Source organism: Haloferax prahovense, from assembly GCF_000723845.1.
In the GTDB taxonomy this organism is placed as follows: Archaea; Halobacteriota; Halobacteria; order Halobacteriales; family Haloferacaceae; genus Haloferax; species Haloferax prahovense.
This window is the reverse complement of sequence record NZ_LK053000.1, coordinates 618,542-673,237: the sequence shown is the minus strand read 5'-3', so window position 1 is coordinate 673,237 and position 54,696 is coordinate 618,542. Positions and strand designations below refer to the sequence as shown.

Annotated in this window: 58 protein-coding genes and 1 tRNA gene (2 of these 59 only partly in view); 22 read left to right on the top strand and 37 right to left on the bottom strand. The window is 66.1% G+C overall.

Going from position 1 to position 54,696, the window contains the following annotated elements:
• Positions 1-537: the 3' portion of a phosphate uptake regulator PhoU gene (locus BN984_RS03170; RefSeq protein ID WP_049967649.1), read on the top strand. The gene continues 465 nt to the left of window position 1, outside the view; 537 of the gene's 1,002 nt are visible here — the last part of the coding sequence; the start codon falls outside the window, past its left edge; its stop codon occupies positions 535-537.
• A 153-nt stretch (positions 538-690) separates the two neighbouring features.
• Here the strand turns inward: BN984_RS03170 and BN984_RS03165 are convergent, their stop codons facing one another.
• Positions 691-1,068 carry a 30S ribosomal protein S8e gene (locus BN984_RS03165; RefSeq protein WP_008095639.1) on the bottom strand — a complete coding sequence of 126 codons (378 nt, stop codon included), beginning with the start codon at positions 1,066-1,068 and terminating at the stop codon, positions 691-693.
• 129 nt (positions 1,069-1,197) lie between these two features.
• On the opposite strand from BN984_RS03165, the gene BN984_RS03160 reads away from it, so the two are divergent.
• Together BN984_RS03160 and BN984_RS03155 are read left to right on the top strand one after the other, a co-directional pair.
• A complete protein-coding gene (locus tag BN984_RS03160; protein ID WP_049967648.1) occupies positions 1,198-1,644 on the top strand; it encodes a DUF2240 family protein in 447 nt (148 codons plus the stop codon).
• Positions 1,645-1,724: 80 nt separating this feature from the next.
• A complete protein-coding gene (locus BN984_RS03155; RefSeq protein ID WP_008095642.1) occupies positions 1,725-2,120 on the top strand; it encodes a hypothetical protein in 396 nt (131 codons plus the stop codon).
• A gap of 23 nt (positions 2,121-2,143) precedes the next feature.
• Here BN984_RS03155 and BN984_RS03150 read toward each other — a convergent pair whose 3' ends face one another.
• On the bottom strand, positions 2,144-2,803 hold the full coding sequence (locus tag BN984_RS03150; RefSeq protein WP_004975368.1) for an HAD family hydrolase: 660 nt from the start codon (positions 2,801-2,803) through the stop codon (positions 2,144-2,146).
• A 150-nt stretch (positions 2,804-2,953) separates the two neighbouring features.
• Here BN984_RS03150 and BN984_RS03145 point away from each other — a divergent pair, with 150 nt between their 5' ends.
• Positions 2,954-4,228, top strand: coding sequence for a DNA double-strand break repair nuclease NurA (locus BN984_RS03145; RefSeq protein ID WP_008095643.1), 1,275 nt, complete (start codon positions 2,954-2,956; stop codon positions 4,226-4,228).
• 42 nt (positions 4,229-4,270) lie between these two features.
• Here BN984_RS03145 and BN984_RS03140 read toward each other — a convergent pair whose 3' ends face one another.
• A complete protein-coding gene (locus BN984_RS03140) occupies positions 4,271-4,684 on the bottom strand; it encodes a DUF7113 family protein (protein WP_049967647.1) in 414 nt (137 codons plus the stop codon).
• Between the two features lie 134 nt (positions 4,685-4,818).
• Here BN984_RS03140 and BN984_RS03135 point away from each other — a divergent pair, with 134 nt between their 5' ends.
• From BN984_RS03135 to BN984_RS03125, 3 genes are all read left to right on the top strand, one after another.
• Complete coding sequence (locus BN984_RS03135) at positions 4,819-6,780, top strand: ATP-binding protein (RefSeq protein ID WP_049967646.1); 1,962 nt, start codon at positions 4,819-4,821, stop codon at positions 6,778-6,780.
• 105 nt (positions 6,781-6,885) lie between these two features.
• On the top strand, positions 6,886-7,320 hold the full coding sequence (locus BN984_RS03130) for a universal stress protein (RefSeq protein WP_008095648.1): 435 nt from the start codon (positions 6,886-6,888) through the stop codon (positions 7,318-7,320).
• A 161-nt stretch (positions 7,321-7,481) separates the two neighbouring features.
• Entirely contained in the window at positions 7,482-8,153 is a 672-nt protein-coding gene (locus tag BN984_RS03125; protein WP_008095651.1) for a nitroreductase family protein, read from the top strand.
• A gap of 95 nt (positions 8,154-8,248) precedes the next feature.
• Here BN984_RS03125 and BN984_RS03120 read toward each other — a convergent pair whose 3' ends face one another.
• Complete coding sequence (locus tag BN984_RS03120; RefSeq protein WP_008095653.1) at positions 8,249-9,370, bottom strand: KaiC domain-containing protein; 1,122 nt, start codon at positions 9,368-9,370, stop codon at positions 8,249-8,251.
• 174 nt (positions 9,371-9,544) lie between these two features.
• Between BN984_RS03120 and BN984_RS03115 the strand changes: the two genes are divergently transcribed.
• Complete coding sequence (locus BN984_RS03115) at positions 9,545-10,366, top strand: NAD(+)/NADH kinase (protein WP_008095656.1); 822 nt, start codon at positions 9,545-9,547, stop codon at positions 10,364-10,366.
• A gap of 18 nt (positions 10,367-10,384) precedes the next feature.
• Here the strand turns inward: BN984_RS03115 and BN984_RS03110 are convergent, their stop codons facing one another.
• Together BN984_RS03110 and carB are read right to left on the bottom strand one after the other, a co-directional pair.
• Positions 10,385-11,137, bottom strand: coding sequence for an SDR family oxidoreductase (locus BN984_RS03110; protein WP_049967645.1), 753 nt, complete (start codon positions 11,135-11,137; stop codon positions 10,385-10,387).
• 145 nt (positions 11,138-11,282) lie between these two features.
• Positions 11,283-14,531: a carbamoyl-phosphate synthase large subunit gene (carB, locus tag BN984_RS03105; protein ID WP_049967644.1), complete on the bottom strand. Its 3,249-nt coding sequence runs from the start codon at positions 14,529-14,531 to the stop codon at positions 11,283-11,285.
• A 144-nt stretch (positions 14,532-14,675) separates the two neighbouring features.
• On the opposite strand from carB, the gene BN984_RS03100 reads away from it, so the two are divergent.
• Entirely contained in the window at positions 14,676-15,698 is a 1,023-nt protein-coding gene (locus tag BN984_RS03100) for a S66 family peptidase (RefSeq protein ID WP_049967643.1), read from the top strand.
• 23 nt (positions 15,699-15,721) lie between these two features.
• On the opposite strand, the gene BN984_RS03095 is transcribed toward BN984_RS03100, so the two are convergent.
• The 3 genes from BN984_RS03095 to BN984_RS03085 all read right to left on the bottom strand — a co-directional run bounded on the left by BN984_RS03095 (position 15,722) and on the right by BN984_RS03085 (position 17,045).
• Positions 15,722-16,252 (bottom strand): DUF5815 family protein, encoded by a 531-nt coding sequence (locus BN984_RS03095; protein WP_008095664.1) that lies wholly within the window; start codon positions 16,250-16,252, stop codon positions 15,722-15,724.
• A gap of 156 nt (positions 16,253-16,408) precedes the next feature.
• A complete protein-coding gene (locus BN984_RS03090; RefSeq protein ID WP_008095666.1) occupies positions 16,409-16,660 on the bottom strand; it encodes a hypothetical protein in 252 nt (83 codons plus the stop codon).
• A 163-nt stretch (positions 16,661-16,823) separates the two neighbouring features.
• Positions 16,824-17,045 (bottom strand): hypothetical protein, encoded by a 222-nt coding sequence (locus BN984_RS03085; RefSeq protein WP_008095667.1) that lies wholly within the window; start codon positions 17,043-17,045, stop codon positions 16,824-16,826.
• Positions 17,046-17,214: 169 nt separating this feature from the next.
• Here BN984_RS03085 and BN984_RS03080 point away from each other — a divergent pair, with 169 nt between their 5' ends.
• Together BN984_RS03080 and BN984_RS03075 are read left to right on the top strand one after the other, a co-directional pair.
• Positions 17,215-18,438 carry a GNAT family N-acetyltransferase gene (locus BN984_RS03080; RefSeq protein ID WP_049967642.1) on the top strand — a complete coding sequence of 408 codons (1,224 nt, stop codon included), beginning with the start codon at positions 17,215-17,217 and terminating at the stop codon, positions 18,436-18,438.
• 76 nt (positions 18,439-18,514) lie between these two features.
• Positions 18,515-19,537 (top strand): sodium:calcium antiporter, encoded by a 1,023-nt coding sequence (locus tag BN984_RS03075; RefSeq protein ID WP_008095672.1) that lies wholly within the window; start codon positions 18,515-18,517, stop codon positions 19,535-19,537.
• A gap of 42 nt (positions 19,538-19,579) precedes the next feature.
• Here BN984_RS03075 and BN984_RS03070 read toward each other — a convergent pair whose 3' ends face one another.
• The 4 genes from BN984_RS03070 to BN984_RS03060 form a co-directional block, all read right to left on the bottom strand.
• Complete coding sequence (locus tag BN984_RS03070) at positions 19,580-21,262, bottom strand: DUF3604 domain-containing protein (RefSeq protein ID WP_049967641.1); 1,683 nt, start codon at positions 21,260-21,262, stop codon at positions 19,580-19,582.
• Between the two features lie 183 nt (positions 21,263-21,445).
• Positions 21,446-21,574, bottom strand: coding sequence for a hypothetical protein (locus tag BN984_RS20045; protein ID WP_004042243.1), 129 nt, complete (start codon positions 21,572-21,574; stop codon positions 21,446-21,448).
• A gap of 182 nt (positions 21,575-21,756) precedes the next feature.
• A complete protein-coding gene (locus BN984_RS03065; protein WP_004975400.1) occupies positions 21,757-21,945 on the bottom strand; it encodes a hypothetical protein in 189 nt (62 codons plus the stop codon).
• Between the two features lie 398 nt (positions 21,946-22,343).
• On the bottom strand, positions 22,344-23,375 hold the full coding sequence (locus BN984_RS03060; RefSeq protein WP_049967640.1) for a tyrosine-type recombinase/integrase: 1,032 nt from the start codon (positions 23,373-23,375) through the stop codon (positions 22,344-22,346).
• A 668-nt stretch (positions 23,376-24,043) separates the two neighbouring features.
• Here BN984_RS03060 and BN984_RS18995 point away from each other — a divergent pair.
• Entirely contained in the window at positions 24,044-24,310 is a 267-nt protein-coding gene (locus BN984_RS18995; RefSeq protein ID WP_081909174.1) for a winged helix-turn-helix domain-containing protein, read from the top strand.
• A 1-nt stretch (position 24,311) separates the two neighbouring features.
• Positions 24,312-25,073, top strand: coding sequence for a hypothetical protein (locus tag BN984_RS03050; RefSeq protein WP_049967637.1), 762 nt, complete (start codon positions 24,312-24,314; stop codon positions 25,071-25,073).
• A gap of 283 nt (positions 25,074-25,356) precedes the next feature.
• Here the strand turns inward: BN984_RS03050 and BN984_RS03045 are convergent, their stop codons facing one another.
• The 4 genes from BN984_RS03045 to BN984_RS03035 form a co-directional block, all read right to left on the bottom strand.
• Positions 25,357-25,536, bottom strand: coding sequence for a DUF1059 domain-containing protein (locus tag BN984_RS03045; RefSeq protein ID WP_244877474.1), 180 nt, complete (start codon positions 25,534-25,536; stop codon positions 25,357-25,359).
• A 181-nt stretch (positions 25,537-25,717) separates the two neighbouring features.
• Complete coding sequence (locus BN984_RS03040) at positions 25,718-25,945, bottom strand: hypothetical protein (protein ID WP_049967636.1); 228 nt, start codon at positions 25,943-25,945, stop codon at positions 25,718-25,720.
• Positions 25,946-26,281: 336 nt separating this feature from the next.
• Positions 26,282-27,013 carry a hypothetical protein gene (locus tag BN984_RS19325; RefSeq protein ID WP_156037875.1) on the bottom strand — a complete coding sequence of 244 codons (732 nt, stop codon included), beginning with the start codon at positions 27,011-27,013 and terminating at the stop codon, positions 26,282-26,284.
• Positions 27,014-27,378: 365 nt separating this feature from the next.
• Positions 27,379-29,505 carry a DUF7845 domain-containing protein gene (locus BN984_RS03035; RefSeq protein WP_049967635.1) on the bottom strand — a complete coding sequence of 709 codons (2,127 nt, stop codon included), beginning with the start codon at positions 29,503-29,505 and terminating at the stop codon, positions 27,379-27,381.
• A 131-nt stretch (positions 29,506-29,636) separates the two neighbouring features.
• Between BN984_RS03035 and BN984_RS20040 the strand changes: the two genes are divergently transcribed.
• A complete protein-coding gene (locus tag BN984_RS20040; protein ID WP_280512963.1) occupies positions 29,637-29,771 on the top strand; it encodes a hypothetical protein in 135 nt (44 codons plus the stop codon).
• 299 nt (positions 29,772-30,070) lie between these two features.
• Here BN984_RS20040 and BN984_RS03030 read toward each other — a convergent pair whose 3' ends face one another.
• The 4 genes from BN984_RS03030 to BN984_RS03020 form a co-directional block, all read right to left on the bottom strand.
• A complete protein-coding gene (locus BN984_RS03030; RefSeq protein ID WP_049967634.1) occupies positions 30,071-30,535 on the bottom strand; it encodes a hypothetical protein in 465 nt (154 codons plus the stop codon).
• On the bottom strand, positions 30,535-30,765 hold the full coding sequence (locus tag BN984_RS19905; RefSeq protein WP_103429258.1) for a DUF7563 family protein: 231 nt from the start codon (positions 30,763-30,765) through the stop codon (positions 30,535-30,537). The genes BN984_RS03030 and BN984_RS19905 overlap by 1 nt, the downstream gene beginning before the upstream one ends.
• A 177-nt stretch (positions 30,766-30,942) precedes the next feature.
• Positions 30,943-31,016, bottom strand: a tRNA-Ile gene (locus BN984_RS03025).
• 205 nt (positions 31,017-31,221) lie between these two features.
• On the bottom strand, positions 31,222-31,797 hold the full coding sequence (locus BN984_RS03020; RefSeq protein ID WP_008095681.1) for an FxsA family protein: 576 nt from the start codon (positions 31,795-31,797) through the stop codon (positions 31,222-31,224).
• A gap of 170 nt (positions 31,798-31,967) precedes the next feature.
• Between BN984_RS03020 and BN984_RS03015 the strand changes: the two genes are divergently transcribed.
• Positions 31,968-33,626 carry a DUF255 domain-containing protein gene (locus BN984_RS03015; protein ID WP_049967633.1) on the top strand — a complete coding sequence of 553 codons (1,659 nt, stop codon included), beginning with the start codon at positions 31,968-31,970 and terminating at the stop codon, positions 33,624-33,626.
• Positions 33,627-33,700: 74 nt separating this feature from the next.
• Positions 33,701-34,504: a TrmB family transcriptional regulator gene (locus BN984_RS03010; protein WP_004975406.1), complete on the top strand. Its 804-nt coding sequence runs from the start codon at positions 33,701-33,703 to the stop codon at positions 34,502-34,504.
• A gap of 44 nt (positions 34,505-34,548) precedes the next feature.
• On the opposite strand, the gene mptA is transcribed toward BN984_RS03010, so the two are convergent.
• The 6 genes from mptA to BN984_RS02980 form a co-directional block, all read right to left on the bottom strand.
• Positions 34,549-35,475, bottom strand: a complete 927-nt coding sequence (gene mptA / locus BN984_RS03005) for a GTP cyclohydrolase MptA (protein ID WP_008095685.1) — start codon at positions 35,473-35,475, stop codon at positions 34,549-34,551.
• Between the two features lie 81 nt (positions 35,476-35,556).
• Entirely contained in the window at positions 35,557-35,952 is a 396-nt protein-coding gene (locus BN984_RS03000) for a DUF7124 domain-containing protein (protein WP_004975410.1), read from the bottom strand.
• 153 nt (positions 35,953-36,105) lie between these two features.
• Positions 36,106-36,345, bottom strand: a complete 240-nt coding sequence (locus BN984_RS02995) for a hypothetical protein (RefSeq protein WP_013035539.1) — start codon at positions 36,343-36,345, stop codon at positions 36,106-36,108.
• A gap of 199 nt (positions 36,346-36,544) precedes the next feature.
• Positions 36,545-37,786 (bottom strand): NAD(P)/FAD-dependent oxidoreductase, encoded by a 1,242-nt coding sequence (locus BN984_RS02990; RefSeq protein WP_008095689.1) that lies wholly within the window; start codon positions 37,784-37,786, stop codon positions 36,545-36,547.
• A gap of 107 nt (positions 37,787-37,893) precedes the next feature.
• Positions 37,894-38,280, bottom strand: coding sequence for a hypothetical protein (locus BN984_RS02985; protein ID WP_049967632.1), 387 nt, complete (start codon positions 38,278-38,280; stop codon positions 37,894-37,896).
• Positions 38,281-38,368: 88 nt separating this feature from the next.
• Positions 38,369-39,277, bottom strand: a complete 909-nt coding sequence (locus tag BN984_RS02980) for a winged helix-turn-helix domain-containing protein (protein ID WP_049967631.1) — start codon at positions 39,275-39,277, stop codon at positions 38,369-38,371.
• Positions 39,278-39,414: 137 nt separating this feature from the next.
• Between BN984_RS02980 and BN984_RS02975 the strand changes: the two genes are divergently transcribed.
• Positions 39,415-40,056 carry a DUF6149 family protein gene (locus BN984_RS02975; protein ID WP_181950680.1) on the top strand — a complete coding sequence of 214 codons (642 nt, stop codon included), beginning with the start codon at positions 39,415-39,417 and terminating at the stop codon, positions 40,054-40,056.
• A 27-nt stretch (positions 40,057-40,083) separates the two neighbouring features.
• Here the strand turns inward: BN984_RS02975 and BN984_RS02970 are convergent, their stop codons facing one another.
• From BN984_RS02970 to BN984_RS02960, 3 genes are all read right to left on the bottom strand, one after another.
• Positions 40,084-41,568 carry an MATE family efflux transporter gene (locus tag BN984_RS02970; RefSeq protein ID WP_049967629.1) on the bottom strand — a complete coding sequence of 495 codons (1,485 nt, stop codon included), beginning with the start codon at positions 41,566-41,568 and terminating at the stop codon, positions 40,084-40,086.
• Positions 41,565-42,224 carry a TetR/AcrR family transcriptional regulator gene (locus BN984_RS02965; RefSeq protein ID WP_049967628.1) on the bottom strand — a complete coding sequence of 220 codons (660 nt, stop codon included), beginning with the start codon at positions 42,222-42,224 and terminating at the stop codon, positions 41,565-41,567. Before BN984_RS02965 ends, BN984_RS02970 begins: the two co-directional genes overlap by 4 nt.
• A 158-nt stretch (positions 42,225-42,382) precedes the next feature.
• Positions 42,383-43,696, bottom strand: a complete 1,314-nt coding sequence (locus BN984_RS02960) for an NAD(P)/FAD-dependent oxidoreductase (RefSeq protein ID WP_008095698.1) — start codon at positions 43,694-43,696, stop codon at positions 42,383-42,385.
• A gap of 96 nt (positions 43,697-43,792) precedes the next feature.
• Between BN984_RS02960 and BN984_RS02955 the strand changes: the two genes are divergently transcribed.
• The 3 genes from BN984_RS02955 to BN984_RS02945 all read left to right on the top strand — a co-directional run bounded on the left by BN984_RS02955 (position 43,793) and on the right by BN984_RS02945 (position 47,143).
• A complete protein-coding gene (locus BN984_RS02955; protein WP_049967627.1) occupies positions 43,793-45,571 on the top strand; it encodes a histidine kinase N-terminal 7TM domain-containing protein in 1,779 nt (592 codons plus the stop codon).
• A 66-nt stretch (positions 45,572-45,637) separates the two neighbouring features.
• A complete protein-coding gene (locus tag BN984_RS02950; protein WP_008095700.1) occupies positions 45,638-46,519 on the top strand; it encodes a homoserine kinase in 882 nt (293 codons plus the stop codon).
• Between the two features lie 132 nt (positions 46,520-46,651).
• On the top strand, positions 46,652-47,143 hold the full coding sequence (locus BN984_RS02945; RefSeq protein ID WP_008095701.1) for a universal stress protein: 492 nt from the start codon (positions 46,652-46,654) through the stop codon (positions 47,141-47,143).
• A gap of 76 nt (positions 47,144-47,219) precedes the next feature.
• Here the strand turns inward: BN984_RS02945 and pdxS are convergent, their stop codons facing one another.
• Complete coding sequence (gene pdxS, locus BN984_RS02940) at positions 47,220-48,128, bottom strand: pyridoxal 5'-phosphate synthase lyase subunit PdxS (protein WP_008095702.1); 909 nt, start codon at positions 48,126-48,128, stop codon at positions 47,220-47,222.
• A gap of 149 nt (positions 48,129-48,277) precedes the next feature.
• Here pdxS and BN984_RS02935 point away from each other — a divergent pair, with 149 nt between their 5' ends.
• Positions 48,278-48,997 carry a DUF1405 domain-containing protein gene (locus BN984_RS02935; RefSeq protein ID WP_008095703.1) on the top strand — a complete coding sequence of 240 codons (720 nt, stop codon included), beginning with the start codon at positions 48,278-48,280 and terminating at the stop codon, positions 48,995-48,997.
• A gap of 69 nt (positions 48,998-49,066) precedes the next feature.
• The gene (locus BN984_RS02930; RefSeq protein ID WP_008095704.1) at positions 49,067-50,122 is read left to right on the top strand and encodes a hypothetical protein; all 1,056 of its coding nucleotides are present in this window, start codon (positions 49,067-49,069) and stop codon (positions 50,120-50,122) included.
• A gap of 53 nt (positions 50,123-50,175) precedes the next feature.
• On the opposite strand, the gene BN984_RS02925 is transcribed toward BN984_RS02930, so the two are convergent.
• The 6 genes from BN984_RS02925 to BN984_RS02900 form a co-directional block, all read right to left on the bottom strand.
• Complete coding sequence (locus tag BN984_RS02925) at positions 50,176-50,424, bottom strand: DUF4242 domain-containing protein (protein ID WP_147298781.1); 249 nt, start codon at positions 50,422-50,424, stop codon at positions 50,176-50,178.
• Positions 50,425-50,644: 220 nt separating this feature from the next.
• On the bottom strand, positions 50,645-51,571 hold the full coding sequence (locus tag BN984_RS02920; RefSeq protein ID WP_004975440.1) for an HFX_2341 family transcriptional regulator: 927 nt from the start codon (positions 51,569-51,571) through the stop codon (positions 50,645-50,647).
• Positions 51,572-51,622: 51 nt separating this feature from the next.
• Positions 51,623-52,747 (bottom strand): putative sulfate/molybdate transporter, encoded by a 1,125-nt coding sequence (locus BN984_RS02915; protein WP_008095716.1) that lies wholly within the window; start codon positions 52,745-52,747, stop codon positions 51,623-51,625.
• Between the two features lie 118 nt (positions 52,748-52,865).
• Positions 52,866-53,249, bottom strand: coding sequence for a hypothetical protein (locus BN984_RS02910; protein ID WP_004042221.1), 384 nt, complete (start codon positions 53,247-53,249; stop codon positions 52,866-52,868).
• Positions 53,250-53,324: 75 nt separating this feature from the next.
• Positions 53,325-53,891 (bottom strand): cysteine hydrolase family protein, encoded by a 567-nt coding sequence (locus tag BN984_RS02905; protein ID WP_049967626.1) that lies wholly within the window; start codon positions 53,889-53,891, stop codon positions 53,325-53,327.
• 28 nt (positions 53,892-53,919) lie between these two features.
• Positions 53,920-54,696: the 3' portion of a YqcI/YcgG family protein gene (locus BN984_RS02900; RefSeq protein ID WP_008095721.1), read on the bottom strand. Its footprint extends 21 nt past the window's final position; only the last 777 of its 798 coding nucleotides appear in the window; its start codon lies off the right edge, out of view; it ends in the stop codon at positions 53,920-53,922.

The window sequence follows — 54,696 nt, the reverse complement described above, 5'->3', positions numbered from 1 at the left end:
GAGCAGGACGACGACATGGCCCGCGACGTCATCCAGCGCGACGACGACGTCGACCGCCTCTGGATGGTCGTCTCCCGAATCTTCCGGGCGACGCTCCGGACTCCGAAGGCCGCAGAAGAACTCGGCCTGCCCCGCGAAATCTGCTTCGACTACCAGTCCGCCGCCCGGCAACTGGAGCGCATCGGCGACCACGCGACCAAAATCGCCCACCTCTCATTGAACTTCGAAGAGCCCGTCGACGGCGAAATCGTCGAGGCGATTCAGGAACTGTTCGAGGAGGCGAAGGCCGTCGTCAACGGCGGTATGGACGCGCTGTTCGCCGAGGAGAGCGACGAGGCGAGCCGCCTCGCCAACGAGTCCCGCGAGGCCGTCCAGGCCATCGACGCGAGCGCCCGCGGCATCGACGAACTCCTCCGCGGCCTCGACCCGGCCCGCGCGCAACTGCTCGGCCTCATCGTCGACTCCGTCTCCCGGAGCGCCGACTACGGTGGTAACATCGCCGAGACGGCGCTTCAGAAGGCCGCGCCGACGCCCTGACCGGCCACGAGCGGCCAGCCGCGACGCCGCTTTTATCGCTCACTTCTTGTTCCGGATTCGACTTCGACCGAACCACGCCCGCGAGCGACGGCCGCGGGGCTCACGGGGTAAAACAGTCGAGCCGCGCCGAAACGACGACGCGGGGAGAGAGACTTACTCTTCGTCGACGACGACGGCGTTGACCTGCCCGTCCTGACCGGGGCGGGAGGTGACGCGGGCGCGGCCGGCGCTCGTGTCGATGATGGAGCCCTTCGTGATGATGTTCCGGCGGGCGTAGTTGACGTTCGACGGGTTGTCGAAGACGCCTTCGATGTCGGCCTGCGTCACGTCGGAGCCGTCGGCGACCTGCGCGACGTTCGTCGAGAGGGCGCGGACCTTCTCGTTGTTACCGCGGGAGTCGATGATCTGGAACCGGGGCTCGCCGACCGTCGTGGCGGCGGGTTCGCGGCCCAGCTGGTAGCGCTTCTTGTTTCGGGACGGCTTGCGCCGACCGCCGGTCCGCTTCCGCTTGGAGCGTCCTTGGTCCTTCATACGGGGTAAAAACCTCGGTGACTACTTGAATCGCTCGAATCGGTGCTCGGCGGAGACGGGTGACACCACGTCTCTCGGGCGCGATGGCAACGCAAACCGTTTAGTTCGCCCGCGCCCGCCGTCGAACCGATGAGTCTCGACGTCACCGTCGCCGTCCCCTTCCGGCAACACGGCTCGACCCGCCTCGGCGAGGGCGAGTTCGTCGTCGCCCTGTCGCTCGACCGCGACTGGTTCTCCCCGGACCAGGCGAAGCGCCTCATCGACCTCGCCGCGGGCCGCGGCCTCGTCGAGCGCAACGACGGCGAGGTCGTCGCGACGTTCGACCCCGCCGAGGTACGGATACCCGAGGAGTTTGAACCCGACGCCTCCGTCCTCCGCGAGCAGTCGGCGTTCGAGCAGATTCTCGACGCCTGCGTCGCCGCCGGCATCGAAAAACAGGCCGCCGTCGCCGGCATCAACGAGCGACAGTCCCGCCTCGGCGTCACCGCCGAGGCCGCCGCGGTCCTCTTCGCACGCGCAAACGAGGTGAACGTGGACGACGCGGCCGAGAAAGCAAAGCGGTCGCTGGCCGAGTAGCGTCCTCCCGTCTTTTCGCTTCGCCCCTCCGCCCGCCAGCGAAGCGACACCCCGAAACCGTCCGGGCGCGAACGGCCGGCATGGTCGTCGATTCGCTCTCCGACGGGACACGCATCGCCCAACTGCTCGCCTCGGAGGTAACGGGCCACGAAGACGCCTTTTCCGTTCTCTCCGTCGTCGACGCCGACCCCGACGTGGAACCGACCGACGACGGCGCGCTCGCCTACGCGGTCGCCGCCGGCGACGAGCGCGTCGCCGAGGTGTACGTCCAGCCCGACCGCGCCCGCGTCGAGTTCCTCGCCCACCCCGACGTGACCGCCGAGGCCGCCTCCGAGGAGGGGCTTCGCGTCCGCCCGAAGGCGGTCCGCCCGCCGCGGACGCTCGTGTTCGTCGAGGACGGCGCGCAGGTGAAGTGGACGCTCCCGGCGTTCCGCGCGCTGGTCGCGGCGCTCGAAGCCGAGGGCCGAGACCAATAAAACCCGCCCGCCGCGCGACCGACTCAGAGGTCCGCGACGAGTTCCGGAAGCGCCGTCGGCAGGTCGTCGTGGTGGATGTGTGCGACCGCCCGCGGGTCGGGGTCGTCACAGCCTTCCCCGAGCACCTGCACCGGGAGCAGCCCTGCGTCGTGCGCGCCGGCGATGTCGTGGTGGACGCTGTCGCCGACGTAGACGGTCTCTTCGGGCTCGGTCCCGAGCTCGTCGAGCAGGGCATCGAACGCCCGCCGGTCCGGCTTTCCGGCGGGGAGCGCGCCCGTCACGAGCGCCGTGTCGAAGTGGTCGCGCCAACCGAGTTTGTCGATTTTCGCCTCTTGGGCCACGACCGGCCCGTTGGTGAGGAGGCCGACGCGGTAGGTCGTCCGCAGGCCGGCGAGCATCGCCTCGACGCCCTCGACGGGGACGACCGCGTCGGTGATTCGCTCTCTGTACGCCGTTGCGACGTGCTCCGGGTCGACGGTGGAGTCGTGCTCGTCGAGGAGGGTCTCGAAGATGGGCGCGCGGGTCTCGCGCGTGAGGTTCTCTTGGTGTGCCCGGAGATACGCCTCTCGGGTCAACGGGGGCGCGCCCGCCGCCGCCGCCGCCTCCGAGAGAATCGTCTCGCGGTCCCGCGTCGGAACCGCGAGTGTGTAGTCGAGGTCGAACCCGACCGCGCTGACAGACATTCTCGGCGAAGCGTTGGCAACGGAGCGATATGAGCGTGCCGGGACCTGTCGAGGGGGCGACCCGTCGCGCGTCGGCTCGCCGCGGGCCAGTCCGGACGACGCCTCACCGGCGACGACAACCACTATACCCGTCGGCGACGACGCCGAGATATGACCCTCGACCCCGTCCACGTGGACGACATCGCGTCCATGGCGAGTTCCATCGCGGACTCGGTCGACGACGCCGACTACGACGACCTCGCGCGGACGGTCTGGGAATCGTGGCTCGACCCCCTCGAATCGCCCGATGGGGGACTTCCCATCGTCGAACCGCTCGGGGAACAGCGCCTCCACGCCGCCGCCATCGACGACGTCGCGCTCACGGAGTCGCCGTTTCCGACCGTCCACGGCCTCGACTCGGGGACCATCAACCCGACGACGTTCAAAAACGGGCTCGTCCTCGACGTGGCCCACGCCGCGATGGCCGCCGAGCCGTCGGACCTCGACCTCCACCGACACCGCTCTATCGTCATGGCGGCGCACACCCACGACCCGGTCCAGTTTTTCGACACCGACGAGTGGCTCCGGTCCGACGAGGGCTACGGCCGCCGGCGCGTGCTGAGCGTCCCGCGGGTCAACCGCTACGCCGAGGGCGTCGTCCACGCGCTCGCGCTCTACCTCGCCGAGAGCGCCCACGCGCTCGAACACGCCGACGCCGTCTCCGACCTGCTCATCCTCGACGGACCGGTGTACCCGAAGGAACTCCTGAACTGGCGCGACCGCGACGCCGAACTGAAGGACCTCGCGCGCGACGCGAAGCCGAAGGCCGTCGTCGAGAACTACATCCGACTCGTCGAGCGCTTCGTCGAGCGGGACGTGCCCCTCGCCGGCTTCGTGAAGAATCCCGGCGCGAAACACGTCGTCCGCACGGTCAGAAAACAGCTCGACGGGAACGACGCCGGCAGGCGGCCGTGGGTCGACGACGCCGCCTTCTTCGTCAACCTGCTCGAACGCCGGGAGGGCCCCGACGGCGACGAGCGCCGCACCGAGGAGCTCACGTTCACGAGTTGGTTCGTCTCGCGCGGCGGCTCGGACCGCCAACTGAGCGCCGAGGGCGAGGCGTTCGGCATCGAGCGAACGCTCGACCCCGAGGCGTACACGGTGACGTTCTTCGTGCTGTACGACCCCCGAACCGACGTGTGCTACCGGGTCGAAGCGCCCTACGCGTTCACGAAGGACTCCGAGCGCCGCGCCGACCTGATGCACCACGTCGTCCGCGACGTGGCCGCCACGCGCGGGCCGCCGCTGGCGGTCGAGAAGGCCGACGAACTCGCGCGGGTGAGCGTCGGCGAGAAGGCCGCGCTCAGACGAAAGCTCTCGGAGAAACTCGACTCTGACCAGATGAAGAGCTACGACAATATCCGCTGGGTCGACGCCGACGAGTAAGAGTAGCGCGACCGAGGAGCGCGCCTCGGCGGTCGACCGCCCTCAGAGCGACGCGTCGCCCTCGGGAGAGCCTTCGTCGGCGGAGCGGTCCGCCGCGTCCGGCTGTTCGTCCTCCGGCGTCCCTTCCTCTTCGGGCCTGACGACCTCGACTCGTACGTCGTCGGCGGAGACGCCGACCCGCGCGAACTGCGTCTTGACGTGTTCTTTCGCGGCCGACAGCGCCTGCTCGCGGGTGTCGAAGCCGCGGGGGAGCGGCGTGTCGAAGGCGACCCGAATCGTCCGGCCGTCGATTTTGGTCTCCGACCCGCCGCTTTCGACCTCGTAGAACTCGTCGCAGACCCAGACGTAGGGCGCGTCCTCGTCCGGCGCGCCGCGGTAGGTCGGCGCTTGCTCCCCCCGTTCGAATATCGTACCGGTGAGTGCCGTGCCGCCGCCGTGACCGCGGACCAATAACATAGCCGGGCTAGGTGCGCGACACGGAAAAGTCGTACGCGACGCCCGAGAGCGCGTCATCCGGGACCGTTCGACAGGGGAACCGCGCGCCGTCGCCGACGCGTGGCTTTTTACTCGCCGCCCGCAAGCGTTGGAACATGACCGATTTGGGGGACTTCAGCGACTTCGCCGGCGACGACCCCGACGACTCGTCCGACGCGGACCGAGACAGGCCGGCCGCTGACGCCGCCGGAAACGGGCGCTCGGAGCGTTCCGAGACCGCCGCGGGAGCCGAAACTGCGGCCGCCGCGAGCGCCGCCGGCGGTGATGGCGTCGAACCCGACTCCGGCGAGCGCGACGACGCCGGCTCGACTGACATGGGCGGCGTGACCGACGAGGCCGACGACCTGCAGTTCGACGACTACGACGCCGACCCCGTCGGCGACGAGCGGGGCGTCGGCGCGATTGCGGTCTCGCAGGGCCTGCGCGTGTCGGAGGACCCCGAGCGGACGGCGCTCCGGGCGTTCGTGACCGCGGGGAACCGCGAGCGCGTCCGCCTCGGGAAGTACCTCGTCGTCCCCTATCCCGACGACGAACTGCTGTTCTGTCGCATCGTCGGCTTGGAGTACGCCCAGGAGTTCCAGGCCGACGACGCGACCGAGATTCACGCCCGCCGGGCGATGCGCCGCCCCGCCGACGAGTTCGAGGAGCGCGATTTCAAGTTCATGGCCGAACTCGAACCCATCGCCGTCCTCTTTTCGGACCGCGGCGACCTCAAACGGCGGATGGTCGACCGCGTACCGAAACCGCAGGCGACGGTCGGCGAGGCCACCGACGCGACCCAAATTAAGACCGGCCTGAAGATTCCCGAGGAGGGCGTCTTCCTCGGCCACCTCTCCGTCGGCGGCGAGAAGGTCCGAACCGCGGCCCGACCGCCGACCATCGACTACCGCCTGAACGACGACTACACCGACGGCGACCCGCTCGTGTTCCGCCACACGCTGGTCGCCGGCGGCACCGGGTCGGGGAAGACCCACGCCTCGAAGAACATCCTGCGGCAGTACCTCTCGGCTGAACGGAGCTACGAGATGGACGACGGCCGTCAGGTCCAGACCGCGGTCGTCCAGTTCGACCCGCAGGACGAGTACGCCCAGATGCACGACGACAACCCAGACATGGACGACGAGACGGCCCGGCGCTACGAGCGCGAGGGCGTCGCCCACGGCGGCCACGACGACACCCTCGCGCTCGTCCCCAAGATGGCCGGGTCGTCGTACCCCGGCGCGAACCACCGCGCCGAGCAGTTGGAGTTCACCATCCCCTTCTCGATGGCGCGGGACCTCCCGTGGCTCGTCGCCGGCAGCAGCCTCAACGACAACCAGTACCCGGCGCTCACCGAACTCCTGAACCGCTTCTTCCGGAACTACGGCGATTCGGGGACGTACAAGCAGTTCCTCCAGTTCCTCGACGACCCGGCGCTGAAAGAGGAACTCCACGAGTCGGGGCGAGTCCACGAGGCCACCTTCGACGCGGTGAAACGCCGGGTCCGCGGCGTGCCGAGCGGGGTCTTCGACCAGGACGCCCGGCCCATAACCGAACTCGACCACGAACTCGTCCGGCCCGGCGGGCTGACGGTCGTGCCGACCTACCACCTCTCGTCGAGTCGGGCGAAAGAGCTGTTCGTCCTCGCGGTGTCGGCGCTCCTCATCGACGACAAACTCTCGAACGACCCCGCGAGCGACCGCATCAAGGAGACGCCGGTCGTCCTCGGGATGGACGAGGCGCACAACTTCCTCACCGACGCCGACACCGTACAGGCGCGGAAGGTCATCCAGAAGTTCACCGAGGCGGCCAAGCAGGGCCGAAAGGAGCGACTCGGCCTGTTCCTCATCACGCAGGACCCACAGGACATCGCCGACCCGGTGTTCAAGCAGGTGAACACGAAGGTCGTGCTCAACCTCGGCGACGAGGACGCCATCAAGAGCGTCAACATCCCGCCGAACCTCGAAGACAAGGTGCCGTACATGGAGAAAGGGCAGATGGTCGTCTACTCGCCCGATAACTCCGAGCCCGTCGAGCTGACGGGGCTTTCGACCTGCGTGACGCGACACGGCGACTGAGAACCCGGAACGCGCCGCGCCGCCCGTCGCAGGCGACCGGGTCGCGGCTGTCCCGGCCCGCGCCCGCCGGGCGGATTTTTAGCCCGCGACCGAGTAGGCCGCGACATGGCCGAACACGTGCTCGTTCCGACCGACGGGTCGCCGCAGTCAGTCGCCGCGGTCCGTTTCGCCGCCACGGAGTGGCCCGACGCGGAACTCACGCTTTTGAATGTCATCAACCCCGCCGACGCCGACTATCGTGAGCGGGCACTCAGCGGCTCCGAAGAGTGGTTTCAAGCGGAGAAACGAAAGTCGAGAGAGACGTTCGCCGAGGTGAAAGCCGAGGTGGGGCTCGTCGACACCGACAGGTCGGTCACCGACCGCATCGAGGTCGGCAGCCCGCAGAAAGTCATCGTCGAGGTGCTGGACGGCGACGACGCCGGCTACGACCACGTCGTGATGGGGAGCCACGGCCGAACCGGCGTCTCGCGCATCCTGCTCGGAAGCGTCGCCGAGGAGGTCCTCCGGCGGTCGCCGGTGCCGGTGACTATCGTCAGGTGAGTCGCGGCGAGCGGACGGCACCACAGAACCGTGTCTCCGACCTCGCGGTGACACGGGCGTCACCCAGTAGCGTGCTGATACGAGTACTGCGAGCACACCGGAATCGGCCGGTTCGACCGGATTGCAACGCCCTATTTTGGTGCCGCCCTTGGCGGGCATCAATGGAATTCACAGAGGTCGTAACGACTCGCCGTTCAGTCCACGAGTACGCCGACGAGTCGCTCGACGACGAGACTCTCCGGACGATATTCGAAAACGCCGTACAGGCCCCGTCGAGCTACAACCTCCAACCGTGGGAGTTCGTCGTACTGCGCGAAGACGAGACACAGCAGACGCTCCGCGAGGCGGCGTACGACCAAGAACACGTCACCGGTGCCGCCGCGTCGGTCATCGTGCTCGGTAACAAGGACCCCGAGGCCCACGCCGAGACCGTCACCGACGACATGCTGGAGAAGGGCTACCTGCCGAGCGAGGAGGTCCGCGACGGTATCCTCGAAAACATCGCCGACATGGCGGACCTCCCCGAACAGGAGCGCCGCGTCTGGACCGTCCGCTCGACGTCGCTGGTCGCCATGTCGCTCATGTACGCCGCGTGGGACGAGGGCGTGGCCACCTGCCCCATCGGCGGGTTCGACGCTGACGCCGTCCTCGACGCGTTCGACATCGACGGCGAGCGGTACGAGCCCGTGATGCTTCTCACGATGGGCATCCCCGTCGACGACGCCGACGAGCTGCGGGCGGAACGCAAGTACCGCCGCCCAGTCGACGAGGTCGTCCACTTCGAGCGCTTCGAGTCCGAACAGTCCGCCGAACCGGCGCCCGCCGACGACTGAGGCGGCTGCAACAGGGGGGGTCGCGCTTAGCCCTCTCACGGGAACCCGTACGGTCGTGCACAGAACCTCCGTGAGCCGAGAGGCGAAACGCAGGCTCAGAAAATATTCGCCTGCTGGTAGACGCTGATACCCTCGTTCGTGAGTTCGTAGGGCTTGGTCTCGCGGGAGTGGTTGGCATCGCGTATCTTCTGAATCTCGATTGCGAGCCGCGTCTCGCGGAAGTCGTCGTTTCGGACGTACTGGAGAACGAACACGGCGTCAGAGAGGTACTCGACGATACCGTGTCTGGAGACGTAGGGGTTGGACTGGTCCGCCTCCGAGGTGAGCATCGTCGTCACGCCCGCGTCCTTCAGCGACCGCGTGAAGTTGAACACCTCGCTGCGGCGCTTCGAGGGGTGGTCGTACATCATCTCCAAAAGCGAGACGGAGTCGAGGACGAGCCGGTCGGCACCGAACTCCTCGACCAGCCGCGGGAGGTCGTTTCGGATGCTCGACAGGCTGTTCGCCATCTCCACGGGGTCGAGGTCCACGACGGCCAGTCGGCCCTCGGCCTCGTGTTTCGAGAACTCCCACCCCTTCTCGTCGGCGGTGTCGAGGATGCGCTCGCGACTCTCTTCGAGCGTGATGTAGACGCCGCTGTCGCCGTCTTCGAGCGCCTTCCGGAGGAACTGCAGGCCGAACGTCGTCTTGCCGGTCCCGGCGCTCCCGATAGTGACCATGAGCGACCGCTCCGGGACGCCGCCGAGAATCATGTCGTCGAGGCCTTCGATGCCGATGTCGATGCGGTCGATGTCGGAATCGAGTTCCTCGTCGTCGAACGCCGGCGGCTCCGACTCCCCCGGATCCGGGCCGAATCCGAACTCGTCGTCGGACTGCGCGCCGCCGAGGCCGCCGCCCGCGTCGGGCATCGGCGCGTTCTCGAACGCCGTGGCGAAGTCGGTCGAAAACGGGTCGTCATCGCCGTCGAAGCGGTCGTCGTCACCGTCGAAGGGGGCGCGGTCATCGAACGACAGAGGCTCTCCGACGCCGCCGGCCCCGCTCTCGGGGCTGTCTTCCGACGGCTCGTACGCGGGGTCCGCGACCGCATCGCTCTCGGGAGACCCGTCGGTCTCACCGTCGTCGCGCTGCTCGCGTTCGTCCGGGTCCGCGTCGTCTGCGTCGGTCTCACCGTCGGCGCCCTCGCGGAGTGCCCGCTCGAACCAGTCGTCGTCACTCACGGGAGCCACCACCGAACGACAGCGCGGCCGGCGTCCGTGCCTGCCATCACCTCAAGGTAGGCAGGCGTCGTGATGAACGTTTCCCGTGCGCGGAGCTACCGCGCGGCGTCGAGCGGAGACGGGGCCGGGCGACGTGACGGTGGGCTTTTGCCGGGGGACGCCAAACCGCGGGGCATGAAGGTCGGCATCGTCGCACAGAAGGGCAACAGCCGGGCCGCGTACCTCGCGGCGGACGCGAGCGAGGCGCTCGCCGAGGTCGACGCCGAGGCGGTCGTCGACGCGGCGACCGCCGAGGAGTTGGGCGTCGAGGGCGCCCCCGTCGAGTCGCTCGACGACTGCGACCTCGTGGTGAGCATCGGCGGCGACGGAACGTTTCTCTACGCCGCCCGCGGTGCCGACGGCGTCCCCATCCTCGGCGTCAACCTCGGCGAGGTCGGCTTCCTGAACGCGGTCTCGCCCGACGACGCCATCGACGAGGTGTTGGCCGAGGTCGCCGCGTTCCGCGAGGGGAGCCAGTCGATTCGGGAGGTCCCCCGAATCGTCGCCAGCGGTGACGGCTGGGAGATGGACCCGTCGATGAACGAGGTCGTCGTCCACGGCCCGCGCCGGGGGCACGGCGGCGGCGCGGACTTGGAAGTCCGCGTGAACGGCTCCGTGTACTCCGGCGGCCACGCCGACGGCGTGCTCGTCACGACGCCCGCGGGGAGCTCCGCCTACAACCTCAGCGAGGGCGGCCCGCTCGTCCACCCCGGCGTCGAGGGGCTCGTCGTCACCGAGATGGCGGCCGACGAGGGGATGCCGCCACTCGTCGTCCCGCTGGACGCGGCCGTGACCGTCAGCGTCACCGACGCGGCGTCGGCGGTCGTCGTCGGCGACGGGCGGACCCGGCGAACGGTGTCGCCGCCGACGGAGATACGTATCGAGCGGTCCGACTCGCCGGTTCGACTCGCCGGTCCGACCTCCGACTTCTTCGAAGCGCTCGGAAAACTCGACTGAGCGCGCCGCCGCGGTCGGCTACTCTGCGAGTTCTCGTTCGCCCTCGTCGCCCGACGCCTCGGCGCGGGGGAGCGGCGTCCAGTCGATGTCGACCACGTTATCCGGCCGGCCGCGGAGCCCTGGCCGGGAGACGACCTCGAACGTCCGGTTTTCGGTCTCGCGGGTGAAAAGCGAGTGCGCGAGGACGTTCGCCACGTCCGCGCGCGGGACGCTCCCGCAGACCGAGTCGCCGCCCTCGCCGACGACCACGTCGGCGGTCGCGGGGGCGTCGGTGAGCGCGCCGGGCCTGATAATCGTGTGGTCGAGCGGCGCGTCTCGAAGCCGCGTCTCGCTTCGTTCCTTCGCCGAGAGGACGCCCGACGCGGTGAGAATCGCGCGGAGCGACAGCGGGAGTCCGCCCTTCGAGTCGCCGACACCGATAGAAGACACGAGAACGAACCGCTGCGCGCCGGAGGCGGTCGCGGCGTCCACGAGGTTCTCGACGCCCGCGCCGTCGACGAGGTCGCCGCGGATTGCGTCGAGTCCCGCCGAGACGCCGACCGCGGAGACGACGGCGTCGGCGTCGAGGACCGCCCGCCGGGCGTCGTCGGGGGCGAGGAGGTCGCCGACGACGACCTCGTCCGCGCCGCGCGCTCGGAGGTCGGATTCGGCGTCGGCGTCGCGGGTCAGCGCCCTGACGACGAGGGGAGTGTCCGCCAACGCGTCGAGGACGTGTCGGCCCGTCCGACCCGTCGCACCGGCGAGGAGGACGCGACCGCGATTGCGTGCCATACCCGCGCATGGGTGCGGGGCTCAATAACCTTCGGGAACGCGTCAAAAGTCCGGGGTGGCGGCGGTCGCCGGCCCGAGGAGAGAAGAACCGAGTCGGTGGGAAATCGAGGAATCGAGTCGGGGGGTTCGCGCGCCGACCGGTCGTTTACTGACCCCAGTTGGCGACGACGCGCGGGCGCTCGCCGACCGGGAGCACGTCGATGTCCTCGTCGGCCGCGCCGCGCGCTTCGAGGGCCGCCTTCGCGGAGGCGTACGTCGAGAAGTAGCTGACCTCCTCTTCGACGCAGTCGATGAGCGTCTCGCGGTCGCGGGAGACGACGAAGTCGAAGTTGTCTTCGCGGAGCATCGTGAGGAAGTCGTCGACGTCCTCGGGCGTGAGCACCTCGTAGTACTCGCCGAAGGCGTCGAGCAGTTCCTGTCCGGCCTCGCTGTCGGCGTCGGGGAACTCGGGGTCCGCGAGGTCGACGTAGACGGTTCCGTCGGCCGGAATCGGGTCGTTAGCGGCCGACTGGGCCTTCTCGTAGGCCTTCCCGAACGAGGTCGCGGTTCCCATGACCTCACCCGTGGACTTCATCTCCGGGCCGAGACGCGGGTCCGAACCCGGCAGGCGGTCGAACGGGAGGACGACCTCCTTGACCGACACCTGCTCGGGAATCTGCTCGCTCACGTCGAGGTCGGCGAGCGAGTTGCCGGCCATGACCTTCGCCGCGAGCTTGGCGATTGGGACGCCCGTGGCCTTCGAGACGAACGGGACGGTGCGCGAGGACCGCGGGTTGGCTTCGAGGACGTACACGTCGTTCGAGCCCTCCTCGTTCTGCTTGACCGCGAGCTGGACGTTCATCAGGCCGACCGTGTCGAGGGCGCTGGCGATGTCCTCCGTAACCTCGCGGACGCGGGCCATCGTCTCGTCGTCGAGCGAGCGCGGCGGAATCATACAGGCGGAGTCGCCGGAGTGGACGCCGGCGGCCTCGACGTGCTCCATCACGCCGCCGATGAGGACGTTCTCGCCGTCGGAGACGGCGTCGACGTCGAGTTCGACGCCGTCGGCGAGGAACTCGTCGATGAGGATGGGCTTGTCGGGGGAGACGCGAACGGCCTCCTCGATGTACTCCTTGAGCTCCGCGTCGGAGTGGACGATTTCCATCGCGCGGCCGCCGAGGACGTACGACGGGCGAACGAGCACGGGGTAGCCGAGGTCGTTGGCGAGGTCGAGCGCCTCTTCCTCGCTGGTCGCGGAGCCGCCTTCGGGCTGGAGGATACCGAGGTCGTCCATCAGGCGGTTGAAGCGGTCGCGGTCCTCGGCGAGGTCCATCGCGTCGATGGTCGTACCGAGAATCTCGCAGTCGACGCCGCGGCGGTCGAGTTCGGATTCGAGCGGGTGGCCGATGTTGACCGAGGTCTGCCCGCCGAACTGGAGCATGACGCCGTCGGCGTCGATGGCCTCGATGACGTCGGCGACCTCTTCGGCCGTGATGGGCTCGAAGAAGAGGCCGTCGGAGGTGTCGTAGTCGGTCGACACCGTCTCGGGGTTGTTGTTGACGACGTGCGCGTCGATGCCCATGTCGCGGAGCGCCTGCACCGCGTGGACCGAACAGTAGTCGAACTCGACGCCCTGTCCGATGCGGATGGGACCGCCGCCGACGACGACGACGCTCTCCATGTCGCGGTCGACGCGGAGTTCGTTACCGGCCGAGTCGCCCTCGAAGGGCCCGCGGAAGAACTCGGGCTTGCGCGCGGAGTAGTAGTACGGCGTCTGCGCGGCGAACTCGCCGGCGCAGGTGTCGACCTGCTTGTAGGTGCGGCCGGGGACGTCCTGTTCGACCTCGCCGACGCTCGTACCGGTCGCCGCGGCGATGCTGGCGTTGGTGTGGCCGGCGGAGGCGGCGGCGGCGAAGTCGCCCTCGGAGGCGGCTTCGACCGCCTCGACGACGCGGCCGAAGCGCTCGACGTACCACTCGTGGATGTCGGTCAGTTCGACCACGTCCTCCGTGGTGTAGCCGCGCTCGAACGCCTCGAAGATGGCGTACGGGCGGTCGGGGGTCGGCGTTTCGAGGTACTCGGCTTCGAGTTCCTCGTCGGAGACCTCGTCCCAGTCGGCGGCGGGGTCGTACTCGGACGAACGGAGCGCTTTCAGAAGCGACTCCTCGAAGGTGCGTCCGATGGACATCGCCTCGCCGGTGGACTTCATGGCCGTCGAGAGCTCGAAGTCCACGTCGGTGAACTTGTCCTTGGGCCACCGCGGAACCTTCGTGACCACGTAGTCGATTGCGGGCTCGAAGGCGGCGGTGGTCTCGCCGGTGATTTCGTTCGTAATCTCGTGGAGGCGCTTGCCGAGGGCGACCTTCGCGGTGACGCGGGCGATGGGGTAGCCGGTCGCCTTCGAGGCGAGCGCGGAGGAGCGCGAGACGCGCGGGTTCACCTCGACGACGCGGTACTCGCCGCCGGGGGTGCCGTCGTCGTGCCACGCGAACTGGATGTTACAGCCGCCCTGAATGCCGAGTTCGCGGATGACTCCGAGCGCGGCGTCGCGCATCTCCTGGTGGCCCTCGTCGGGGATGACCTGCGAGGGCGTGACGACGGTGGACTCGCCGGTGTGAATCCCCATCGGGTCGATGTTCTCCATGTTGCAGATGATGATACACGAGTCGTCGGCGTCGCGCATCACCTCGTATTCGAGTTCGACCCACCCGGAGATGGACTCCGTGATGAGCACCTCGCTGTTGCGCGAGAGGCGAAGTCCCTTGCGGACGCGGGAGACGAGTTCGTCCATCTCGTGGACGACGCCGGAGCCGGAGCCGCCGAGCGTGTACGTCGTCCGCGAGATGACCGGCAGGCCGCCGACGGCGTCGACGGAGGCTTCGACGCGCTCTTCGAGGGCCTCCTCGGTGATGTTCTCGACCGCCTCGTCTTCCTCCAGCGAGATGGTCGTCGACTTCGGGACGGGCTGACCGATTTTCTCCATGCGCTGGCGGAAGAGGTCGCGGTCCTCCGTCGCGTAGATGGTGTCGAGCGGCGTGCCCATGATGTCCACGTCGAACTCCTCGAGGACGCCTTCCTCTGCGAGTTCGGCCGTGACGTTGAGTCCGGTCTGACCGCCCAGTCCGGCGATGACGCCGTCGGGGCGCTCGCGTTCGATAATCTCGGAGATGGCCTCGGTCGTGATGGGTTCGATGTAGACCTTGTCGGCCATCTCGGGGTCGGTCATGATGGTCGCGGGGTTCGAGTTGACGAGGACAACTCGCGCGCCTTCCTCTCGGAGCGCGCGGCAGGCCTGCGCGCCGGAGTAGTCGAATTCCGCCGCCTGTCCAATCTGGATTGGGCCGCTTCCGATGAGCAAAATCGTCCGGTCCTCTGTACCTTGCTGAGGTCCGGCCGAGGTGTCCTCGTCAGTCATCGTCGGAATCCAATCCGCACATCGTAATAAGTCCGGCGAAAAATTACGAGGTCCGAAACTCGATTGCGAATTTCGAAAATGTTGCCGAACGCCGCTGTCGCGCCCGGGGAAGGCTTTTGACGGGTATCCGAGTACCGGCTACGCATGCCCGCGGTATTCACGACGCCGCCGCCGCTCGACTCCGGGAGCCGGGTCGCGGTCGTCGCGCCGTCGCGCCCCATCGACGAATCACACTTGGACCGCGCGTGCGCGCGTCTCCGCGACGTGTTCTCGCTCGACCCCGTCGTCTTCGAGTCCGCCCGCCGCGACTGGGAGTGGCTCCGGGACAACCCGGCGGCGCGCGCGGAGGACGTGATGGAGGCCTTCGAGGACCCGTCGATACGCGGCGTCATCGCCGTCACCGGCGGCGACGACCAGCTTCGAATCCTCCCGCACCTCGACCCGGCGCGGCTGACCGCGTCGCCGACGCGCTTCTTCGGCTTCAGCGACAACGACAATCTCCGGCTGTTCCTCTGGACCCACGGCGTCGTGAGCTACGGCGCGACGCTCCACCCCACGCTCACCGTCGACCCCGAGCTACACCCGTACGTCGAGCGATACCTCCGCCGGGCGTTCTTCGAGCGCTCCATCGGCGTCGTCGAACCCGCGCCGGAGTGGACCGACGACTGGTTCGACTTCGACACCGAAGACCCGCGCGAGTGGCACGACAACCCGGGTCGGACGTGGCGGGGCGACGAACGCGTGACCGGGCGACTCTGGGGTGGCAACTTCAGCGTCCTGAAGTGGCATCTCCAGACCGACCGCTACCTCCCAGACCCCGAGGAACTCGACGGGGCGGTGCTCGCGCTCGAAACCTCGGAGGACGTGCCGCTCCCCCGGGAGGTCCGGTACACCCTGCGGTCGATGGGCGAACGCGGCCTGTTAGCGCGGTTCGACGGGCTCGTGATGGGTCGGCCGCGGACGTACTCGCCCGGACTTGAGTGGGAACCGCCGGCCGACTACGGCGCGCAACTCCGCGCGGAGGTGCTGTCGGTCCTCGACGCGTACAACCCCGACGCGACGGCGGTGTTCGACGTGGAGTTCGGCCACGCCGACCCGACGGTTCCGCTTCCGCTCGGCGCGAAGGCGACCCTCGACCCGACGGTGGAGCGACTTCGAGTCGACTGAAAAGCGGGCGCTCGGCCCGCACGCTACATGTACGGTTCGGGGTCGAGGTCGCGCTGGGCGCGGTACTGGTCGACGAACTCGCTCACGTCGAACTGGAGCATCTTCGACTCGAACTCAGAGACGACTTCGTCGTCGTCGGCGTGGCTGACGGCGTGTTCCATGAGTTCCACGACGAGTTCGACGATTATCTCGTGGAGCCGTCGAGAGTCGAAGTCGGTCACCCAGACGATGCCCGCGCCGAGTTCGCCGTCCTCGGACACGTCTTCGGAGACGACGGCCTCGGGGAACTCCTCGAGGACGATGCCCATGAGGTGGGCCGTCCCGAACTCGGGCATGTCGTCGCTCGTGGTCTCGATGGTCTCCTGGAGAATTTCGACGAGGAACTCCGGGAGAAATCGGTCGGGCGGGTGGACGTCCATGACGACGGCGTGGCTGTCCCCGCACGGACAGTCGAACTCCCGTTTGCCCAAGTCGAGTTCCCGGACGCGCTTCGTCTCGCCGCAGGGGAGGTCCAAGACGGCCCCGCGGCCGCCGGGAACGCTCGGTTCAGACATACCCGTGGGTTGCGGTTCTCTCCGTTTAAACGTCGCGTTCTTCGGAATCGTCGCGAGAGAAAAACGAGACGCCGACCGTCAGTTGCGGTCGGTCAGTCCGTCGTACTGTCGCAAAAAACGGCGGTGACCCGGGCCGAAACGCCCGGCGGCGTCCCCTCAGCGGCGGCCCGAGACGTAGACGATGGGGCCGACAATGAGGAGCGCAATCCCGAGGAACAGGTAGTGAGCCTTGCCCAGCGACACCGGGGTCAGAAGGAAGATGAGCCCGAACACCGTGGTGTTGATACCGAGGATCTGCCGGGACTTCAGCGGCAGCGTTCCAACCGTCGACAGGATGAACACGAGCAACAGCGCCTGCCCGATGTTGTAGTCGAGCAGGAAGGTGTCTACGAGCTGAAGGGGAAGCATTCTTGTTTTCTCGGTCGGTTCGAATCGACTATCAAAGTTCCGTTATTCTCGTTGGAAACCGGCGGTCGGACCCCCCGATATTGGGGCGACCGGGCTGCCGGGGCGATTCCCCCGGGGTCTGCACCGCTGTCGGCACGGAGCGGCGTCCGGTGGTCGGCGCGCGCTACTCGGACGGGCCGGTGATGTCGAGCGGCCGAATCCACCCGTACCAGACGACGAAGACCATGCCCGCGTAGCCGAGGACGAACACGACCATTCCGAGGTCGTTGTAGCCCGCCTCGCCGAGGAAGCGGCGTGCCACGCCCGGGAGGACGATGCCGAGCGTCACGACGGCCGCGAGGAGGAGGTTCCCCCGCGATACCAACGACTGCTTCGTCTCGCTCATGTGCAGGGCTCGGGACCGAGACGACGTGAATCGCACGGTTCGGGAAGCGGCCCACGACGGAAGCTTTCGTCGCGCCATCGGTCTCCGCCGTCGGTGTTATCGTATCGTAATCGACCGCCTGCGAGCCCGCGTACCGAAAACATATACCGTCCCCCGACGCACCGCGGGCATGCACCTCCGTTCCCTCCCCGAGGAGCACCGCGAGACCTACCGCGAGTTCCTCAACTACGCCTTCCGCCCCGAGAACGGCCCCGATTGGTCGGACGAGCGACTTCCCGACCCGGAGAGCTACCACCCACGAGGGTTCTACGACGCGCCGCCCGACACGCCCGTCGAAGACCTCGACGCGGCCGACCTGCGGACGGTGTGTGCCTTCTACGACTTCACGGCTCGCGTCCGCGGCGAGTGGCACCCGCTGCCCGGTATCTCGGCGGTCGCGTCGCCGCCGCCGGCGCGCCGGCGGGGCCACGTCGGCGCGATGCTCGACGACCTCCTCGCGGAGTTCCGCGACACCGGTCGGTACCTCTCGGCGCTCTGGCCGTTCGAGTACGCCTTCTACCGCCGGTTCGGCTGGGCGACGGCGAACAACTACGCGAAGACGACGGTGCCGCCGGACGAACTCGCGGCGGTCGCCGCCGACCCGGCCGGGGAGTTCGTCCGCCTCGACGCCGACGACTGGGCGCGAGTCGAGGACGTGTACGCGGCCGCGGCGACCGAAGACCTCGCGGTGGACCGAAGCGAGGGCTGGATTCGCCACCGGCTGTTCCGCGGTTGGGACGGCGACCCGTTCGCCTACGGCTGGGAACGGGACGGCGACCTCCGCGGCTACGTCGTCTACGACGTGAGCGGCGACCGGGAGTCGCGGACGCTGTCCGTGGGCGAACTCGTCGCCGTCGACGCCGAGGCCCGCGCACAGCTGTTTCGGTTCCTGCGGGACCACGACTCGCAGGTCGACGAGGTCGTTCTCTCGTCGGAACGCGAATCGACCCGGCTCATCGACGGCCTGACCGACCCGCGGGCGGCGACAGTCGAAATCAAGCCCGGCCCGATGGTCCGCATCGTGGACGTACCGGCCGCCCTCGAAGCCGTCTCGTTCCCCGGTGACGCCGCCTGTGACCTCGTCCTCGCGGTCCGCGACGACCGCTGCGACTGGAACGAGGGGTCGTTCCGGGTCGCCGTCGGCGACGGCGCGGCGAGCGTCGAATCAGTCGGTGGCGACGCCGACCCGGACGCGACCGTCGAAATCGGGGCGCTCTCGCAACTCCTCGTCGGCGCGCGGAGCGTCGAGGCACTCGCCCGCACCGACCGCCTCTCGGTCGCCGGGGAGGAGACGGCCGGTGCCCTCGCCTCGGTGTTCACGGAGCGGGACCCGTACCTGCGCGAGGGGTTCTGAGCGAGCGGGTCGAGCCGAAATCAGCCGACGCAGCCAGTCGGGTCGGTTTTTTCCCACCGGCCGCCGAAGTGCGGGCGTGGCATCAGTTCCGGTTCTCGTCGCGTTCACAGCCGCCGGCGCGATTCTCGCGTGGAAGGGCGGCGGCATGCTCGTGCAGGCCTCGGACCGTTTGGGCGCGTACTACGGGCTCCCCGCCATCGTGCAGGGAGCCATCATCGCCGCCGTGGGGTCGAGTTTTCCCGAGCTATCGAGCATCGTCATCGCCACGGTCCGGTACCAGTCGTTCGACATCGGCGTCGGCGCGGTCGTCGGGTCGGCCGTCTACAACATCCTTATCATCCCGTCCGTGTCGGCGATGGTCGGCAAGGGCGGACGGCTCGCTTCGAACCGCGACCTCGTCTACAAGGAAGCGCAGTTCTACCTGCTTTCTATCGCCGTTCTCGTGCTCACCTTCTCGCTCGCGGTCATCTACCGACCCGTCACCGACACCGCGAGCCTCGACGGGTTCGTGAGTCCCGCGCTCGCGCTCATCCCGCTGGCGCTGTACGGCCTGTACCTGTTCATGCAGTACCACGACACGCTGGAGCACCGCGCCGGACTCACCGCCGTCGTCAACGACGTGAACCCGAGACGCGAGTGGGTCGCCCTCGTGGCGTCGCTCGCGGTCATTCTCCTCGGGGCCGAACTACTCGTCCGCGCGGCCGTCGGCCTCGGCGACGTCTTCGGCACGTCGCCGTTCCTCTGGGGGCTGACGGTCGTCGCCGCCGGCACGAGCCTCCCCGACACGTTCGTCAGCGTCTCGGCCGCCCGGCAGGGCAACGCGCCGATGAGCCTCGCCAACGTCTTCGGGAGCAACGTGTTCGCGCTCCTCGTCGCGCTCCCGGTCGGCATCCTCGTCGCAGGGGGCGCGGTCATCGCCTTCGAGGAGGTCGTTCCGATGATGAGCTTCCTCACGGGCGCGTCGGTCGTCTTCTTCGCCGTCCTCCGGACCGAGATGGCGCTGACGCGCGGCGAGTCGTACCTCCTCCTCGGAACCTACGCGCTGTTCATCGCGTGGCTGGTCGCAGAAAGCCTCGGCGTGACGAGGTTCCTCGCCTGAGAGGTCGCCCGGCGGCGAGCGGGGTCGCTGCGGCCGCCTCTCTCAGTCCGGCGGTTCGACCCAGACCGGACCCACCCACGCGGTCCCGGGAAACTCGCAGTCCCGCGGGACCTGGGTGACTCGGAGATAGTACGCGTCGGCCGCCGAGCGCCGGTCGTCGTCCCAGACCGTCCCCTCGACCGGGTCGCCGTCGGTCCACGAGACAGACGTCGTGTACGCCGAAAGCGGCGCGTCGGGGTCCGAGGTAATCGCCTGCGACCGCCACGTCTCGCCGTTTTTGACGATTTCGACGCGTTCGAGCGGGGCGGTCCCCGCGACCTCGACTTCGACCTCGCGGGGTTCGTCGCGGGTGTCGAGGCGGAGCGAACTGTCGTTCTCGCCGGGTTCGACGCCGCCGACTGAGAGGGACGCGAGGATGCGGTGCGGCTGGGTCGTCCCGTAGACGCGGCGACTCCGGAGGCTCTCGAACACCGCCTCGCGGGTGAGTTCGGGCGCTCGGAACGCCGAGAGACCGCCTGGATAGCTCCGCTCGTTCCAGACGCGCCAGATGCTCGACCAGCCGACGCCGTCTTCGACCCACTCGCGAACGGAGGGGAGGTGCGGGTCGGCGTGGATGAGCGAGTGGCCGGGGTGCGGGCCGTGGTAGTCTGCGCCCGCGACGAGGCCGACCCGGTAGCCCATCGACAGCGCGTCGCGGACGAAGTGGCCCGGCTCGTCGGTCTCGCCGCGACCCATCGCCAGTGGAAACGGGTTCCCCTCGTCGCCCGGCAGTTCGCCGGACCCCCACTGCGAGTACACCTCGACGAGCGGCGCGAGTTCGTCGTCGTACTCGACAGCCGAGAAGTCGAAGGGATACATGCGCTCCGTCGGGTGGTGCGGAATCGTCACGACCCGCGAGTCGCGGGTCGACTCGAACTCGCGGAGGCGGCTCCAAAGCTTCTCGTAGGTGTCCGTCGTCCCGCCGCGGGAGTCGAGAAGGACGGCGTCGTCGGCGTCCTCGAAGTAGACGTTGACGTGGCCGCCGCAGTTGGGTTGTTTCGTCCACTCGTAGCCGACGAGCGTCACGAACTCGTCGGGGTCGTAGAACCGGTCGGCGACGCGGCGCGACCGGTCGAAGTACCACCCGTGCATGAGGGCGCGCTGGAGCGACGGCGGGATGAAAAACCCCATCGTGTCGTGGTCGGTGTAGGCGACGACGTCGAGGGCCATCGCGTCGCGCCCGAACCGATACCCCTTCTTCAGGCTCCCCGTCCCGTCCGAGAGCCGCGAGTGCAGGTGAATATCGCCCCAGTAGACGCGCTCGTCGGGGGAGTCGGTGGAGACGGAAACAGGGTTCGAGACGTACCGCTCATCGAACCCGGGGCGCGAGAAGGTCAGGTAGTGGACGCCGGGCGTCTCGAAGGAGACGGCGTCGGCGAGCCTGACGTAGCCCTCGTCGTTGCCGGCGAGGGAGACGCGGTCTGGATACGTCGCAGTATCGTCGGTCGCAGACACCCGCAGGTCGCCGTCGTACGCGCCGTGAAGCCGTTCGTACTCGTCCCACACCTGTACCGTGAGGTCGAGGGACTCGCCGACCGCGACGGTCGATGGCAGGACCGCGTGGACGCGGTCGAGCGACCCGGTTCGACTGCGCAACAGGTCGCGGACTGACGGCCGCCGCTCGGCGAAGACGCGCACCGTCTCCGCGAACTTCCCGAGGGTTCCGGTGGGTTCGGCGTCGAACACGCGAGAGACTACGGACGCGTCGCTAAAGAAGGACGAGGCCGACGGGCGCGACGGCGAACCCGTTCGCGGGTACTATCGCTCAGAAAACGGAAAACGGACTCGCCGCAAACAGGGCAAGTTGCGGCGAGCGGGGTTGATGATGACCGCACGCGCGGTCAGGGGTCGAGGGTGGTCCGAATCCTGTCAGTCGCCGGGCGTGTTACCGCGCTGGTACCGTCCGACCATCTTCCACATCGCCGCGTCGAGGTCCTCGCCGTCGGCGGCGGACTCAATCTGGCGGTACAGGTGTTCGGAGACGTCGATGGTTGGCATCACCAACACGTATGGCGTGTACGGGTTTAATACTACTGGGATACAGAACTGAGTAAATTTGTTCGGATGGGTCGCTCGTCGAACCACGAAATCGAGAGACAGCGCAGTCCCTCGAACGAACGAGACGGTGATAGTCGAGAGAAACTCGGATTCGAAGACCTGACGGAAGTTCGAGTAGTCGGCTACTGCCGCGCCTGGCGGAGCGACGCGCCGTCGAAGCGCTTCAACGCGAGCTCGCCCGCCTCCAGCGGGTCGACGGGCGTGTCGTGTTCGTCGTCCATGTGTTCCATCACGAGAACGCCGACGCCCTCGCGGGAGTCGGCCGTGGAGGTGTGGCCGCACCCGTACAGACAGGTGAGTTCGTATTCCATGTTATTCGGTACCACAATCTATTGCGTGATATAGCTTTCTCAGAATTCGTCCGTTCGACCAGCTATGTGCTGATAAATGCGGACAAATCTGTGTGAATTGGTGCATATTTGTGAGAGATACTCGGGGATTTGAGTCAGACATTAGTAGTTCTCTGTGTCGGGACAGTCGTGCTCGGTCGGGGCGGTCGAGTGTTCGCCGCTGATTCGTCCCGACGACACGAACGATAGACCGAGCGTTCTCTCGGTCGGTAGTATCCGCAGAAGTTGGGTGGCCGGGGAGTTTGAGCCCCTAACTCGCATCGGCAACGAATCGTTGCCAACGGGAGTGGGCCAACGCGGGTACTCCAAAGTGGACTTTTTCCTGAGGGCTAGCTACGGTGTAGGAGGTAGCGAACATCTCAGATCTCCTCCGGAATAAACTCACGACGACGACGCATCCGGTCACGCGCGTTCGCCTTGTCGTAATGCTTCTCCAGAACCTCCTCAGAAACATCTCCGCGTTCGCTCACAACCTCGCGCGGCGTCCCCGCATCACGGAACGCCGTGATCGAACCCTTCCGAATCGCGTGCGGACCCATGCTCGAGGGGCAGCCGGACGCCTGAGAGATATCCGCGTTCTCGCACGTCGAAGGATCGCGGTCGTGCGGACAACCCTCGCCGATCACACACGGGCGCGTCCATCTGTACGCCCACTGCTGAATCGTCCCGAGAGACGCCCGTCCCAACGTCGTAGTAAACAGCGGGAAACGGCCGTGGTCATCCTGCACCGAGTGCCGATTCGCCCGGATGTAATCCTCGATGACGCGCGCGACATCCGGCTGAATCGAAACATCGCGTTCGCCCTTGTACCCGTTCTTCAGACGAGTTTCAGTCTCCGGACGGTGGACGAACGACAGCGCATTCTCGTCCTTATCGAAATCCTTCAGATCGAGCGCGTGGAGATCACCACGACGCGCGGACGTACGCCAGAACAGGAGGATAGCAACGTGGTGGGGCGTCGCGTACTCGAAGCGGTTCATGTACTCGAGAATCGCCTTCGCCCGACCGGAATCGAGGAACTCCTCATCCACGTCCTCGCCCGGCTCGATCTTCGGCAGGCGAATCCGCTCGGAGAGCGATTCAGGCACCGCGTCGATATCGCTCAGGTGATCGAGGAACCGGCGAAGCGTCGAGATCTGTCCCTGCATCGTGACCGCGTTGCAGGGTTCGTTCTCACCGTTGTCCTCGCGCTTGTAGACCTGGTACGCGTGAACCGTCCGAAGGTCCACGTCGTTCATGTTGTGAATCCCCTGAGAATCGAGCCAGTCGATGAACGATTGCAGCCGCGCCCGGTGGCTCTGGAGCGTCGTCGGACGAACATCGTACCGTCTCGCATCGAGGTAGTAGGACAGTCCCGCCTCGGGCGTGATTGGATCGAGATCGTCGCTCATTCTGCCACCTCCAGCTGCTCGAGGTCGTCGTCACAGTTACTCTGGAGTACGACTTCCTCGCGGGAAAGTCGCTCACCGCTCACCTTATCGCGGAGTTGATGGAACCGGCCGTCAACGTCCTGAGTGGACGCGCACCGCTGGCACCAGAAGTGGTCTTCCGCCGCTTCCCACGTTCGGTGTTCTCGCGGACACACGAACTGCCATCGGTCCGTCCGGTTCTCATCGCAAATGACCTGCGTAGTCGTCATCACAGTTGGGCGGCCACCCGTTTTGTAATAATACGCCCGCTCGTACGGGGAGTGAAAGTGAAAGTGAACGAATTGGACGGACGTGCCCCCGAAATCGGCCGTTTCTGTGAGTGAAACTAAACGGTTCTCTGGTGGCTGTGCGTGCGCTCGTGCGCGGGGTTCAAGAGCCCGCGGAAGTGAGTCGAACATGGCTTTCGTGGTCTGGTCACGGAAGCCCGCGCGGACCTGCTGTCTCTAGCAGCGAGGTCCGCTTCTGCGAAACCTATCGGAGATCGATAGGTCTGCGAATGCTTCCGTATGGTCTCATACAAGTCACTAAGTATAAATCTATCTTAACGAACGGAAATCTGTATATTTACGAACGTCAGTTTACATTACTGAGTCGGTGGTGATTTACGTCGGTTGAGTGATTTTCATTCAATGCGTCCTCGAGTGGAATGGATGAAGTATCCCGGTGATGACCGGATCTTAGAGCTTCTTAGTGAATCTGGCCTGATTCTATCTCCCTCGGTCATAGCCGCAAATCTAGATTACACTCGACAGCATGTCTCTTCAAGAATGGGACCGCTGGAGGAACATGGATTAATTGAAAAATCAGGTACAGGCAAAGGACATTACAAGATCACCGAGAAGGGGCAACGATACTTGGATTCAGAGTTAAATAAATCCGACTTAAGTAACGAATAGCATGGGTTCAGAGGACCAAAGCTATATCCAGACTTCCGTCAACGAATTTCTGACACCCGCAGTACAGGGCCTAATATTTGGAACATTCGTCTTCATCAGCCTAGTCTTCTTTGGGATTCTTTATGGTATTTTAGTTACACAGTTCGATTTACCGTTACCTGTAGAAATCGAGATTAGAGATCCCTACGGAGGGGGCAGGTACTTTTTGATCGGTTTCTCGATAACCTTGGCATACGTGGTACTCGTTGAGTATTCTACTAACTTTCGTGAGTTCGCTACCAAGGGCCCAAACTGGCTTTGGAATCTCATTACGTTCGAAGATCTGGACGAGTTATCGATTCCCGAGGAAAAAGAATTCCAAAAGATGCAACAACAGTATTCGAAAGTTCTGTTAAATCATGTCCCTCTTATCCTTATTTCCATAACAATACCAATCGCCATCTCTCAGACCTACTTGCGCCAAGTCAATCTCCAAATTGTTGGTGCGATATATCTGGTATTTGGGATAATAATGGGTGCAAGCGAGTCGGCCTTTCTAAAACAGTCTATTGAATCAACGACTGAGAAGAGCATGTATAAAAAAGCATATCGGACTGTTGCTGCTCAAATCGAAGTTCTATTCCTGTTTACAGCTGCAGTATTTCAAGCATCAAGTGCCATTGGCTTATCAACGAACAAATTGATCGGAACTGCAATTCTCTTTGTATTTGGTGTTCTAGTTTTCGCTGTACCTCTCTTTGTCAAAGAACATTACCTCAATTAGTGGTCTGATCTCTATTATTGATAAGTAGATGTATGCACTGGGGGGTGTTTTGTGTGGATCTCGAGTGAACAAGCGTCGATTCTTCTTATACTCTGGATGACCACGATCGCGGGTCAAGCTGGTTACCTAGCGGATCGATTCAATCTATGCACGGTGACTGCTATCGATACCAACGAAGGTGCATACATCGAGGATGCGGTATACATTCACGCCTGACCCCGGGGAGTCGCAGCTGAAGAAGGGTCTGCAGAGGATTAACCGCGTGACCTTGTCGTGATCTCAGTCAGAACGAAAGGGCTGGCGCTGCACGCTTAGGTTCGTTCACTTCGATTGCGAACTCACTCACCTCAAGCGGATCGACTGGCATGTTATGTGCATCATCCATGTGTTCCGTGACGAGCGTGCCGACATCCTCAGGGGACTCCCCCCGGATCGTCGTACCACACTCGCAGAGGCAACTCATTTTGAAGGGCATAGACACTATCACAGAGTCTATTTTGGTATATGTGTTGCTATATACACTCCGAGGTTTCTAAAATTCATGCTAAATCACCTTCGTCCGGGTGCGAATCTGGAGAATGCGTTTCTGTATCCGGTACGTGATCCGCGACGTGGTTTGAGAGATTCAACAAACCCCGACGCGTCTATTTGACGAGTCCCTGCAGCAGCTCGGTCTCGTGGAGCGGCTGGATTGGGCCGTCCTCCGGCACCGGCCGAACGACGTAGACGCCTTTGCCGAGTCGTTGGACGTGCATACTCTGTTCTTCGCGTTCGTCTTCATCGGCAACGATGACGCCGTCGAGGACGAGATCGTCACGGTCGAGTGCAACAAGCGGGGTGCCGTCGTGGTTTCGGAGCTTTCGGAATACCATTGCTGACACCTCACCGGCCACCCAACCCTACTTAGTTCTATCTCCTAAGTCACCAATCACGAATACAGGCCGTGGTCGGTGTAACTCGTCAAATTACTAGACAGCGTACACTTCGAGAAACGACCACCACCACACACCCCCCTGGCGGCGTATAATTACTTACAGTATGGTTCGATTTGGCGGGGTTCCGGTGGTGGTCGGTCCCCGGTGATGACTCGATCTCGGTTGTGGGGGTGCTCGAGGACCTGCGAGATCGGTGTGGGTCACAGACATCTCTTCTGTACTCCGTACAATAAAAGAACAAATGCAGACTGATTACTACCTGAATGTTGTTCACTAGAGGTACTTTTTGAGTGATTTGAGCTCACTTCGTAGCCGTGTCATCTGTCGCCCAATTTCACGGAGTTCACTTGCAGTATCGTGACTTCCATATTGAGCCATCCCTTCCTCGGTATATTTTGTATAAAATCTAGAATAGACTTCGTGTTCTGTGTCGAGAATATCACAACAAGTTCCAGTCATGGATATATGACTGACATCCGCCAAATCTTTTTCATCAATTTGGTCAACTGACTCAAACAGTCGTGGGTCTTCAAAATTCTCGCTATTCCCTAGTGTAGAAGTGGTCGGATCCTCAACATTATCCAGACCAACGCTCACAGCGATACTTTCGCTAGGAGATATTACTGGTAGAGGTGTATTAATTTCATCTTGTACACTCTCCCCAGCTGTCTCACCGCTGATCGCTTTAATAGTTACGTCAACGTCTTTTGCTGGTCCGTTTCCTACGTTTTCAACCATTATTGAGTATGCACTACGAGTTACCTCCTCTAAACTCACTCTAAGAAGTGGTTTTGCTTGCTGCTCACGAGCTAAGCGCTGTTCGTGGAGTGTATTTCGCGTAGCAATCAGAGATAATGTTGTTGCAAGAACAAGGCCCGAGGTAACGATAATGGAGGCAAAACCAGAACTATACCACCCTTGGAACGCACCGTAAAGCCCTCCACCAATTCCTAAAGTGACAACGAGGAGAATCAAGAAATTCTGAAAAGATCGAAATTTAGTCACTATGTCTTTTTCGTACTTATTTCTGATAATTCTTTGCCATGAGGTGGCCACGAGAGCGTCCTATCTCGGCCAATTTGGAGATTTTTTCTCGCGGGCAAGCCGCGCCGAGTAGGCGCGGCGACCCCTGCTTCAAGTGTTTCATCTGAAGCCACCGAAGGTGGCTGAAGTAATCTGTAGGTGTGGCTCTTTAGCCACACATCTAACGGAGAATTCGGGGGCACCCCCGAATTCGAAGTGCCCGCGGTCGCGGTCGCTATCCGATCGAATCGATATCCGAGAAAATTCGCCCGCTACTCCCCTGAAAACGCTGCAAAAGAAGCCGCTTTCTCACCAGAAGGATAGTGTCGCCACTCAGCAGTCGTGCGCTATCTGGCGAGTTTGACCACGTTCGAACCGAAGAGACTCTTCAGTTCGTGGAGCTGGAAGACGACCCGCTTCGACGTATCGAGCGCGGTCGCCTCGATCTCGAACTCGCGGGCGAACTCCACCTGCGGATTGCCGGTCACCCGCGACCAGGCGTTGACGCCCGACCGGATGAGCCGCCGGATCTCCGAGCGCGACTTCTGCGGAGCCATCTCGAGGCGCTCGCGGTACTCGCCGTCCTTTCGGTTCCGAACCCAATGGCGGAGCCAATGGGACCACGGATCGTCGCTCTCGCCGTAGGTGTCCGCGCGGATGATGTCGGCCGCGGCCTCCTCGAGAGTACATTCGACGGTGCGCTTGGCCGACTCGATGTGTTCGACGATCCCGTTGGCGATGTGCTTCGAAGCCAATTCGACGTGACCGTACTCGTGGATCACCAGCTCACCGAGTCGCTTCAGCGCGCTGTAGACCGTGCTGATGTCCTTCCCGATCCGATCCGCAAGATCGGCAGGCGAGACGTTCCCGCCGTCGGTCACCAGCTCGTCAACGAGCGCCACGTCGGTCTCGTTCATGTTCCCCGCGACCGCGAACTTCCGAATCTCGTCGTCCTGTTGTTGAGCGATTCGGGGAAGCTGGTTCTCGATGACCTTGACCATCCGCGCTTCGCCGTCAGCTTCGAAGTAGTCGTCCGCGACGTACTTCTGGTGGTCCGGCGTCGTCGGGAGATCCGACCAGTTCAGGACGTTCAGGAGCGCTTCATCAAGCTCGCGGTAGAGCCGGTCCACGTCGTTGAATCGAAGCGTGTCGTCGTACAGCGAGTTCTGATAGGAGACCCCGATCTTCGGGTTCTCGAGGACGGTCCCTTCGACCGCGTCGGGGTTCCGGACGTGGTAGTGTTTGAACTCCTTCGGCAGCTCGTGGCCACCGACGACTTCGGCCGCGCGCATCGCGCAGATCGTCGCCGTGTGGTAGTACCCGCGGCACTTCCGGTCGTCACGGACGCTCTTCGCGTAGCCGCGCCGCTCGCGGCCGAGAACCATCGACAGCCGGTGAAGCGTCCCGTCGATTGCGAAGACGCCGCCCGTCTCCCCCTTCTTGCCGCGCACGTACAGCTCGGCGTCAGTGATGTTCGAGGACTTGTGGATATTCTCCGGGCTGCAGGTCTCTGGACGGATTTCAGTAAACGAACTCCAGCCGAATTCGGTCTGCCGCTCGCGAAGTTCATCGAGCGCCTGGTAGAGAAGCGTCGGGTAGTCGGTGAACTCGAAATAGCTCCCTCGAGTCTCCACGTCAACACCGAGAATGCCGTGCGGGTTCGGGATGGTCTGGCCGCTCTTCGATTCGACACCCGGCCACCGCGGGCGGACCCGGAAGTACGCACGCTTCCGGTTATCGGCCTTCGCTTCACCGAAGCTCTGGTACGCGCCGGGATAGATGTGGATCGTGAACTCCGGCACGTCCTCGAGCCGCCAGTCGTACCGACCGAGATCGGCGTCGTCGTCAGGAACAGCGAGACCGGGGTTATCCGCGTAGCCGAACTCGATGTTCCACTCGTCTCCGTCGTAGTCGAAACCAGTCCGAAGCCGACCGTACTCTTCGAAATCGTGCATCTTGTAGAGCGAGACGAGACCGAAGTACGCGGAGAGAGCGTCATCCCACTTCAGGTACGCGGAGAACTCGTGTTCTTGGGGCAGGAGGTACTTCCGGAGAGCCGAGAGACCCTGCGTGGTGTCCTGCCCGCGCATCGTCCGCGCGCGAGCCCCACGCTTCAGTTTCCGCTCGTGTTCCTGTGCTTCTGAACAGGCGTAGAAGTGGTCCTCGCGAACGTCTTTTCGGATATGGGTGCCGCCACAGAAGCGACACTCGCCAGTCGGCTCCAGGTCGCAGTTCCATTCGTGTTCGAGCGCGGCTTCCTCTGTCTCGAAAGTTCCCTGGCAGTACCGGCAGGCGGTGACGTACTCCGGAAGTTCGAAACTGGTGTCGTCCGCTTCATCTTCGACCGTCGATCCGGGCTCGTAGCCGTTGTCAACTGAAGACGAGACCGAATCCTCATCATCAGCCGTGACCGCGGCCGCGTCCTCGAGGACGGAGAACTCCGCGACGATCTCCCCGGAACTATCGTCGCTCACCGTCGAGCACCACCGGAAAGTCGCGCGGGGATCTCCACATCCTGCGCCAGCTGCCCGGTCGCGAGGCTCGTCGAGTCGTACCCGCAACGACCGCAGACGACAGTCGTCGGAACCGGGCCGCGCGACCATCGATGATTACCGGGCTCGCAGGGACCAATCTCCGCGCGCTCACGGAGTTCTGCGAGGAGAACGGAGCGATGGTCCACGTCGGCACGAGAGCGCCACGAGACGACCCAGACGGGCCGACGTTCGACTGTCTCGACTAACGTGGTGAGAACCTCGCGAGCGCCGCCACGCGAAAGGTGGCGACGATACTGCGCTTCGAAGTTAACCGAGTTCCACGCGACAAGTGCGGGATCGTCTACCCGATCATCCTCGGCGGTCGATTCGACTCGGTTCCGAGCTGTCTCGAGTCGCTTCGGTGGCGCGAGGTCCGGCAGGTTCCGGTCGGTGATCTCTTCGACCCATTCGGGTGCATCGCGCACGACAGCGAAGACGGACGCGGACCGCGGCGGTGTCGCAATCCCGTTGGTCAACCGCGCGAAGTACGTCCCGCGCAGGCGGGTCATCGTTCCACCTCGTCGGGCGAGAACACGCGCGACCAGGCGAACTGCGCGTAGCTTGAGCGCGCGTCCCGGTCGATCCACGAGAAATCGAACTCGTCAACGAGGGTCGCGGGGACGATCTTCGCGGCGATGATGTCGCGCGCGGGAGTCGGCGCGCAGACGGCGAAGAGATAGACGCCAGCTTCCTCGAGGAGATGGTCGTGCTGGCTCTGTCGAATCAGGAACCGACCGCGGCGCTGATCTTCGCCGTAAACGACCATCGCGCTCTTGATCTCCACGACGGTCCCGGTCTCGAGGAGACAGATCCCGACGAACGGCAGCTTCCGACTCGGAGAGACGAGTGAGACGGTAACGGCGTCGTGGTGCTCAGCAATCTCGTCGGAGACGTACCGAAACTCGGGGTGGCGCTGGAGAAGCGTGGCTTCGACCGTGTTGCCCGCGCGCTTCGATGGAGCGATCCCCATCAGGACCATCGCTCCGGGTTACCGCCGTGGCGACCGGGCGCTTCTTGCGGGTCAGGGATAGGAACGTCGAGTCCGCCCGCGGAGCCGCGCTGCAGGCGAACCAGCGTGTCGCACTCGCGACAGCGGTGCGCGCGGTCGTCACTATCTCCGTAGACGCGGCGGAAGTCGTGAGTGACGTGAGAGTCGCAGTAGAGACACCGCTTTTTCTGAGCGGCCTTGGCGAGTCTCACCGCCACGCGAACTCACCCCCGGCTAAACTAATCGCTGTACGTAGTGGGGGTGCGGTAGGATACTTGTTGAGTTGACGCGAGAGAACGCTCTCTCGATTTTGGTTATCGTCAGAATCTGGGTGGCTGGGGAGCCATGAAGCCCAATTTACTTCGGCAAGGTGCCGAGTAAATTTTGGATGGGCCAACGCGGATTTGAACCGCGGGCCTCCCGGTTATCAGCCGAGCGCTCAACCTGACTGAGCTATTGGCCCAGGTAAGCGCATTCACTCGTTGTGCGCTGTTGATTTTAAGACTTTCTTTTCGGAGGCGCGTTGGCGCGTGTTAGTGAATGTCGGCGTCGTCGGTCGATTACACCGCTTCAGACGCTGGGCGTGAAGTCGAATATCGGAAGGCTTCGCGCGGCTACGCGCCGGAAACCCGAACAAGAGAGACGACGCGGGACCGGAGGAAGACGCGCTACTTGGAGTCGTTGCCGTCGCCGTCGAAGCGGTACGAGTCGGGGTCGGCGTCGTAGACGCCGTCACCGCCGCTACTGTTGCCGCTTCCGCCGGAACCGCTCCCGCCGCTCGGGCCGGGCGATCCACCGGGACCGCCGGGTCCGAAGTCGCCCTGCGGGAAGCCGGTCGTCCAGACGTTGCCGGTGACGAAGCCGTCGGCGCGCTTGTCGAGGTACGGCTTGACGACGAAGCGCTTGAGCACCTCGCGGATGGGGTACCGGGTCACCGGGATGGCGAGCAGGAAGCCGATGGTGTCGGTGACGAGCCCCGGCGTGAGGAGGAACGCGCCCGCGGCGATGAGGAGGCCGCCGTCCATGACCTCGTTCGTCGGGAGGTCGCCCCCGGCGAACTTCGACTGGAGGCTTCTGAGGGTGTGTCGCCCCTCGGCGCGGACGATGAGCATCCCGACGAGCCCGGTCAGGACGACGAGCGCGACCGTCGGCACGAGGTTGATGTACTGCGCGACGACCACGAGTAGCAACGCGTCGGAGAGGGGGATGAGGAGCAAGAGCGCCATCAGCGTGCGCGTTCGCATGGGCGACACTACCGGGCCGCGGCCCATAGCCCTTTTGTCCCGCCCGCGACGCGCCGGTCTCCCGAACCCGTCCGCGGCGACCGTCGAGGATGCGCGCGACCCGCCGACTGCGACCGGCCGCGCCACGAGGGCTCGAAGCGCTTACCCGCGTCCACCGCGGATGGGTGGACATGACCGACGAGACGCGCGTCGAATGGCGAGAGTGGGGCCCCGACGCGTTCGCCGAGGCGCGAGCGGCGGACAAGCCCGTCCTGCTTTCGCTGTCGGCGACGTGGTGCGAGGACTGTCACGAGATGGACGCCGAGACGTACGCTGAGCCGCGCATCGCCGCGAACCTCAACGACGGCTTCGTCCCGGTTCGGGTGAACGTGGACCGCCAGCCGCGCATCCGCGAGCGGTACAACATGGGCGGCTTCCCCTCGACCGTCTTCCTCGCGCCCGACGGCCACCCCATCACGGGCGCGACGTTCATCGGCCCCGACGGCATGCGGCAGGTCGTCGACCGCGTGCGCGAGGTGTGGGAGAAGAAGGGCGCGGACGCCGGACGGCTCCCGCGGGCGCTCAGGGGCGACCTCCCCCCCGCGGGCGAGGTCTCGCCTCGAATCGAGTCGCACCTCGCCGGCCAGTTGGAAGTCGCCTTCGACGAGGCCCACGGCGGGTGGGGCGACGCCGCGAAGTTCCCGCTCCCGCGGACCGTCGAGTTCGCGCTGAAGCGCGACCGAAGCCGGGCGCTCCGGTCGCTCGACGCGATTCGCGACGGCCTGTTCGACCCCGTCGAAGGCGGCTTCTTCCGCTACGCCGACGACGCCGCGTGGTCGAAGCCGAACCGCGAGAAGACGCTCGAATCGAACGCCGCGCTCCTGCGGGCGTTCGCCAACGGCTACCGCTACACCGGCGAGGACGCCTACCTCGACCCGGCCGCGGGGACCGCCGAGTTCCTCGTCGACTCGCTGTGGACGGGGACCGGCTTCGCGGGGAGCATGGGTCCCGCCGCGGGGACGGACTACTACCTCCTCGGAAAGGAGGGCCGCGACAACGCGCCCGGCCCGCGGACCGACCTCACCGTCTACGCCGGCGGCAACGCCCTCGCCGCGGACGCGCTGTTGGTGCTGGCTGGCCTCACCGACGACGAGCGGGCCCACGAGTTCGGCTCCCGCGCGCTCGACAGACTCGCCGAGGACCTCGTCGACGACGGCGTCGTGACTCACTTCCGGTCCGGCGGCGACGCGGGCGAGAAGCTCCTGCTCGAAGACCAGGCGCGCGTGGTCGCCGCGGCCTGCCGCGCCCGACAGGTGCTCGGCGACGAGTCGGTCGCGGGCGACCCGCTCCTCGCGTTCGCCGCCGATGCCGCCGACGCCGCCATCGACGAACTGTTCGACGAGGGCTCGTTCCTCGACGGTCCCGCGAGCGGCGAGGCGCTCCTGTCGTCGCCGCTCCGCCCGCTCGACGGGAACGTGGAGATGGCGAACACGCTGCTCGACCTCGCGGCGCTCACGGGAGACGAACGCTACCGCGAGGTGGCACAGGAGACCATCGGCGCGTTCGCGGGCGCGTGGGACCGTATCGGCGTACAAATCGCCGCCTACGGGACCGCGGCGGCGCGTCTGCTCCGCGACCCGCTCGTCGTGGAACTCAACGACGGCGCCGGTTCCGACCTCCACCGGGCGGCGCTCCGCGTCGCCGACCACGAGGCGCTCGTGGTTCCCGAGGCCGACGCCGACGGCCTCGCCGACGGGACCGCGCGCGTCAGCGCCGGCGAGACGACGGTGGAGGCAACCACTCCCGAGGAGTTGATGCAGGCGGTGTCCTCAGTCACGCCCGACGCCTGACCGCAACCGACGGCAACCGCGAGCGGGTGTAAACATCCGGTTTGTTTATCAGGGAGAAACGAGACGGACGGTGCATGACCAGTCTGCGAGACCTCGGGTTGTCCGAGTACGAGGCCCGAGCCTACCGCGCGCTTCTGCGGACGGGCGCGACGACGGCCAAGGAGCTATCGCGCGCCAGCGACGTCCCCATGGGCCGCGTCTACGACGTGCTGAACAGTCTCGAACAGTATCACCTCATCCGGAGTCAGGCGGCCAGCCGGCCGAAGAAGTACGTCGCCGTCGAGCCCGACACGGCGCTCGACCGCCTGCTCGAATCGAAGCGTCAGGAGCTGGCCGAGAAGGCCGAGCAGTACGAGAACGTCGTCGCCGAGCTGACTGACGAACTCGACGCCGCGGAGCCCGTCCACGACCAGTTCTGGACGGCCGCGGTCGGCGCGGACGAGACCATCGACCTGCTCGTCGAGCGACTCGCGGCGGCCGACGACTCGCTCGTGATGGTCGCCGGAACGCCCTCGCCGCAGTTCGACCTCGACGCCGTCGGCGACCTCGTCGTCGACGAACTGGAGGCCGCGCTCGACCGCGGCGTGGAGGTCTCGATGCTCATGTCGCCGGACCTCGTCGACAGCCTGCCCGAGAGCGTCGGCCAGAGCTACATGAACCGGCTGTCGAGCGCGCAGAACTTCCACGTGCGAACTGCCGAGAACGTCACGGGCGTGTTCAATCTCATCGACGACGTGGAGGTCTGCATCGAGGTCCCGAACCCCCTCGACCCCGGGCAGGCGTTCGCCATGATAGACCTGAAAGACCCCGAGTTCGCCGCCGACCTCCGAGAGACGTTCGACCCGCGCTGGGAGGAAGCGGCACCGCTCCCACTGTAGGGATTCGGAGAGAGAAAGCAGTTGTGTCCGGGTGCGGAGACCGTTCAGGCGTCGAGTTCGTCGCGGAGCTGTCCCAGCGTCACCTCGCGCTCGGCGTGCGCGTTGTGCTGGTGAATCGACTCGTCGTTCGACTGTTTCATGTGGACCACCGCGTCGTCGCCGAGGTGGTCGAGTGCGTCGACGGACATCTCGGCCATCGAGCGGACGCAGTCCTCGACGAACTTCGCGTTCGCGTGGGCGTGGTAGGTCATGTGGTCCTCGTCGGGGCGCTTGGCGAGGTTGTAGATGCGCGCCGACATCGAGTCGCGGGCGATGTCGATGAGGTCCATGAGGTCGACCTCGGGCGAGCCCTGCGTCTCGACGGTGAGCGTGGCGTGGCCGCGCTGGGAGTGCCCCGGCTGGGGGACCTTGTCGAGGAACTCCTCGATGGTGTCGTCGTCGACCGAGAGGTCCTGCAACACGTCGCGGGCGCGGGAGGCGGACATGCCCTGCGAGCAGGGACAGACGGTCATGCCGACCACTTCCGCACCGATTTCCTCGCGGGTGCCCTCCTCGGTCGCGGTGGCGCTGGCGATGATCTGTGCGGTGCTCTGGGTGGAGAGTCCGCTGGCGGGGGTGTCCTCGCGGACGACGAGTTCGGCGGTCATGCTGACCTCGGCGGTCGTCGTGTACTCGTGCTTCGCGAGGAGGCGCTCGGCGGCGTCGCCGCACATGTCTTCGACGCGGTAGGCCGGCTCGGAGACGGCGGCTTCGAGGACCTCGTCGATGACCTGCATATTTCGGCTCATGTCGATGCCCTTGCGGCCGCCGGGGAGGTCGACGAAGACCTCGAACTCAGCCATCAAGACGAGGGGTCGCTTCCCGTCGCGGGCGATCTTGACGAGCTTCTCGACGCCTGTGACGCCGACCTGGCTCAGCCCGACGGTCACGTCCGGCTGGGAGGCCTGTACGTCAGGCAACTGGTGACTCATCGAAGAATAAAAAGTGCCGTTGCTGATTAGTGCTTTCGATAGGGGAACAGAATCGCGGGCGAACGCCCCGCTGTGCTCCGACTACGGCCAGTCGTCGCGCCCCTCGTCCTCGAAGGGGTCCGCGGGGGCGTCGTCGTCGCCGGCGAGCACCCACTCGGCGGCCTCGGCGGCGTCCTCGACGGGGAGGTACTCCCAGCCGGTCTCCTCGGCCACCGCGCGGTCCTCGTCGGACGTGCCGACGAAGACGTGCCGGTCGGTGTCGAACTGGCGCATCACGTTTTCGAGGCTCTCTTTGACGCCGCGCGGTCCGGAGAAGAAGTCCTGCCGGATGCGCTCTTTTCGGGTGAAGTTCGTCACGACGTACGTCGGCTTCTCGCTCACCACGCCGATGTACTTCGTCCACGTCCGGGCGTCCGAAAACGCCGCGTTCGGGTCGCCGAGCTGCTTGAGCGCGGAGAGTTCGAACGCGAGCGTCATCGTTCCTTGGCCGCCACCTGTTGCCATACCCGGCGATAGGCGGCGACGCGTGGAAAACGACTTCGGTCCCGGCCGTCCGCGAGCGGGAGGCCGTCGGCTCGGGGGCGACCGGGTCGGGCGGAGAACGCGAGCGACGGGACGGGCGCAGCGAGATTACTGAACGCGGACGTAGTCGGTGAACACCACGATGTCGCCCCGCGAGAGCCGCGAGGTGGTCGTGTCGATGTCGAGCCGGCCGGCGGGACTGGCGCTCGCGAGCGCGTGCTGGGTCCGCTCGCTCAACTCGTCGAAGTGATGGACCCGAGCGCCCGGCGGCACGTCGGTAACGGGTGCGACGGTCGGCGGCGCGGTGACTGCTGGGGAAGACGGCGACTGTCCGTCTTTTGATGACATGTGGTAACACACACCATGGATGGAGATAAATGTTTGGCCGGCGAGACGACTGGCGGGGCGCGTAACGACGGGCGAAAGAGAGCCAAGAACGAGGGGGCGAACCGCGAACGCAGGCGAGCGCCCGGCGGGCCGAAGCCGCGCCGGGCGGCCGCGCGCAGACGCGGCTGGCCGGGTGAAAACAGCGGGAGCGGGTCCCGAGTTACTGTTCGGCCGCCGCGCCTTCGAGGTCGTCGAGCTGGAAGTCCTGCTTCACGAGGATTTCCTTCTGCCCGCTGACGTCGACCTGCTCGCGCATGAGCTTCTTGTACTTCGTCTGCGGCGAGAGGTCGCCGATGAGGACGCCGCCGACGATTTTGCCGTCCTTGATGGCGAGACGCCGCCACTCGGTGTCGGAGTACTTGGCCTCGACGTGGTCGTCGCCGAGCGTCGGGTGGCCGAACGAGAGGAACGGGAAGTCGAAGTGGGTGATGGAGTACGACGAGACCCAGCGGAACTCCTCGGAGCCGTAGTCGACCATGTTCTTGGCCGCGATGGTGCCCTGCTCTTTGGCGGAGCCCCACGCGCCGTTCTGGGCGCGGTCGCCGAGGATGAGGTCGTGGAACTCGGTGATGTCACCGGCCGCGAAGATGTCATCGTGGTTCGTCCGCATGAACTCGTCCGTGTAGATGCCGTTGTCGTACTCGATGTCGGTGCCACCGAGAATCTCCGTGTTGAAGTTCAGGCCGATGGCGATGCCGACGAAGTCGGCGTCGTAGCGGTCGCCGTTGGGGTCGACGGCGGTCGTGACGCGGTCGTCGTCGTCGACCTCGAAGTGGTCGACGCCGGAGTCGAAGACGGGTTCGACGTTGCGCTCGCGGAGCGCCTCGTGGATGATTTCCGCGCCTTCCTCGGAGAGCGCGTAGCGCCACCACGCCTTGCCGCGCATGAGGTACTTGCCCTCGACCTCTTGGGCGGCGGTGATGGCCGCGAGGTCGATGCCGAGCAGGCCCGCGCCGATGACGACGGAGTTGTCCGCGCCCTCGATGTGCTCTTTGATGTCGCGGGCGTCTTGGAACGTCCAGAAGTGGTGGATACCCTCCGCGTCGGAGTTCTCGACGGGGAGCTGGGTCGGCGTGCCGCCGATGGCGAGAAGCAGTTTGTCGTAGTCGTACTCGGTGCCGTCGTGGGCGGTGACGGTGTGGCCCTCGGGGTCGATGTCCGTGACGAGCGTGTTGAGTTCGAGGTCCACGTCGCGGTCGTCGTACCACGACTCGTCGTGGATGGAGATGGGTGCCTCGGGCAGTTTGCCCTTGGCGAATTCCTTGATGAGAATGCGGTTGTACAGCGGTTCGCCCTCGTCCGTGATGATGGTGATGTCGGCGTCGGGTTCCTCTTCGCGGAGTGTCTCAGCCGCTGAGGCCCCGGCGATACCGTCGCCGACGATCACGTACGATTGGCTCATGACCCGACGTTTGTATTCGGGGTTAATGTGGATTGCTATCTCCCTCATGATTGTTTTGCAGCCGGAAATCGGGACGAGATGGGGAGACGGGAGCCGAATCGCGGCTGTTACTGCGTCTCACCGAACCGCTCGGTGAAGCCGCCGTCGGCGGCGGCCGGGCACTCCGAGGGTGCCAACTCCGCGTCGTCGTCGCCGCGAGCGAACGCGGCGCGAACAAAGCCGCGGACGCGGGCGGGAACGCCGCTGGTGGCGGCGATGCGGACGACTCCGCGAACGCCAGCGACGCCGGCGGCGAAACCGAGCGGCCAGCCCAAGAACAGCGCCACGAGACCGAGACCGGGCGCGAGCGGGGCGACGAGCGTCGCGACCGCGGTGGCCGCGACGACGCCGAGGACCGCCGCGACCGCGACGAGCGCCGTCTCTGAGAGCGTTCTGAACCGGAACGGGACTATCTCTCGTACGTCGCCGCGGCCGAAGTGGATATCGTCAAACATGGTCGTTCTCCTCGTTTGGAGAGACGACCGCCGACACCAAAAGGGTAATCTGAATTACATTTCTGTAAGCGGGCTTACCGTAGCGCGCTTATGCAATCTTCTCGACAGCTTCGGCCGCAGAGTCGACGACCGAGAGTTCGTCGTCGAGGTCGACGACGAGCGCCTCGTCTCCGTGTTCGATGCGGACGCGGACGCGCCACGGGTCCTCCGAGACGACGGTGAGTGCCTCGTCGCCGACGACCCACGGGAACCGCCAGAAGGGAGTTCCGCACACGTCCTGTCCCCGCGAGGAGAGGAAGCCGAGGACGGTCGACTCGTCGAGCAGGACCAGCCCGACGGGCGAGACGGCCTCGTAGGCGCACTGGCCGCAGCGGTGGGTCACGACCACGTCGAGGTCGAACGGGTCGGCGTCGCGGGACAGCGAGGTGCTCGTCGTCCCGCCGCACTCGGGGCAGACGCCGTCGGCGGCGAGGCAGTGGAGGTGTCGCACGCGCTGGTCGAACGCCGATAGGAGCGCCTCCGTGGTGCGCCCTTCGAGGCCGCCGGGCGGGAACTCCTCGTGGGCGTGGGTCCGCGCGCAGTCGGCGCAGGAGATTGTGAGTTTCTCGTCGCCGTAGTCGGCTTCGAGCGGGCCGTCGCAGGCGACACAGGAGCCGGGTGCCGAAAAGGCGGGGAGGACGGGGTCCTCGTTGAACGTCCCCGCGAGCACGGCGCGGACGACCTTCTCGCCGGCGTGGCGGAAGTCGTAGCCGTCGTCGGTCTTGCGGACGAACTGGCCGCGGAGCTTTCCGAGGTGGTAGTTGAACCGCGCGCTGTCGTCGACGCCGACCCGTCGGCGGAGTTCGGAGAAGGGAACGGGTCGGTCGGGTGACTCCCAGAGCGCTTCGAGGATGGTGAGTCGGGTCTCGTCGGCGACGATGCCGAACGCTTCGGCCGGCGAGATGCAGTCGTCGCACTCGAGGACCGAGTCCTCGCGGACGGATGCGGAGTCGCTCATACCCCTCACATGCGGGCGAACCGCATTAAATCACCTCGTAAAATTTCGTTCGGGAACTCGCGGGTCGCGTCGCCCGCGTGAGTCAGGCGGGGTCGCGTCCGTCTCGCGCGGGACGCCCGCGAAGCGCCCCCGGAGACGTGGTCTTTACGTGTATCCGACCCGAAGCGGACGACGGAATGAAGATTCGCCAGAACATCCGCCACTTCGCGACGAAGAAGGCCCTCACCATGCCGGTCATCGGCGACATCGCCACCGAGAAGATGGTCGACCTCCACGTCCGTATCTTCGGCGAGCGCGCGGACTCCGACCGCAGAGCGGAGCGAGAGGCCCACATGGCGGCGTTCTTCGAGTGCACCTTCGACACCTATCTCGCGGCGCTCGACGCCGGCTTCCCCGAGGCCGAGGCCCGCGAGATAACCCACGTCCAGGCCAACTTCGACTTCTACAACCACGGCTGGACGGAGATGATGGAGATTCCGGTCGACGAAATCGAGGCCCACTACGAACGCTACGAGGAGTTCTTCGAGCGCCACGGCATCGACATCGCGAACCCCCTCGGCGACTTCCGCACCATCGACATCCCGGACGCGCCCGCGACGCTCGGCAAGCTCGACGACCCGAACCACCCCCACGCGGAGGGCGGCTTCGCCGACGACGTGTACGTCGAGGACGACTCGGGCGAAGTCGAGGTCGGCGGGGCCGACGAACCCGAGGACGTGGACGTGTCGGCCGCGCCGGGGATGCAGGACGTCGACGGCACCGACGAGAAGACCGCTTAAGAGACGTCGCGCGGAGTCGGGTCGGTTCTAATCGTCGGACGGCACGCGGGGGCCGACGTCGACGACGCTGTTTTTCCACGTCCCGCGGGTGAACCACGCGAACGCGAGCAGCGCCACCCCGACGTTCGAGAAGGCGATGCCGTACCAGACGCCGGTCGGACCCATAGAGAAGAACTCCACGAGCACGAACGCCGCCGGGATGCGCAGCACCCACAGCGAGATGAGCGAGAACACCATCGCCGTCCGGGTGGACCCGCTCCCGCGGAACCCGCCGTTGACGACGTTGAACGCCCCGAGGAACAGGAACGTCGGGCCGATGATGCGCAGGTAGTCCACGCCGATGGCGATGACCGCCTCCTCGCCGGGGATGAACACCGCGACGATGGGTTCGGCGAACAGGTAGGCGGCGGCGGAGACGAACACCAGCGCGGTGACGATGATGCCGACGCCCCAGAACACCGCGCGTTCGGCGCGCTCGGCCTGGTCAGCGCCGAGGTTCTGGCCGACGACGGTCGAGGTACCCTGCGCGAGGCCGATGGCCGGCAGGAACACGAGGGAGTTGAGGCGGTTGCCGATACCGAACGCGGCGACCGCGGTCTCGGTGCTGGCCCCGCCGGCGTTGACGGCGGCGTAGGCGACGAGCGCCGTGAGGGCAGTCACGCCGAGCGCGCGGGTCGACTGTTCGATGCTCGACGGCACGCCGATGCGGACGATGCGCTCGACCATCTCGCGCTCCGGAATCAGGTCGCGCGGCGAGAGGCTGATACCGACCCGCCCAGAGAGCAGGAGCCAGAAGCCGACGAGCGCGCCGACGCCGCGTGAGAACACCGTGGCGATGGCCGCACCCTGCACGCCGAAGCCGGTGAATCCGGTCGCGGCGAAAAGCGACTGTCCGAGGCCTTCGAGACCGACGAGGCCGAATATCGGGTTCGCGTTGAACCCGAGGATGAGGAACGGGTCGAGGAAGACGTTGATGACGACGCCGAGGCCCATCAGGTACATCGGCGTCTTGGTGTCGCCCCACCCGCGGAGCAGCGCCTGGAAGATGAAGAAGCCGAACATGAACGCGACGCCGAGGAAGATGGTGCGCGTGTAGTCGACCGCCAACTGGTGGACTTCGGTGCCGGGCGTCGTCCCGATGAGCGGGAGCAGTATCGGCGTCAACAGATAGCCGATGACCGCGAACCCGGCCGAAAGCAGGATGACGAACCCGAGGGTCTGCCCGGCGGCGTGGTCGACCTCGTCGTGGTTACCCGCGCCCTTGTTCTGGGCGACGAGGACCGTCCCGGCGACGGTGAACCCGCCGCCGAACGAGATCATGAGGAAGACGAGCGGCCACGAAAAGGACAGCGCCGAGACGGCCTCGGAGCCGACGCGGCCGACCCAGAAGGTGTCGGCGAGGTTGTACGCCACCTGCATAATCTGCGAGAAGACGAGCGGCAGCGACAGCACCAACATCGGCTTGACGAGGTCGCCGTCGACGAGGTTGACGTCCTTCGCCTTCGCGCTCATTCGTCACCTTCCTCGCGCACGAGGTTCTCGACGACGAACTCGTCGAGCGCGGCGCGGACTTCGGTGGGCGCGTCGAAGGCGGACTGGCTCGCCGTCTCGATTCCCGAGGGGTCGGTCACGGCGACGCGCTGGAGGCGCGCGCCGTCGAGCGCCGCGAAGAGGAGCGACGCGGTTCGGTCCGCGTCGACCTCGCGGAAGTGGCCTTCCTCGACGCCCTCGCGGATGATGTCGGCGAGGCGGCGGCGGATAATCGCCTCGTTGCGGGCGACCTGCTCGCGGTAGGCCTCGACGTAGGGGGCCTGCGTCCGCAGTTCGTTGAGGGCGAGCCCGAAGCGGTCGTAGTCGCCGTCGTCGTCGCCGTCGGGGACCATCTTATCCAGGAGGACCCGGAGGCGGGTCTCGGGGGCGTCGCCCTCGGTCGCGGCGACCCGCTCCTCGAAGCGGTCGAACAGGTAGCCGAGGAACGCGACGAGCAGCTCCTGTTTGGTCCCGTAGTGGTAATGGAGGAGGGACTTGCTTTTTCCGGCCTCGTCGGCGATTCGTTGCATCGTCAGGTCCGCGTAGCCGTGGGCGCACAGCGCCCGGTAGGTCGCGGCCATCAGTTCTTCGTGGACCTCGTCGGGGACCGACTGGTCCGGCGTTTCGTCTGCACTCACTAACTGACTAGTCAGTCAGCTACTTAAAAAGAAGTTACGAACGAGAAACAAGTTGCCGGTAAGTGTGCGACGGCGCGCCACGAGAGAAATCGGCACGCTGTGGGGCGGCATCCCGCGGGAAGGTCGGAAAACTCCGAGAGCGTCGGCTTACGGTCGCGCTACAGGCGACGGTCGATACGGTCTGCGACCTCGTAGCCGGCGACGATACCGCCGTTGAGCGACCGCTCTGGGTACTGCGCTTCCGACGCCATCCCCGCGTAGTAGACCCCCTCGGCGACCTCCTCGCCGAGGTCGTACGGCACCACGAGGTCGAGGTAGCCCCGCTCGTACACCGGTCCTGCCCGCGGGTTGCGAGCAATGCGGAACTCCTCGACCGCCGACCGGTCGAAGTCGGGGAACATGTCTTCTATCTCGTCGAACCACGCGTCTTCGACCTCCTCGTCGCTCATCTGCCAGAGCGCTTCGTGCGGCCCCTGCACGTAGCTCGCGACGTACAACAGGTGGTCGCCGCCGTAGCGCTCTTTCGGCACGAAGTTCGTGTGCTCGATGAGCGACCCGAACGGCGCGTCGTGGGCGATGTTGAGCCAGTAGGTGTCCATCAGCGACTCCGACATGGTCGCCAGTCCGCAGACCGCCCCTTGGAAGTCGATGTCGCAGGGGAAGCCCGTGAGGTCTTCGAGCACGTTCGGCATCGTCGCCACGACGACCGACTCGACCTCGTGGGTCTCGGTCCCGTCGTCGGTGTCGACGGTCAGCGTCGAGACCGCCTCGCCGTCGGTGTCGAGTTCCGTCACGCGCGCGCCGGTCTCGATGTGCTCGCGGCCGACCGCAGAGACGAGCGCGTCGATGAAGGGCGCGAAGCCGCCGTCGAAGTAGCCGAGTTTCTCCCCGCGCAGCAGGTCGCGCTCGCCGCGGAAGCGGACGCGCCCGAGGAACCACGACGCCGACACGTCGTGTTTGCGCTCGCCGAACTTGCCGTCGAGAAGCGGGTCGACGAAGTTGTCGTAGACGCCGCGGGTCGTGTGCTCGACGACGAACTCCTCGATGGGGGTGTGTTCGTACTCGGCGAGTTCCTCGTAGGCGTCGAAGTCGGGGACGCCTCCGCGAACGTCGACGCCGAGGGTGAGCATGCCGAGACGGAACTTGTCGTAGAGGCTCATGTGGGGGTAGGCGGCGATTTGCCACGCGGTGTCGAGCGGGTGGACGACGCCATCGACGTAGTAGGCGTTCTTGCCGATGCGCCACTCAAGGTCGTCTTCGAGGCCGAGTTCCCCGGCGAGTTCGACGATGGTCTCTTCGGACTTCGAGAGGTGGTGGTAGAACTTCTCGATGTCGTCGCCGTCCGTCTCGTAGGTTGCGGCGAGGCCGCCGAGAGAGTCGGCCGCCTCGAAGACTCGAACGTCGTGACCCCGGTTCTGGAGTCGGTACGCCGCGGCGAGGCCCGCGATGCCGCCGCCGACGATGCCTATCATGCCCCGACGTTCGGCGTCGGGTGGAAAGTCCTTTCTGATTGGCCGGGTCCGCCGCCGACGGTGGGAGTTTTAACCCCTGTCGACAGAAAGCCGGGCATGCACGGCGCTCCGTACTGGCAAGCGACGCCGTACACGATTCCCATCGGAATCGGTGCGGCCCTCTTCGTCGCGCTCGGCGCGTACCTCTTTCGCCGCCGGACGGAGCGTCGCCTCGTCCCCGGCGCGACCCTCGGTGCCCTCCTGCTGTTCGCGTCCGGGCTCTGGATGGGGACGTACGCGCTCGAACTCTCTCTGACCGACTTCTCGACGAAGGTCCTCTTGAACCAACTCGGCTACTTCGGCATCGCGCCGCTCCCGCTCCTGTGGTTCGCGTACGTGATGCGCCACGCGGGCGTGAAACTGGAGTCCCGAGTCGCGTGGGCGGCGCTCGGGTCCGTGCCAGTCGCCGTCGTCGCGCTCGTGCTGACGAACTCGTGGCACGGCCTCATCTGGACCGACCTTTGGCTCGACGCCGACCACGGCTACGTCGTTCTCGTCAACGAACACGGCGTCGCCTTCGCCGGCTTCATCGTCTACGCCTACGCCCTCATCCTGCTCGGGTGCGCCACCCTCGGCCGGACGCTCCTGCGGTCCGACGGCATCTACCGGAAGCAGACGCTCGCCCTCCTCGGCGGCGGACTGGTCCCGACCGTGGGCGGCGTCGTCTACGTCGCCGGCCTGAGCCCCGTTCCAGGTCTCAACATCCCCGTGCTGGCCTTCTCGGTCGCCTCGGGGGCGGTCGCCTGGAGCGTCTTCCGACACCGACTGTTCACGCTCGTCCCCGTCGCGTGGGAGTCGGCCGTCGAGTCGATGCACGACGCCGCGCTCGTCCTCGACGGCGACGGGCGCGTCATCGACGTCAACCCCGCTGGCGAGCAGTTCCTCTCGCTTCCCCTCTCGGACGCCTACGGACGGTCGGTCGTGCGCGTCCTCCCCGCGGAAATCGTCGACGCGCTCGACGGCGTTCCGCAGTCCGACGCGGAGACGGAGACGACGGTCCCGACGGACGACGGCGAGCGCGCCCTCCTCGTAGAGACGACGCCGCTGGGCGACGAGGCGAACATGACGGGGACGCTCGTCCTCCTCCGCGACGTGACAGAACGGGTCGAACGCGAGCGACGGCTCGAACGCCAAAACGAGCGGCTCGACGAGTTCGCGTCGGTCGTCTCTCACGACCTGCGGAATCCGCTCACCGTCGCCCGCGGCTACCTCGAACTCGCAGCCGAGACCGGCGACGAGGAGTACTTCGAGCGAATCGAGGACGCCCACGACCGGATGGAGAACATCATCGAGGACCTGCTCACGCTGGCCCGCGAGGGCGAGACGCTCACCGACGTGACGCCGGTCGCGCTGCGAACGGTCGCACAGGAGGCGTGGGACGGCACGGTCGTCGGCGACGCGGCCCTCGACGTTCGGGCCGACCGGACTATCGCCGCCGACCGGGGACGACTCCGCCAGCTGTTCGAGAACCTGTTTCGGAACGCCGTGGAACACGGTTCCACGGGCAACCAGACTACGTCTGGTGATGCTGTCGAGCACGGGAGCGAAGACGACGACGCGCTCACCGTCGCCGTCGGCGCACTCGACGGCGGCTTCTACGTCGAAGACGACGGGCCGGGCATTCCGGAGTCCGAGCGAGCGGACGTGTTCGAGCGGGGGTACACGACCCACGAGAACGGGACCGGCTTCGGCCTGCCCATCGTCAAGACGATTGCGGACGCCCACGGTTGGTCCGTCAGCCTCGGCGAGTCGGACGCCGGCGGGGCGCGGTTCGAGTTCACCGGCGTCGAGACCGACCCCGAGCCCGCGAACGCGGAGCAGTCGACGAGCGATTGAGCGCGCGACGAGGGGTCGGTTGCGACGTTCGCCACATTTTTATCTGCGATAAGGCAACAGCGGGGCATGGTTACGGTCCGCGCACCCGCCACGAGCGCCAACCTCGGAAGTGGGTTCGATGTCTTCGGCGTGGCTCTCGACCGCCCCGCCGACATCGTTCACGTCGAACGGGCGGACCGGACGACAATCGAAGTGACCGGCGTCGGCAGTCAGTACATCCCGACCGACCCCGACCGGAACGTCGTCGGCGCGGTCGCGGAGGCGCTCGACGCCCCCGCGCACATCCGCATCGACAAGGGCGTCCGCCCGTCGTCCGGACTCGGCTCGTCGGCGGCGAGCTCGGCCGCCGCCGCCGTCGCGCTGAACGAGCTGTACGACCGCGGGCTCTCCCGCGAGGAGCTCGTCCCCGTCGCCGCCGAGGGCGAGGCCGTCGTCTCCGGCGAGGCCCACGCCGACAACGTCGCGCCCGCGCTCCTCGGCGGCTTCACCGTCGCGACCGACGAGGGCGTCACGACCGTCGACGCCGACATCCCGCTCGTCGCCTGCCTCCCCGAAATCGCCGTCTCGACCCGCGACGCCCGACGAGTCGTCCCGAGCGACGCTAGCATCGAGGACATGGTCCACACGGTCGGCCGGGCGGCGACCCTCGCGGTCGGGATGTGCCGCCGCGACCCCGACCTCGTCGGCGCGGGGATGGACGACCGCGTCGTCACGCCCGCGCGAGCAGAACTCATCAACGGCTACCACGGGGTCCGCGAGGCCGCCCTCGACGCGGGCGCGTCCGGCGTCACCGTCTCCGGTGCCGGTCCCTCGGTCCTCGGCGTCTGCCAAGCGGCCGACCGCACCCGCGTCGCCGGCGCGATGCTCGAAGCGTTCGACGAGGCAGACGTGGACGCCCGCGCCTACAAGACGCGGGTCGGTCGCGGGGCAGAAGTATTCGAACTCTGAGTGGTACAGAGAGAACCACTCGCACGCACGATTCTCGTCTCTTCCCGCGTCTGAGCTACTGCAACGCGTTGACGCGGTCGTTGGTAACACGATTCCGAGAAGACTTTTCTCACTATCACGATATATTCGACCATGGAACGAGCACTCGTCGTCGTCTCCCCCGAAGAACGGTCGCACCGAATCCTCCGCGAGGCCGGCGAACTGGCCGCCGGCAGCGGTGCGGAACTCGTCGTCCTCACGGTTCTCCCGGACGAGGAGTTCGAACGGACCCGCTCGGCGCTCGCCAGCGTCGGCTCCTCGGACGTCGTCTACGGCATCGACCAGGCCATCGAGTCGGCCACCCGTCGCGCCAAGCGCGTCGCCCGCGAGGCGTTCGAGGGACTGGACCTCGATTATCGCATCGTCGCCGACATCGGCCCCGAGGCCGACACCATCCTCGAAACGGCCCGCTGGGAGGGCTGCGACCACCTCTTCATCTCCGGTCGCCGCCGCTCGCCCGCCGGCAAGCTCATCTCCCGGGACCTGACGCAGTCGGTCATGCTCAACTTCGACGGCCCGGTCACCGTCCTCCTCGGCGAGGAGTCGTCGGACGACGCCAAGGGGAAGTCGGGACTCCTCGCCTGAAGCGGGCGGCGCGCCGAGTCGGAAGAAAAATCGAATCGAAAACCAAGACGGCCGGTCGTCGGCGGGTGTCGCCGCGTTAGACGCCGCGGCCCTGCAGCTTGTCCTCGTCGGCCATGCCGACGTTCGCCTCGCCTTTCATGCCCTTGCCGATGCCCGACGCGATGTCGGCGAGTGTGTCGGGGTCGTCCCAGTTGTTGACGGCCTCGACGATGGCCTCACCCATCTGTTCCGGGTCCTCCGCGCCGAAGATGCCGGAGCCCACGAAGATGCCGTCGCACTCGTGGTACATCATGAGCGCGGCGTCGGCGGGCGTGGCGATGCCGCCGGCCGCGAAGTTGACGACCGGCAGGCGACCCATCTCGGCCGTCTCGTGGACGAGTTCGGCGGGCGCTTCGTGCTCGCGGGCCCACTTCTCGCGCTCGTCGAAGTTGAGACCGGTCAGCGTCCGAATCTGGTGTTTGATGGTGCGCTGGTGCGTGACGGCCTGGTTCACGTCGCCCGTGCCGGCCTCGCCCTTGGTTCGAATCATCGCCGCGCCCTCGTTGATGCGGCGGAGCGCCTCGGGGAGGTTGCGCGCGCCGCAGACGAACGGCGAGGTGAACTCGCGCTTGTCGATGTGGTAGTCGTTGTCCGCCGGGGTGAGCACCTCGCTCTCGTCTATCATGTCGACGCCGATGGACTCGAGAATCTGCGCCTCGGTGTAGTGGCCGATGCGGGCCTTGCCCATCACCGGAATGGAGACGGCGTCGATAATCTCCTTGACCGTCTCGGGGTCGGCCATCCGGGAGACCCCGCCGCGCTTGCGGATGTCCGCCGGGACGGCTTCGAGCGCCATAACGGCGACTGCGCCGGCTTCCTCCGCGATTTTCGCTTGCTCTGCGTCGACGACGTCCATGATGACGCCGCCCTTCTGCATCTGGGCGAACCCGCGCTTGACGAGTTCGGTCCCGCGCCGAAGCTCCTCCAGGTCGGTCTCCTCTGGCATATCCGTCGCTTGCGACTGGGTTTACTTAAGCGGTCGCTTCCATCCGTCAACCGTTCGCATTCCGCACAGGATGTGTTTCTGGGCCGCCAACACCGGCCGCAGTCACCGAGACCGGCATCACTTTTGCATCCCCCCGCTTCGGCGTGGGTATGGACGCGGCGACCCGACTGCGCCGACTGCTCGACGACGACGACCTGCCGGCGGGAACCGACCTCCCGCGGTGGCTCGCACCCCTGCCGGAGTGGCTGGAGAACTTCGGCCTCAACATCGCGTGGCTCGTGGTCGTCATCAACCTCGTCGGGACCGCCTTCGGCTTCTGGTACTACGGCTACCAGTTTAGCATCGAACCGACCGCGATGTGGCCGCTCGTCCCCGACAGCCCCGTCGCCACGCTGTTCATCGCGCTGTCGCTCGCGCTCTGGAAACTCGGGCGGTCCAACGAGTACGTCAACGCCCTCGCCTTCTTCGGCTGTCTCAAACTCGGGCTGTGGACGCCGTACGTCCTCCTCGTGTTCAAAAGCGACTTCTCGTACCTCCACTGGGCGATGTACAACTTCCTCTTCTGGAGTCACCTCGCCATGGTCGTCGAGGCCTTCCTCATCCAGCGGTACGCCGAGTTCCCGTCTCTCGCCGTCCTCGTCGCGGTCGGCTGGTACGGCCTCAACGACCTCGTGGACTACTTCGTTCCCATCGTGGGCACGCCCCACCACACGCTCATCCCGGCCGAACCAATCGTCGACGGCGTCGTGCAGCACGTTTCGCCCGCCCACGAGTACGCCGCGGCGGGCGCGGTCCTCCTGACGGTCGCGGCGACGTTCCTCGCGCTCGCGACGCGGGTCGCGAAACTCGAACGGGGCGGCATCGACTGACCGAGAACCGACGGCGCGTCGGCCGACCCGGACGTAGCCTTTTGTCCCGCCGCCCCTAACGGGCGAGCCATGCGCCTCTTCGACCACGTGGCCGACCTGCCGCTGACCGTCGAGTCCGTCTCCCGCGACCGCTTCGAGAGCGACACGTCGAGCGGCTTCCTCCGCAAGACGACGGTGTTCTCGCTCGCCGGCGACGGCGCGGTCGGCCGCGGCGAGGACGTGACCTACGACACGGAGGACCACGACGCCCTCGCCGACGCCCCCGAGGACGCCTTCGACCTCGCCGGAAGCTACGACTCGTTCGCCGACTTCTCCGCGGCGCTCGACGGGGTCGACCTGTTTCCGACGAAGGAGCCCGAGCGCGAGACGGCCGAACACTACCGGCGCTGGGCGCTCGAATCCGCCGGGCTCGACCTCGCGCTCCGGCAGGCCGGAACCGACCTCGCGTCCGCCGTCGACCGCGAGCGTACCCCGCTTCGCTTCGTCGTGAGCACCCGCCTCGGCGACCCGCCGTCGGCCGACCGCGTCGAGATGCTCCTCGACCGCGACCCCGACTGTGAGTTCAAACTCGACCCGACAACTGACTGGCACGATGAGCTTGTGTCGTCGCTCGCCGCCCACGACTGTGTTCGCATCCTCGACCTCAAGGGTCAGTACGAGGGGACCGACGTGGACCAAGCGCCCGACCCGGAACTCTACGAGCGCATCCTGTCGGGCTTCCCCGACGCGGTCGTCGAGGACCCGGCGTTCACCGACGAGACGCGACCGCTGTTCGACGGGCACGAGGGCCGCGTCTCGTGGGACGCGCCGATTACCGGCGTCGCATCCGTCGAGAGCCTGCCGTTCGAGCCGTCGTGGCTGAATATCAAACCCTCGCGGTTCGGCACGGTCGAGTCGCTGTTCGACACCATCGAGTACGCCCACGAACGTGGAATGTCGCTGTACGGCGGCGGCCAGTTCGAACTCGACGTGGGGCGGGACCACATCCAACTGCTCGCGTCGGTGTTCTACCCCGACGGTCCGAACGACGTGGCTCCCGGCGAGTACAACCTTCCCGAGCCGCCGGCGGGACTGCCGACGAGCCCGCTCGAACCGGGCGACGACCCGTCGGGGCTGGAGTTCTAAGAACCGAAACCCGGCCGTTCCAGAGAGACGCGTCGAGGGGTGCGCTGGCCGCGTTACTCGCCTTGCTGTACTTCGAATATCTCGTCGGCGACGAGGCCGTGGGCCTCTTCGTGGACTTTCGCCCCCGCCTCCTTGTTCGGTGCCTCGAAGAGACAGAAGACCGCGCCGTCCTTCTCGTCGACCCAGTAGTGCTTGTAGTTCACCCCGTACTTGCCCTGCGTCTCGATGTCGGCGCGGTGGGCCTCAGCGACGTCTTTCGCACTTCCCTCTACGTTCCGGTGTACGTCCATGTATAGCGGCATGGTTGCTAGTATATAGCACGCCAGCGCTGATAATCGTTCTTCACTATTTACCAGAATGTACTGACACAAGTATCAGACGCCAACTTAGTCGAGTATTCCCCGGTTCGAACCACGCGAAGTGTAATCAGATAATCGTCAGATGCGCGACGCCGTGACGAACGCCGCATCCGTGCGGGCCGGGCTGAATCGGTTCTCTCCCGTAGCCCGCTTCACCGACGGCTCACTCGTCGCTGTCGGCGTGGGCACGGACCCACAACTGGCCGATTCGGGAGAGGCGCGTCCGGTAGGACTTCCCGCGTTCTTCCTGTTCGATGTAGCCCTTGCCGCCGGGGCCGAGGCGGTCGACGTTGTAGATGACCTTCGACCGGAAGGAGTCGGTGTACTCCTCGTTCATCTCGCGGGCGAGCGCCTCCGCGAGTTCGGAGACCGAGCCGAACTCGCCGTGTTCGCCGAGTTTGAACAGGATGACCTCCTCGAACGGCTTGACGTTAGAGAAGGAGGCCACCGGGAGTTCGACGATGTGGCGGCCGTCTATCTGCTTCGCACCGATGGTCGTCCCGCGCTCGTCGAACTCCGACAGCAGGTCGGAGGTGGCGTCGAGGCGCTCGCGGATGCGGTCGGCGTCGATTTCGCCCGATTCGAGGAGGTCCGAAAGGAGCGCGCGCTCGGTCCGTAACTCCTCTGCGAGTTCGGTTTCGAGGTACTTCTCGGGGGCCGTGTAGTAGGTGTGGATGCGCTCGCGGTCGGCCTGTCGCTCGACCATGATGGAGTGGGCCGCGGTGGCGAACGCGAAGGAGACCGGCCGAGGCATCGCGCTCACGTTGACCCAGACCTCGCCGGGTTCGTCGTCGTCGCCGCGGAGTTCGTCGTCGGCGTCGAGTTCGGCGTTGATGAGGTCGTACGCCTGCTCGAACGCCGCGTCGTAGTCGTACACGTCGTCGACGATGACGCGCTCGGTCTCCGCGCCGAGGAGGTTCTCGAAGTCCTTGCCGAGTTTGCCCGAGAGGTTCCGCGAGTACTCGACGTTCGCCTCGCTCCCGACGGCCCCCTCGAGGAGGATGACGCGGTCCACGTCCAACTGATCGCGGATGAGCGGCGCGATGAGTCGGTCGTAGTCGAAGCCGACGGGAACGATGTGCGTCTGCATACGTGGTACGTGGGCGGGGTTGGTTATGAATCCGACCAACTGACCCGACTGTCACTCCCCGTCCCACACCGCTCGGCCCCACCGCTCCCACACCAGCCACGCCGCAACCCCACCGACGAACGCGACACCCAGATTCACGACGACGCCCACGAGGCCGATAGCGACCACGAGGGCGTAGCCGTCCGCGCGGGTCAGGCTGGTCAGGCTCGTCCGCGCCAGTTGCAGGCCGATAATCGCCAAGACAACGCCGAGCATGGCGACGGGGTAGGCGGCGACCACGTCCACGGCGAACAGGGCGACGAGGACGTAGCCGACGCCGAGAATCACGTTCGCGCCGGCGGTCCGCGCGCCGAAGGCGTACTTGCCGGCGACGCCGCCGCTGCCGTGGCACATCGGAAAGCCGCCGAGAGGGACCGCGAGGAGGTTCATCGCGCCCATGCTGGTGGCGAGTTCGTCGGCGGAGACGTCGCGGTCGAAGTAGTCCGCGAGCAGGACCGACGTGGCGAGCGCGGCGTTGCCGACGGTCATCGCCAACTGGGCGACTGCGGCCTCCGCGACGGAGAACGAGAGGTTGTCGAGCGAGAGCAGCCGGGCGTCGCCGACCGACGGGACCGCGAGCGACAGGTGTCCCACGTCGACGACGGCGACCGCGCCGCCGACCGCGAGGACGGCGAGGGCGCTCAGGTTCGAGCGCTTGGTGAGGAGGGCGACGGCGGCGACGGCGACCGCGAGGCCGGCGAGCGGGAGGTCGCCCGCGCCGAGTTCGAGCCCGGTCGACAGGAGGACGAGCGCGACGCCGAACTGGACGCCGCGGACGACCGGCGCGCCGATGTAGCGGCTTACGCGGTCGAGCGAGCGAGTCCGACCGATAGCGAGGAGAACGACGCCGAGGCCGAACCCGGCGAGGAGCGCCTCGCCGGTCGTAACCGTCTCGGCGAGGACGAGCGCGGCCAGCGCCTTCATCGGTTCGACCGACAGCGGGGCCGCGTAGTACAGCCCCCAGACGACTTGAAACACGCCGAACCAGACGAGCACGACGGCCAGCGAGAGGTCGGTCAGGCGGGCGACGGCGACGACGATAGGGAGGACCGTAACCGAATCTCCCACCGCGCCGGTGAACTCGTGCCACGAGAAGTCCACCGCGAGCTCGTCGCCGTACGGGAACGAAACACCCATCGGAGGGTGATTCCGCGCCGACGGGGAAATGTATTTGCGTAATCGTAAGCCGGAACCGTCATCGGTCAGCGAAACTGAAATAAGTTACGTCGATTCCCGCAGGCGTCGACCCCGACGCTCACTCGAACGTCGAGAGGTCGAAGTGGACGCCGCCGCGGAGGTAATCGATGCCCATGAACAGCATCACGGGGGCGAGCAGGAGCGCGGACAGCCCGCCGAAGTAGGGGTCGCCGCGGGCGTCGAGGACGGACGACAGGCCGTTGGCGAGCACGGCCAACCCGAAGCAGACGTAGCCCGCGCCCGCGACGACGTGCCACCGGAGCGTCGTCGACCCGAGAGCGACCGATTCGCGGATGCCGGCGACGACCAACAGCACGCCGGCGGCGGTAAACAGCGCGAACCGGGCGAACGAAACCGGGTGAGCGGGCGCGCCGAGAAGCACGAGGCCGACGGCGATGAGCAGGTCGAACACCCCGACGACGGCGAGAAATCGGCGGTCCATGTGCCACCGTCTCGGCGGGGATATGAAAATCTGACTACAGCTTCGTGGACGGCCGGCGGCGAACGCGACGACCACTCACCGCGTCGCCGACAGGTCGGCCGACTCGACGACGGTTGCGAACTCCCGGTTCAGGTGCGCCAGCGCGGTACGGTGCATCTCGTCGGCCGAAAAGCGCTCGCCGTCGTGGCCTTCTCGGTCGAACGTCGCGGTCGCGTCCGCGGGGAGGTACACGTCGAAGCCGAGGTTCTCGGCCATCCGCGTCGTCGTCGAGACGCAGTGGTCGGTCGTGAGACCGCAGACGACGAGCGTCGAGCGGTCGCGCTCGCGGAGCCACGCTTCGAGGTCGGTGCCGATGAAGCCGCTGTTGACGCGCTTCGTGAACACCGGTTCGCCGTCGTCGGGTTCGGCCTCGGGCTTCCACGCGAAGCCCTCGCCGTCGCGCCGGAGCGGCGAGTCGGGTTCGGTGGAGTCGTGGCGGACGTGGACGACCGGGCGGTCGGCCGCGCGCCACGCCGCGAGCAGGTCGGCGACGCGCGCTTCCATCTCCGGGTTGTTGCGGTCGCCCCACGCCGGGTCGTCGAAGCCGACCTGCATGTCGATACAGACGAGAACGGCGTCACCGGGGAGGTCGGCGGCGGTCATCGGCCGGCCCTCGAATTAGCGGCCGTCATCAGTCGTCCGCCGGGGCCATCGGCACCTTCGGGTGCTCGCGCGTGATGCGAATCGGGCACTCGTCGGGCGCTTGCGACTCGTCGGAAGAGAACATGTACTGCGGCCACTCACGGTCGCCCTCGACGCCCCAGTCGCCGAGGTCGGCGTGGGGGCAGACCCCGTCGTACTCCTCGATGCGGTTCTGGATGACCTCGCGGGCCTTCTGGCCGGCCTCGGTGTCGGCGGTGATGCCGTCGAACAGCGCGCGCGGCTGGAAGGTGATTTCGAGGCCCCACGGGCAGTAGCGGCTGACGCGCTCGTCGTAGAACGGCGCGCGGGTCGTCGGGAACATCGGTTCGCCGCCGAAGGAGAACTCCCATTTCGGGTCGTCGGGGTCGGTCGGGATGTCCGCCGGCCACGGCTCGGGGTCGTTGACGTGGAGGAACTGGAGGACGTGCCAGAGGTGTTCGTGGTAGTCGGCCTCGGTGAGGTCCTCCGCCGGCGGCTTGAAGAACGCGACGAGCGAGCACGCCTCGGAGTAGTCCGGGTACACGTCGAGGTATTCGAGGAGCGTGTCGCGGAGCGCCAACAGCGCGTCCTTGTCTGTCATCGAATCCACGAAGGTGTAGAGGGCGTCGCCGTTGCGCTCGGACTCGATGCCGAAGTAACACGGGAACGGCGCGCCGTCGCGGTCGCCGAGCATCGTCTCGCGGAACGTCTCGTAGTGTTTTCTCGCCCAGTCGGGGAGGTCGCCGTCGTCGAGGCGGCGGCGGAGCACGTCCTGCTCCATGAGCAC

What these genes read in the sequence shown, in the direction of transcription:
- BN984_RS03030 (WP_049967634.1), bottom strand. Translation starts at nt 30,535, where the DNA reads ATGGGGATCGCTCCATCGAAGCGCGCGGGCAACACGGTCGAAGCCACG.
- BN984_RS03165 (WP_008095639.1), bottom strand. Translation starts at nt 1,068, where the DNA reads ATGAAGGACCAAGGACGCTCCAAGCGGAAGCGGACCGGCGGTCGGCGC.
- BN984_RS02925 (WP_147298781.1), bottom strand. Translation starts at nt 50,424, where the DNA reads ATGCCGCTATACATGGACGTACACCGGAACGTAGAGGGAAGTGCGAAA.
- BN984_RS03040 (WP_049967636.1), bottom strand. Translation starts at nt 25,945, where the DNA reads ATGGTATTCCGAAAGCTCCGAAACCACGACGGCACCCCGCTTGTTGCA.
- BN984_RS03020 (WP_008095681.1), bottom strand. Translation starts at nt 31,797, where the DNA reads ATGCGAACGCGCACGCTGATGGCGCTCTTGCTCCTCATCCCCCTCTCC.
- BN984_RS02960 (WP_008095698.1), bottom strand. Translation starts at nt 43,696, where the DNA reads ATGATAGGCATCGTCGGCGGCGGCATCGCGGGCCTCGCCGCGGCGTAC.
- BN984_RS03115 (WP_008095656.1), top strand. Translation starts at nt 9,545, where the DNA reads ATGAAGGTCGGCATCGTCGCACAGAAGGGCAACAGCCGGGCCGCGTAC.
- BN984_RS03065 (WP_004975400.1), bottom strand. Translation starts at nt 21,945, where the DNA reads ATGGAATACGAACTCACCTGTCTGTACGGGTGCGGCCACACCTCCACG.
- BN984_RS20040 (WP_280512963.1), top strand. Translation starts at nt 29,637, where the DNA reads ATGATTACCGGGCTCGCAGGGACCAATCTCCGCGCGCTCACGGAGTTC.
- BN984_RS02910 (WP_004042221.1), bottom strand. Translation starts at nt 53,249, where the DNA reads ATGGACCGCCGATTTCTCGCCGTCGTCGGGGTGTTCGACCTGCTCATC.
- BN984_RS03090 (WP_008095666.1), bottom strand. Translation starts at nt 16,660, where the DNA reads ATGCTTCCCCTTCAGCTCGTAGACACCTTCCTGCTCGACTACAACATC.
- BN984_RS20045 (WP_004042243.1), bottom strand. Translation starts at nt 21,574, where the DNA reads ATGCCAACCATCGACGTCTCCGAACACCTGTACCGCCAGATTGAGTCC.
- BN984_RS02995 (WP_013035539.1), bottom strand. Translation starts at nt 36,345, where the DNA reads ATGTCATCAAAAGACGGACAGTCGCCGTCTTCCCCAGCAGTCACCGCG.
- BN984_RS03085 (WP_008095667.1), bottom strand. Translation starts at nt 17,045, where the DNA reads ATGAGCGAGACGAAGCAGTCGTTGGTATCGCGGGGGAACCTCCTCCTC.
- BN984_RS03140 (WP_049967647.1), bottom strand. Translation starts at nt 4,684, where the DNA reads ATGTTATTGGTCCGCGGTCACGGCGGCGGCACGGCACTCACCGGTACG.
- BN984_RS02935 (WP_008095703.1), top strand. Translation starts at nt 48,278, where the DNA reads ATGGACGCGGCGACCCGACTGCGCCGACTGCTCGACGACGACGACCTG.
- BN984_RS02920 (WP_004975440.1), bottom strand. Translation starts at nt 51,571, where the DNA reads ATGCAGACGCACATCGTTCCCGTCGGCTTCGACTACGACCGACTCATC.
- BN984_RS02915 (WP_008095716.1), bottom strand. Translation starts at nt 52,747, where the DNA reads ATGGGTGTTTCGTTCCCGTACGGCGACGAGCTCGCGGTGGACTTCTCG.
- BN984_RS03095 (WP_008095664.1), bottom strand. Translation starts at nt 16,252, where the DNA reads ATGTCTGAACCGAGCGTTCCCGGCGGCCGCGGGGCCGTCTTGGACCTC.
- BN984_RS03150 (WP_004975368.1), bottom strand. Translation starts at nt 2,803, where the DNA reads ATGTCTGTCAGCGCGGTCGGGTTCGACCTCGACTACACACTCGCGGTT.
- BN984_RS03050 (WP_049967637.1), top strand. Translation starts at nt 24,312, where the DNA reads ATGGGTTCAGAGGACCAAAGCTATATCCAGACTTCCGTCAACGAATTT.
- BN984_RS03100 (WP_049967643.1), top strand. Translation starts at nt 14,676, where the DNA reads ATGCCCGCGGTATTCACGACGCCGCCGCCGCTCGACTCCGGGAGCCGG.
- carB (WP_049967644.1), bottom strand. Translation starts at nt 14,531, where the DNA reads ATGACTGACGAGGACACCTCGGCCGGACCTCAGCAAGGTACAGAGGAC.
- BN984_RS02985 (WP_049967632.1), bottom strand. Translation starts at nt 38,280, where the DNA reads ATGTTTGACGATATCCACTTCGGCCGCGGCGACGTACGAGAGATAGTC.
- BN984_RS03130 (WP_008095648.1), top strand. Translation starts at nt 6,886, where the DNA reads ATGGCCGAACACGTGCTCGTTCCGACCGACGGGTCGCCGCAGTCAGTC.
- BN984_RS03135 (WP_049967646.1), top strand. Translation starts at nt 4,819, where the DNA reads ATGACCGATTTGGGGGACTTCAGCGACTTCGCCGGCGACGACCCCGAC.
- BN984_RS03080 (WP_049967642.1), top strand. Translation starts at nt 17,215, where the DNA reads ATGCACCTCCGTTCCCTCCCCGAGGAGCACCGCGAGACCTACCGCGAG.
- BN984_RS03155 (WP_008095642.1), top strand. Translation starts at nt 1,725, where the DNA reads ATGGTCGTCGATTCGCTCTCCGACGGGACACGCATCGCCCAACTGCTC.
- BN984_RS03145 (WP_008095643.1), top strand. Translation starts at nt 2,954, where the DNA reads ATGACCCTCGACCCCGTCCACGTGGACGACATCGCGTCCATGGCGAGT.
- BN984_RS03045 (WP_244877474.1), bottom strand. Translation starts at nt 25,536, where the DNA reads ATGAGTTGCCTCTGCGAGTGTGGTACGACGATCCGGGGGGAGTCCCCT.
- BN984_RS02955 (WP_049967627.1), top strand. Translation starts at nt 43,793, where the DNA reads ATGCACGGCGCTCCGTACTGGCAAGCGACGCCGTACACGATTCCCATC.
- BN984_RS03060 (WP_049967640.1), bottom strand. Translation starts at nt 23,375, where the DNA reads ATGAGCGACGATCTCGATCCAATCACGCCCGAGGCGGGACTGTCCTAC.
- BN984_RS03110 (WP_049967645.1), bottom strand. Translation starts at nt 11,137, where the DNA reads ATGGCACGCAATCGCGGTCGCGTCCTCCTCGCCGGTGCGACGGGTCGG.
- BN984_RS03125 (WP_008095651.1), top strand. Translation starts at nt 7,482, where the DNA reads ATGGAATTCACAGAGGTCGTAACGACTCGCCGTTCAGTCCACGAGTAC.
- BN984_RS03160 (WP_049967648.1), top strand. Translation starts at nt 1,198, where the DNA reads ATGAGTCTCGACGTCACCGTCGCCGTCCCCTTCCGGCAACACGGCTCG.
- BN984_RS02945 (WP_008095701.1), top strand. Translation starts at nt 46,652, where the DNA reads ATGGAACGAGCACTCGTCGTCGTCTCCCCCGAAGAACGGTCGCACCGA.
- mptA (WP_008095685.1), bottom strand. Translation starts at nt 35,475, where the DNA reads ATGAGTCACCAGTTGCCTGACGTACAGGCCTCCCAGCCGGACGTGACC.
- BN984_RS18995 (WP_081909174.1), top strand. Translation starts at nt 24,044, where the DNA reads ATGCGTCCTCGAGTGGAATGGATGAAGTATCCCGGTGATGACCGGATC.
- BN984_RS03000 (WP_004975410.1), bottom strand. Translation starts at nt 35,952, where the DNA reads ATGACGCTCGCGTTCGAACTCTCCGCGCTCAAGCAGCTCGGCGACCCG.
- BN984_RS02990 (WP_008095689.1), bottom strand. Translation starts at nt 37,786, where the DNA reads ATGAGCCAATCGTACGTGATCGTCGGCGACGGTATCGCCGGGGCCTCA.
- BN984_RS02970 (WP_049967629.1), bottom strand. Translation starts at nt 41,568, where the DNA reads ATGAGCGCGAAGGCGAAGGACGTCAACCTCGTCGACGGCGACCTCGTC.
- BN984_RS03015 (WP_049967633.1), top strand. Translation starts at nt 31,968, where the DNA reads ATGACCGACGAGACGCGCGTCGAATGGCGAGAGTGGGGCCCCGACGCG.
- BN984_RS03010 (WP_004975406.1), top strand. Translation starts at nt 33,701, where the DNA reads ATGACCAGTCTGCGAGACCTCGGGTTGTCCGAGTACGAGGCCCGAGCC.
- BN984_RS02980 (WP_049967631.1), bottom strand. Translation starts at nt 39,277, where the DNA reads ATGAGCGACTCCGCATCCGTCCGCGAGGACTCGGTCCTCGAGTGCGAC.
- BN984_RS02905 (WP_049967626.1), bottom strand. Translation starts at nt 53,891, where the DNA reads ATGACCGCCGCCGACCTCCCCGGTGACGCCGTTCTCGTCTGTATCGAC.
- pdxS (WP_008095702.1), bottom strand. Translation starts at nt 48,128, where the DNA reads ATGCCAGAGGAGACCGACCTGGAGGAGCTTCGGCGCGGGACCGAACTC.
- BN984_RS02950 (WP_008095700.1), top strand. Translation starts at nt 45,638, where the DNA reads ATGGTTACGGTCCGCGCACCCGCCACGAGCGCCAACCTCGGAAGTGGG.
- BN984_RS02930 (WP_008095704.1), top strand. Translation starts at nt 49,067, where the DNA reads ATGCGCCTCTTCGACCACGTGGCCGACCTGCCGCTGACCGTCGAGTCC.